55 protein-coding genes and 1 pseudogene (2 of these 56 cut by a window edge) are annotated in these 57212 nt (G+C 61.6%); 18 read left to right on the top strand and 38 right to left on the bottom strand.

Annotated elements, in window-relative coordinates:
• The 5 genes from HB630_RS03380 to HB630_RS03360 all read right to left on the bottom strand — a co-directional run.
• Positions 1–407, bottom strand: partial view of an acyltransferase gene (locus HB630_RS03380; protein WP_213770040.1) — the 5' portion only. 256 nt of this gene lie to the left of the window's left edge; 407 of the gene's 663 nt are visible here — the first part of the coding sequence; its start codon is at positions 405–407; the stop codon falls past the left edge of the window.
• Between the two features lie 151 nt (positions 408–558).
• Entirely contained in the window at positions 559–1671 is a 1113-nt protein-coding gene (locus tag HB630_RS03375) for a glycosyltransferase family 1 protein (protein ID WP_213770039.1), read from the bottom strand.
• Positions 1672–1705: 34 nt separating this feature from the next.
• Complete coding sequence (locus HB630_RS03370) at positions 1706–2821, bottom strand: DegT/DnrJ/EryC1/StrS family aminotransferase (protein WP_213770037.1); 1116 nt, start codon at positions 2819–2821, stop codon at positions 1706–1708.
• Positions 2822–2831: 10 nt separating this feature from the next.
• Complete coding sequence (locus HB630_RS03365) at positions 2832–3923, bottom strand: glycosyltransferase (protein WP_213770035.1); 1092 nt, start codon at positions 3921–3923, stop codon at positions 2832–2834.
• A gap of 112 nt (positions 3924–4035) precedes the next feature.
• Entirely contained in the window at positions 4036–5634 is a 1599-nt protein-coding gene (locus HB630_RS03360) for a hypothetical protein (RefSeq protein ID WP_213770033.1), read from the bottom strand.
• Positions 5635–5896: 262 nt separating this feature from the next.
• On the opposite strand from HB630_RS03360, the gene HB630_RS03355 reads away from it, so the two are divergent.
• On the top strand, positions 5897–7087 hold the full coding sequence (locus HB630_RS03355; RefSeq protein WP_213770032.1) for a CoA transferase: 1191 nt from the start codon (positions 5897–5899) through the stop codon (positions 7085–7087).
• 57 nt (positions 7088–7144) lie between these two features.
• Here HB630_RS03355 and HB630_RS03350 read toward each other — a convergent pair whose 3' ends face one another.
• From HB630_RS03350 to HB630_RS03335, 4 genes are all read right to left on the bottom strand, one after another.
• A complete protein-coding gene (locus tag HB630_RS03350; protein WP_213770030.1) occupies positions 7145–8662 on the bottom strand; it encodes a tripartite tricarboxylate transporter permease in 1518 nt (505 codons plus the stop codon).
• Positions 8663–8673: 11 nt separating this feature from the next.
• Entirely contained in the window at positions 8674–9216 is a 543-nt protein-coding gene (locus HB630_RS03345) for a tripartite tricarboxylate transporter TctB family protein (protein ID WP_213770029.1), read from the bottom strand.
• 135 nt (positions 9217–9351) lie between these two features.
• Complete coding sequence (gene mtnA, locus HB630_RS03340) at positions 9352–10455, bottom strand: S-methyl-5-thioribose-1-phosphate isomerase (protein WP_213770028.1); 1104 nt, start codon at positions 10453–10455, stop codon at positions 9352–9354.
• A complete protein-coding gene (locus HB630_RS03335; RefSeq protein ID WP_213770027.1) occupies positions 10452–11327 on the bottom strand; it encodes an S-methyl-5'-thioadenosine phosphorylase in 876 nt (291 codons plus the stop codon). The genes mtnA and HB630_RS03335 overlap by 4 nt, the downstream gene beginning before the upstream one ends.
• Before the next feature lie 99 nt (positions 11328–11426).
• Between HB630_RS03335 and HB630_RS03330 the strand changes: the two genes are divergently transcribed.
• Positions 11427–12071 (top strand): class II aldolase/adducin family protein, encoded by a 645-nt coding sequence (locus HB630_RS03330; protein WP_213770026.1) that lies wholly within the window; start codon positions 11427–11429, stop codon positions 12069–12071.
• Between the two features lie 85 nt (positions 12072–12156).
• Here HB630_RS03330 and HB630_RS03325 read toward each other — a convergent pair whose 3' ends face one another.
• Positions 12157–12399, bottom strand: coding sequence for a DUF1427 family protein (locus tag HB630_RS03325; protein WP_213770025.1), 243 nt, complete (start codon positions 12397–12399; stop codon positions 12157–12159).
• A gap of 5 nt (positions 12400–12404) precedes the next feature.
• Positions 12405–13376, bottom strand: coding sequence for a zinc-binding alcohol dehydrogenase family protein (locus tag HB630_RS03320; RefSeq protein ID WP_213770024.1), 972 nt, complete (start codon positions 13374–13376; stop codon positions 12405–12407).
• Positions 13377–13478: 102 nt separating this feature from the next.
• On the opposite strand from HB630_RS03320, the gene HB630_RS03315 reads away from it, so the two are divergent.
• Positions 13479–14378 carry a LysR family transcriptional regulator gene (locus tag HB630_RS03315; protein WP_213770022.1) on the top strand — a complete coding sequence of 300 codons (900 nt, stop codon included), beginning with the start codon at positions 13479–13481 and terminating at the stop codon, positions 14376–14378.
• Positions 14379–14474: 96 nt separating this feature from the next.
• Here HB630_RS03315 and HB630_RS03310 read toward each other — a convergent pair whose 3' ends face one another.
• The 6 genes from HB630_RS03310 to HB630_RS03285 all read right to left on the bottom strand — a co-directional run bounded on the left by HB630_RS03310 (position 14475) and on the right by HB630_RS03285 (position 21368).
• Positions 14475–15401, bottom strand: coding sequence for a tripartite tricarboxylate transporter substrate-binding protein (locus HB630_RS03310; protein WP_213770713.1), 927 nt, complete (start codon positions 15399–15401; stop codon positions 14475–14477).
• A gap of 309 nt (positions 15402–15710) precedes the next feature.
• Positions 15711–16508: an enoyl-CoA hydratase/isomerase family protein gene (locus HB630_RS03305; protein ID WP_213770021.1), complete on the bottom strand. Its 798-nt coding sequence runs from the start codon at positions 16506–16508 to the stop codon at positions 15711–15713.
• A 39-nt stretch (positions 16509–16547) separates the two neighbouring features.
• Entirely contained in the window at positions 16548–17747 is a 1200-nt protein-coding gene (locus HB630_RS03300) for an aminotransferase class V-fold PLP-dependent enzyme (protein WP_213770020.1), read from the bottom strand.
• Between the two features lie 136 nt (positions 17748–17883).
• On the bottom strand, positions 17884–18648 hold the full coding sequence (locus HB630_RS03295) for a glycosyltransferase family 2 protein (RefSeq protein ID WP_213770019.1): 765 nt from the start codon (positions 18646–18648) through the stop codon (positions 17884–17886).
• A gap of 141 nt (positions 18649–18789) precedes the next feature.
• Positions 18790–20073 (bottom strand): MFS transporter, encoded by a 1284-nt coding sequence (locus HB630_RS03290; RefSeq protein WP_213770018.1) that lies wholly within the window; start codon positions 20071–20073, stop codon positions 18790–18792.
• Between the two features lie 89 nt (positions 20074–20162).
• Entirely contained in the window at positions 20163–21368 is a 1206-nt protein-coding gene (locus HB630_RS03285) for an alanine--glyoxylate aminotransferase family protein (protein ID WP_213770017.1), read from the bottom strand.
• A 117-nt stretch (positions 21369–21485) separates the two neighbouring features.
• Between HB630_RS03285 and HB630_RS03280 the strand changes: the two genes are divergently transcribed.
• The 3 genes from HB630_RS03280 (at position 21486) to HB630_RS03270 (ending at position 25719) form a co-directional block, all read left to right on the top strand.
• Positions 21486–22223, top strand: a complete 738-nt coding sequence (locus HB630_RS03280; protein WP_213770016.1) for a GntR family transcriptional regulator — start codon at positions 21486–21488, stop codon at positions 22221–22223.
• A gap of 87 nt (positions 22224–22310) precedes the next feature.
• Positions 22311–25298 (top strand): FAD-binding and (Fe-S)-binding domain-containing protein, encoded by a 2988-nt coding sequence (locus tag HB630_RS03275; protein ID WP_213770014.1) that lies wholly within the window; start codon positions 22311–22313, stop codon positions 25296–25298.
• Positions 25291–25719 carry a heme-binding protein gene (locus HB630_RS03270; protein WP_213770013.1) on the top strand — a complete coding sequence of 143 codons (429 nt, stop codon included), beginning with the start codon at positions 25291–25293 and terminating at the stop codon, positions 25717–25719. Before HB630_RS03275 ends, HB630_RS03270 begins: the two co-directional genes overlap by 8 nt.
• Positions 25720–25855: 136 nt before the next feature.
• Here HB630_RS03270 and HB630_RS03265 read toward each other — a convergent pair whose 3' ends face one another.
• Positions 25856–26638 (bottom strand): enoyl-CoA hydratase/isomerase family protein, encoded by a 783-nt coding sequence (locus tag HB630_RS03265; RefSeq protein WP_213770011.1) that lies wholly within the window; start codon positions 26636–26638, stop codon positions 25856–25858.
• 71 nt (positions 26639–26709) lie between these two features.
• Entirely contained in the window at positions 26710–28821 is a 2112-nt protein-coding gene (locus HB630_RS03260; RefSeq protein ID WP_213770010.1) for a molybdopterin oxidoreductase family protein, read from the bottom strand.
• Positions 28822–29123: 302 nt separating this feature from the next.
• Between HB630_RS03260 and HB630_RS03255 the strand changes: the two genes are divergently transcribed.
• Entirely contained in the window at positions 29124–30074 is a 951-nt protein-coding gene (locus HB630_RS03255) for a tripartite tricarboxylate transporter substrate binding protein (RefSeq protein ID WP_213770008.1), read from the top strand.
• Positions 30075–30092: 18 nt separating this feature from the next.
• Positions 30093–30803 carry a substrate-binding domain-containing protein gene (locus HB630_RS03250; protein ID WP_213770007.1) on the top strand — a complete coding sequence of 237 codons (711 nt, stop codon included), beginning with the start codon at positions 30093–30095 and terminating at the stop codon, positions 30801–30803.
• A gap of 126 nt (positions 30804–30929) precedes the next feature.
• On the opposite strand, the gene lpxD is transcribed toward HB630_RS03250, so the two are convergent.
• Positions 30930–31958 carry a UDP-3-O-(3-hydroxymyristoyl)glucosamine N-acyltransferase gene (gene lpxD, locus HB630_RS03245; protein WP_346656024.1) on the bottom strand — a complete coding sequence of 343 codons (1029 nt, stop codon included), beginning with the start codon at positions 31956–31958 and terminating at the stop codon, positions 30930–30932.
• A 275-nt stretch (positions 31959–32233) separates the two neighbouring features.
• Between lpxD and HB630_RS03240 the strand changes: the two genes are divergently transcribed.
• Both HB630_RS03240 and HB630_RS03235 read left to right on the top strand, forming a co-directional pair.
• Entirely contained in the window at positions 32234–32920 is a 687-nt protein-coding gene (locus HB630_RS03240; protein ID WP_213770005.1) for a cyclase family protein, read from the top strand.
• Between the two features lie 52 nt (positions 32921–32972).
• A complete protein-coding gene (locus tag HB630_RS03235; protein ID WP_213770004.1) occupies positions 32973–33749 on the top strand; it encodes a cyclase family protein in 777 nt (258 codons plus the stop codon).
• A gap of 144 nt (positions 33750–33893) precedes the next feature.
• Here the strand turns inward: HB630_RS03235 and HB630_RS03230 are convergent, their stop codons facing one another.
• Entirely contained in the window at positions 33894–34634 is a 741-nt protein-coding gene (locus HB630_RS03230; protein ID WP_346656023.1) for a Crp/Fnr family transcriptional regulator, read from the bottom strand.
• Between the two features lie 655 nt (positions 34635–35289).
• On the opposite strand from HB630_RS03230, the gene HB630_RS03225 reads away from it, so the two are divergent.
• Entirely contained in the window at positions 35290–35655 is a 366-nt protein-coding gene (locus HB630_RS03225) for an Ig-like domain-containing protein (RefSeq protein WP_249780616.1), read from the top strand.
• Between the two features lie 8 nt (positions 35656–35663).
• On the opposite strand, the gene HB630_RS03220 is transcribed toward HB630_RS03225, so the two are convergent.
• The 12 genes and pseudogenes from HB630_RS03220 to HB630_RS03170 form a co-directional block, all read right to left on the bottom strand.
• Positions 35664–36503, bottom strand: coding sequence for a phosphodiesterase (locus HB630_RS03220; RefSeq protein ID WP_213770002.1), 840 nt, complete (start codon positions 36501–36503; stop codon positions 35664–35666).
• A gap of 9 nt (positions 36504–36512) precedes the next feature.
• Positions 36513–37574 (bottom strand): ABC transporter ATP-binding protein, encoded by a 1062-nt coding sequence (locus tag HB630_RS03215; RefSeq protein WP_213770001.1) that lies wholly within the window; start codon positions 37572–37574, stop codon positions 36513–36515.
• Positions 37571–38356, bottom strand: coding sequence for an ABC transporter permease subunit (locus HB630_RS03210; RefSeq protein ID WP_213770000.1), 786 nt, complete (start codon positions 38354–38356; stop codon positions 37571–37573). The genes HB630_RS03215 and HB630_RS03210 overlap by 4 nt, the downstream gene beginning before the upstream one ends.
• A gap of 4 nt (positions 38357–38360) precedes the next feature.
• Positions 38361–39176 carry an ABC transporter permease gene (locus tag HB630_RS03205; protein ID WP_213769998.1) on the bottom strand — a complete coding sequence of 272 codons (816 nt, stop codon included), beginning with the start codon at positions 39174–39176 and terminating at the stop codon, positions 38361–38363.
• A 38-nt stretch (positions 39177–39214) separates the two neighbouring features.
• Positions 39215–40222, bottom strand: coding sequence for an ABC transporter substrate-binding protein (locus HB630_RS03200; protein WP_213769996.1), 1008 nt, complete (start codon positions 40220–40222; stop codon positions 39215–39217).
• A gap of 210 nt (positions 40223–40432) precedes the next feature.
• Positions 40433–40567 (bottom strand): hypothetical protein, encoded by a 135-nt coding sequence (locus tag HB630_RS28590; RefSeq protein ID WP_276571576.1) that lies wholly within the window; start codon positions 40565–40567, stop codon positions 40433–40435.
• A gap of 161 nt (positions 40568–40728) precedes the next feature.
• A complete protein-coding gene (locus HB630_RS03195; RefSeq protein ID WP_213769995.1) occupies positions 40729–41172 on the bottom strand; it encodes a GNAT family N-acetyltransferase in 444 nt (147 codons plus the stop codon).
• Between the two features lie 76 nt (positions 41173–41248).
• A complete protein-coding gene (locus HB630_RS03190; protein ID WP_213769993.1) occupies positions 41249–42136 on the bottom strand; it encodes a hypothetical protein in 888 nt (295 codons plus the stop codon).
• Between the two features lie 8 nt (positions 42137–42144).
• Positions 42145–43509 (bottom strand): MBOAT family O-acyltransferase, encoded by a 1365-nt coding sequence (locus HB630_RS03185; RefSeq protein ID WP_213769991.1) that lies wholly within the window; start codon positions 43507–43509, stop codon positions 42145–42147.
• Positions 43510–44007: 498 nt separating this feature from the next.
• A pseudogene (locus HB630_RS28730) lies at positions 44008–44571 on the bottom strand (phage terminase large subunit); the annotation flags it as partial.
• Entirely contained in the window at positions 44528–44785 is a 258-nt protein-coding gene (locus HB630_RS03175) for a hypothetical protein (protein ID WP_213769989.1), read from the bottom strand. The pseudogene HB630_RS28730 and the gene HB630_RS03175, both read right to left, overlap by 44 nt.
• A 90-nt stretch (positions 44786–44875) precedes the next feature.
• Positions 44876–45034, bottom strand: a complete 159-nt coding sequence (locus tag HB630_RS03170; protein WP_213769988.1) for a hypothetical protein — start codon at positions 45032–45034, stop codon at positions 44876–44878.
• A gap of 733 nt (positions 45035–45767) precedes the next feature.
• On the opposite strand from HB630_RS03170, the gene HB630_RS03165 reads away from it, so the two are divergent.
• On the top strand, positions 45768–46022 hold the full coding sequence (locus HB630_RS03165; protein WP_213769986.1) for an acyl carrier protein: 255 nt from the start codon (positions 45768–45770) through the stop codon (positions 46020–46022).
• Positions 46023–46049: 27 nt separating this feature from the next.
• On the top strand, positions 46050–47768 hold the full coding sequence (locus HB630_RS03160) for a fatty acyl-AMP ligase (RefSeq protein WP_213769985.1): 1719 nt from the start codon (positions 46050–46052) through the stop codon (positions 47766–47768).
• On the opposite strand, the gene HB630_RS03155 is transcribed toward HB630_RS03160, so the two are convergent.
• The 3 genes from HB630_RS03155 to HB630_RS03145 all read right to left on the bottom strand — a co-directional run bounded on the left by HB630_RS03155 (position 47769) and on the right by HB630_RS03145 (position 51081).
• Positions 47769–48785, bottom strand: coding sequence for a hypothetical protein (locus HB630_RS03155; RefSeq protein WP_213769984.1), 1017 nt, complete (start codon positions 48783–48785; stop codon positions 47769–47771).
• Positions 48760–50142: an MBOAT family O-acyltransferase gene (locus HB630_RS03150; protein WP_213769983.1), complete on the bottom strand. Its 1383-nt coding sequence runs from the start codon at positions 50140–50142 to the stop codon at positions 48760–48762. Before HB630_RS03150 ends, HB630_RS03155 begins: the two co-directional genes overlap by 26 nt.
• Before the next feature lie 81 nt (positions 50143–50223).
• On the bottom strand, positions 50224–51081 hold the full coding sequence (locus HB630_RS03145) for a fatty acid desaturase (RefSeq protein WP_249780615.1): 858 nt from the start codon (positions 51079–51081) through the stop codon (positions 50224–50226).
• A 36-nt stretch (positions 51082–51117) separates the two neighbouring features.
• Between HB630_RS03145 and HB630_RS03140 the strand changes: the two genes are divergently transcribed.
• The 3 genes from HB630_RS03140 to HB630_RS03130 all read left to right on the top strand — a co-directional run bounded on the left by HB630_RS03140 (position 51118) and on the right by HB630_RS03130 (position 53631).
• Positions 51118–51813, top strand: coding sequence for a hypothetical protein (locus HB630_RS03140; protein ID WP_213769982.1), 696 nt, complete (start codon positions 51118–51120; stop codon positions 51811–51813).
• 129 nt (positions 51814–51942) lie between these two features.
• Positions 51943–52128 (top strand): hypothetical protein, encoded by a 186-nt coding sequence (locus tag HB630_RS03135; protein WP_213769981.1) that lies wholly within the window; start codon positions 51943–51945, stop codon positions 52126–52128.
• Between the two features lie 216 nt (positions 52129–52344).
• The gene (locus tag HB630_RS03130; RefSeq protein ID WP_249780614.1) at positions 52345–53631 is read left to right on the top strand and encodes a divalent metal cation transporter; all 1287 of its coding nucleotides are present in this window, start codon (positions 52345–52347) and stop codon (positions 53629–53631) included.
• Positions 53632–53659: 28 nt separating this feature from the next.
• Here the strand turns inward: HB630_RS03130 and HB630_RS03125 are convergent, their stop codons facing one another.
• Positions 53660–55546: a potassium transporter Kup gene (locus HB630_RS03125; RefSeq protein ID WP_346656040.1), complete on the bottom strand. Its 1887-nt coding sequence runs from the start codon at positions 55544–55546 to the stop codon at positions 53660–53662.
• 248 nt (positions 55547–55794) lie between these two features.
• On the opposite strand from HB630_RS03125, the gene aqpZ reads away from it, so the two are divergent.
• Both aqpZ and HB630_RS03115 read left to right on the top strand, forming a co-directional pair.
• Positions 55795–56508 carry an aquaporin Z gene (gene aqpZ / locus HB630_RS03120; protein WP_213769980.1) on the top strand — a complete coding sequence of 238 codons (714 nt, stop codon included), beginning with the start codon at positions 55795–55797 and terminating at the stop codon, positions 56506–56508.
• A gap of 87 nt (positions 56509–56595) precedes the next feature.
• Positions 56596–56793 (top strand): hypothetical protein, encoded by a 198-nt coding sequence (locus HB630_RS03115; RefSeq protein WP_213769979.1) that lies wholly within the window; start codon positions 56596–56598, stop codon positions 56791–56793.
• Between the two features lie 222 nt (positions 56794–57015).
• Here HB630_RS03115 and HB630_RS03110 read toward each other — a convergent pair whose 3' ends face one another.
• Positions 57016–57212: the 3' portion of a M20/M25/M40 family metallo-hydrolase gene (locus HB630_RS03110; RefSeq protein WP_213769978.1), read on the bottom strand. Its footprint extends 1186 nt past the window's final position; only the last 197 of its 1383 coding nucleotides appear in the window; its start codon lies off the right edge, out of view; the stop codon is at positions 57016–57018.

Genomic DNA, 57212 nt, shown 5'->3' with positions numbered 1-57212 from the left:
AGGAACGTACCTACACCGCACGTGATATCCGGCACAACCGTCGAATTCGCGCCGAGCGTCGTTCCGGTCTTCACCAGCGTCTTCTTGAAAACCGCGTGCCGGTTGACTGCAGCGCGAGGAAAGGAAATATGCGTAAAAACCATGTAGGGCGCGCAGAAGACGAAGTCTTCCAGCTCCACGTGTGAAAAGATCGATACGGAATTTCCCAACCTGCACCCGTTGCCGACGATAGCGTTGCGTTCGACATAGGTGTTTTGGCCAAGGCTGCAATTTTCACCAATCACGGCGCCCAGCGCGACATGGGAAAAATACCAGATTTTGGTGTAACTCCCGACCTTGGCGCCGTCCTCAACGACGGCCGTCGGATGAACAAATACCTCCGACGAATCCTGCTGCGCTCTATTCATAGACGTCCCCATTTTATGTCCGCAACGCGCCTGCCCGCATCGAACGAATGCATCCCTCTAACTGACAACACGAGACACCGGAGACGGCCCGGCTTCTATATTAAGAAAAGCCCTTGAAGATCAAGACAGAAGCAAAGGCGGTACAGAACAGCTATCGCAATTCGCGCAGCAGATTCTGCAACTCGGCCCCGTAATGCTCCGGCGTCATCGCCAGCATCCTTTCCCGCCCCCTCTGTCCGAATTGCCGTGCGCCTTCCGGATCGCGGATAATTTTCAGGATCGCATCCCTGATCGAACTGACCGAGGTCGGATCGAACAACAGACCAGCGTCGCCGACCTGCTCGGGGATGGCAAGGATGCCGGAGGCCGCCACGGGGGTGCCGACCTGGAACGCCTCATAGATCGGAATGCTGACGCTCTCGAACAGTGACGGCATGACCAGCGCCGTCGCCATCCTGTAAATCGACTGAAGATCCTCCTGCGCCACGTAACCGAGATGGATCACCTTCCCGCCCAAGCCGGACTTCGCGATCGCGTCCATCACCGTTTCATATTCGTCGCGCTGCTTGCCGGTCAGAACCAGCTTCAGGTCGGGAGCTTCATCGGCGACCTCACGGAAAGCCTCGATCAGGCGCAGATGATTTTTGTGAGCCCAGAATTGCGCCGGATAAAACAGGAATTTCTCCGGCAAGCGCAGCCGTAGCCGCGTCTCCTGCAAGCGCTCTGTGCTTTGGTCGGCGAGAAACTGCCGCAATGGAGGCGCCGTGATCACGGCGGTGTGCTGCTCGGGCACGTCAAAAAAACGCATGATGTCGTTCTTGACATAACTGGATTCGCAGATCACACGCTGCGCTCGCGCCAGCAGATGCGCGTAAACCTGACGCCGCCAGAACCGCGTCCAGCGTGAAAAATTCTCCGGGTAATAGTTTTCCTGGAGATCATGCAGCGTGAACGCGAACGGCTTTGACGTGTGCAGCAACGACAGCGAATAAATCGGCGCCAGCAGGATATCCTCGGAAACGAAGGGATCGGGCAGACCGATATGCATGCTGCGGGCTGCGAGCGAAGCGATCTGCCGGCCACGCGGCTCGGTGAAAGCGCGGATCGGATAGCCCAACGCGACAAAATCCGGATTGGCCGGATCGCCATACAGCGTGATGTCGAAGCCGCTGGTATGACGCAGCGCCTGCAACATCGACAGCGTGTATTGATAGGTCCCGCCGTTATCGGTTCCGGCGAGCGCGATCACGCCGAGCCTGGTCAATGGCGAAACTCAGAGGTGGCGTTCGCCGCGTCGATCATGAAGCGCGCATTTCCTTGAGGATGTCGTTCACCTCGGCACCGATCCGCTGCACATCCTGCTTCGTCAATTCATAATAAGACGGCAGGTTAAGACCGGTCTGCGCCTTGCGGGCAGCGACCGGGAGCGGGTGCTGCGCGTACATGGGCAGCGAGGACATCGTGCAGAAATATGGGCGGGTATCGATGCCGCGCGCTTTCAGCGCCTGCATGAGCTTGTCCCGGCCCGCTTCATCCAGCCCGTCGACCTCGAGGCAGATCATCCAGAACGCGCTCTTCGCCCAGTTCTTCACCCGGTTGAGCCGGACCCGGTCCGAGGTCGCAATCTCGGCGTTGTACCAGTCCATGATCTCCGCCCTGCGGCCGAGAAAATCATCGATGCGCTCGAGCTGCGCGACGCCGAGCGCCGCCTGCAGATTGGTGATGCGATAGTTGTATCCGCGCTCCTCGTGGAAGTAGCGCCGCTGCGGGCTCATGGCGTGATCCCGCAACCGCTTGGCGCGCGCATAAAAATCCCGGTCGTTGGTGGTCAGCATGCCGCCTTCGCCGGTCGTGATGACCTTGTTGCCGTAAAAGCTGAACACCCCGCATTTACCGAGCCCGCCGACGCGGCGGCCCTTGTATTCGGCACCATGCGCTTCGGCCGCGTCCTCGATCACGGCAATACCGTGCGCATCGCCGATTTCCATCAAGGCGTCCATGTCGGCCGGATGGCCATAAAGATGCACCGGAATGATTGCCCTGGTGCGCGCCGATACCAGCGATTTGACCGAGGCAGGATCGATGCAGAGTGTATCGGTGTCGATATCGGCGAGCACCGGCGTCGCGCCGGTGTAAGCCACGGCGTTCGCGGTCGCGACGAAGGTCAGGTCGGGAACGATCACCTCGTCGCCCGGCTTCAGCCCGAGCGCCGCAAGCGCGAGGTGAAGCCCGGTCGTGCCGTTGCTGACCGCGAGCGCATAATCGGTCCCGCAATAGCGGGCAAAATTGGCCTCGAACTCGTCGATATATTTTCCGATCGACGACACCCAACCGGAATCGAGCGCGTCGAGCACGAGCTCTTTCTCGCGCGACCCAATGAACGGTTTCGAAATCGGAATAAAGTTATCTGACATTACCGGCCTTCTAAATCGAAGCGACGAGCTGTTCGAAGCGCTTCCACTGCACTTCTTTCGAGTACCGGGTCGATACCATTTCATGGCCCGCACGCGCGAGAGCCAATCTTTTTTCGGAGTCCTCGATCATGGTTCTGATCTGTCTTACCGCCTGCTCCGGCGAATCATAGGCCACCAGCGTCTCGCCATCCCGCATGCCGTCCGGATAATTGCCCTGGTCCGACAGCAGCAGCGACTGGCTGCCAAGCGCCTCGAAGCATCGCATATTGCCGCGATCCTCGCCCGACATATCGATGGCGCCGTTCAGCACGATCTTGGCGGTCGATAGCACTTCGTAATAGTCCCGTCCAAATTTAGGCTCGCGCGAAATGGCCCGGATGGCCGGAGGTCTCCGATGCTTTGCCAGCGGCAGCAATCGTCCGAGCGGCGATTCCGCCAGACGGCACAGGCGCGAGCGATCGAGGTGATATATGACGTTATATTCGCCGGCCAACTGCGCCACCGCCTCCAATATCTCGGCCCGCCGCCGGTGATGGCGCGAATAGCCGCCGACGAACACCACATCGACCGGCCGGTCCTGGCGCGCCGCGTATGGCGTGAACTCCGGATCATAGGCAGGAAAGAAATAATCGGTGCGGCCGCCAAGCTTCCCGATCGTGGCCAGGATCGACGGAAAGTTGCACACTACGAGATCATAGGACGAGAACGGCACCCCCCGAAACGACGCGGCATGCCAGCAGATCGAGGCTTTCACGCAGCCCGGAAGACTTTTGACGAAATCCTCGTCCCAGCCGGTCGCATCGTGATTGTAAAAGACGTCCGTGCGGTGCTCTTCAATTTGCGCCTTGAGAATATCGCTGAGCGAGGCGCGCGAACTCAAGCCATGCTCTCGCGCCCAGAGCCTCTGGACATGCTCGTCATCGCCATTGGTGAAGAACGCCCAGTCGGCGCGTTGATCGATCGGCAACAGAATATGCGCCGCCGAATACCGGAAATTCAAGAACGCGTCGATCTGGCCGGCAAAGGTCGGACTGTGCCGGGTCAGTTCGCGAATCCTCGAGCGCAGCGAAGGATAATATCTGGCGTTCTGAAACAACCTCACCGGCCCGGCATCCCGACAATGATCCGCGAATGGCGGGGACTGAACCCGCTGACCTCCCTCAGGTCAAGCCGGATCGGCCGCATAAACCTTGCGAAGATGTAATCGCCCCCCATCATGATGGCAGGCTCGCGCTCAGCCTCTCGCGAAGGCCGGCCCTGGCCAGCGGGCTGGCGATGAGGGCGACCACCAGCAGCCAAAGCGCGCATTCACTGACAAATCGCGCCAGTCCGGCCCCCGGCGACATGGACCGGATCAGCATCCCCAGCGCCCAGCCTCCGATGATCACGGTTAGCATCAGCGCGGCCAGAACAGCGATATGCCGCAGTGGCCGTTCAAGCGTTTGCCGGACAATGATCAGCCCGAGCACCCCAAACTGAATCAGGAGATCACTGGCAACCACGGCTACGGCCGCCCCAAGCGGTCCCAGGGGCGGAATCAGCAGCAGTGACACAATCAGAAACACCGCAAGCTGAAGCCCCTTGGTCCGCACCAGCAGGGCTCCACGGTTGCTGTAATTGGCGTAGTTCACCGCCAGGATCGATGGCGCGGCGACGCCGGTTCCGATCAACAGGACGGCCGTCAGCCACGGCTCGTAGTTCACCGCGCCGTGGGTCCAGAGCGCGAAGAAATCCGGCCAGAACGGCAACAGGCCGGAGACCACGGCGCTGGCCAGCAAGGCGATAAAGACCGATCCGCGTGCATAGAGGCTCCGCAACCGCTCCTTCAGGCCGATGGCGTAATCATGCCCGAGCTCGGCCGCGAGCGGAAGCGTGGCCTGCACACAGAGCGCCCGCACCAGGCCTGCGGCAATCCGGGTAAGCCCCCATTGCGCAACGGCGGCGCGATCGGAAACGAAGAAGCTGACCAGCAGCACCGGCAGGTTCAGCAACGCCAGATCGGCCGCGCCCGACACGGCAAACGGAACGGCTTGACGGAATTGGCCGATGATCCACCGCCATGAGTGCCTAGCGCGGCCCCTGCGCAAGGACGCGACCATCCGGGGCGCGTCGATGCCGACAAAATACAGCATCATCGCGACCTGCGCCGCCGCGTAGGCGATGGCAACGGCAAGCAGGCTCCCGGTGACGATGATGGCAACCAGCTGGCCGAGCTGCGCCAGTAACATCACCCAGTTCTGAAGCCCCACGGCGCGGCCGTAGAGCCCTCGGGCGCGATAGAGCCCCGACACCAGGCTTGCCGGCATGCTCAACAACATGCCAGCGATCATCACGGCAAAGGCCGCATCGAAATTCGCCACACCCTGGAAGCCCAGCACGGCGGACGGCGAAACAAAGCCCGCGATACCCAGCACCAGGGCCACGAGCAGGACCGCCCACCCGAAATAAATCCGCAGCACCGCCGCGTAGAAGCGCGCGGTCCGGCCATCGCAGTCAACGCCGGATTTGAACCCGAGGAACCGGTTGATGGCGCGAAATTGCAGGCCGGCGTCCGCGATCAGAACGAGATTTCCGGCGGCATAGATCGCGAGCCAGGCGGCGAGTATATCGCTGGTCCAGTAGTGCAGGAAAACGGGAACCAGCGCGACCTGTTGCGTGACCCCGAGGACCACCTGAACGAGATTGGCGGACCAGCCGGCCAGCAACCGCCGCGCGCGGCTTGGCGCATGATCCGGGGTGTGACTTGGAGCATGACCTGGACCCGAAGCGCCCGGCGGGGACGCATTCTTGCCGCGCGCGGGCTCTTCGTTCAAGGCTGAAACCTTCCCGGACATCCGGAGCGGGCTACCAGCCTAACGGGGGGATGTCGAGGGTGGTTCAGCGGCATCTGGCCCCGCGGCAGAGCCTGCCATTCCGGCCGCCGATCGCTATCCTGGGATACACGCACCTTCTCGGGATGGGCCTCCGCCAACGGGCCCGGCCGACATGCGTTCAAGAGCATGACAAGACGGCAACTTTCGGCGATGGTGCGCCCCGCAACCCTCATCCAGCACCGATCCATCCCGGAGCTTCCGAATGCCCATTCCGCGCGCCTCGCAGGCCCTGTCCCGCTTCACCGTGCTCGACCTCACCCGGGTTCGCGCCGGCCCGACCTGCGCCCGCCAGCTGGCCGACTGGGGTGCTAATGTCATCAAGATCGACGCCCTGCTGGAGGCCGCCGGCGAACAGCTCGGCGGCCCGCGCGGGGGACCGGATTTCCAGAACCTGCACCGCAACAAGCGGGCGATGACGCTCAACCTGAAGGACCCCAGGGGCGTCGAGACGTTCATGCGGCTGGTGCAGAAGGCCGATGTGGTGATCGAGAATTTCCGCCCCGACGTCAAGGCGAAGCTCGGGATCGATTACGAGAGCGTACGCAAGGTCAACCCAGCCATCGTCTATGGCAGTATTTCAGGGTTCGGCCAGGATGGCCCCTACCACAAGCGGCCCGGCTTCGACCAGATTGCGCAGGGCATGGGCGGCCTGATGTCGATCACCGGCGCTCCCGGCGAAGGCCCGATGCGGGTCGGCATTCCCGTGGCCGATCTCACCGCCGGGCTGTTCTGCGCCATGGGCATCCTGACGGCGCTGTTGGAGCGCGATGTTTCCGGCGAAGGCCAGTGGGTGCAGACCTCACTGCTGCAAGCCCAGATCTTCATGCTGGATTTCCAGGCTGCGCGCTGGCTGATGGAAAAGGACGTCGCCCAGCAGGCCGGCAACGACCATCCGACCAGCATCCCCACCGGCGTGTTCAGGACCTCCGACGGCTATATCAATATCGCCACCACCGGCGGTAGGATCTGGCAACGTTTCGCCGAGGCGCTCGGCGCGCCCGACCTGCCGACCCGGCCCGAATACGCCACCGCGCCGGAACGCTCGAAGAACCGCAAGGCGCTCAACGCCGAGATCAACAAATTCACGGCGACCAAATCGACCGACCGCTGGGTCAAGGAATTCAACGCCGCCGGCGTGCCCTGCGGCCCGATCTATTCCATCGACCAGGTGTTCGACGACGAACAGGTCCAGCATCTCGGCATCGCGCAGGACGTGCCCAATCCCGAAAACCGCCATCTCCGTCTCGTCGGGCAACCCTTCACATTGTCGCGCACGCCAAGCCGGATGGCGGCGCCGCCGCCGGAAGTCGGCGAGCAAACCGAGGAAGTGCTCGCCGAGTTCGGCTTCAGCGCAGGGGAGATTGCCGGATTGAGGCAAGGCAAAGTGGTTTAACGGCCCCAGACGGCGCCTCAATAAATATCACCAAGCCATTGCCGATATGGAGCCCGGCTATCCGGTGGTCTTGAGCGGCCGCCACAGCCGCCCGACACGGCCGAACGCCTGGTCGATGACAGGCCAGAACAACAGGATGATCGACAGCGTGGTGATCGAGCCGACCAGGCCGTTCGACCAGAACACCCGCATGTCGCCGCCGGATCCGATCATCGATAGCCGGAAGGCGTCCTCGGCCCGGCTGCCCAGCACCAGCGCTAGCGTAAACGGCGCGAGCGGAATGCTGATCTTCTTGAAGACATAGCCGACCACGCCGAACAGCAGCATCAGCCAGATGTCGAACATCGCGTTCTGGATCGCGTAGGCGCCGATCGCGCAGGACACCACGATCATCGGCGCCACCGCCGCGAACGGCACCCGCAGGATCGAGGCGAAGATCGGTACCGTCGTCAGCACCAGCACCAGGCCGACGATGTTGCCGAGATACATCGAGGCGATCAGGCCCCAGACGAAATCCTTGTGCTCGACGAACAACAGCGGACCGGGATTGAGGCCCCACACCATCAGACCACCGAGCAGGATCGCCGCGGTGCCGGAGCCGGGAATGCCGAGCGCCAGCATCGGCAATAGCGCGGCGGTGCCGGAGGCGTGGGCGGCGGTTTCGGGCGCGAACACACCCTCGATACGGCCCTTGCCGAAACTCTCGGGATCCTTGGAAAACCGCTTGGCGAGGTTGTAGCCCATGAAGGAAGCGGCGATCGCGCCGCCCGGCGTGATGCCAAGCCAGCAGCCGATGAAGGAGGAGCGCAGCAGCGTAACCCAGTATTTCGGCAGATCCTTCCAGACATTCAGCACCACGCGCAGGCTGATGCTGGCGGCGTGTCCGCGCAGCGCCAGACGCTCTTCCATCGTCAGCAGGATCTCGCTGATCCCGAACAGGCCGATCACCGCAACCAGAAAATTAATGCCGCGCAGCAAATCACTGGAACCAAAGGTCATTCGCAACTGGCCCGACACGGTATCCATGCCGACGCCGGCGAGCAGCAGACCCAGCGACATCGAGATGACGGTCTTGTGCTTGTCCTCGCGGCCGAGGCCGACGAAAGAGCAGAAGGTCAGAAGGTAAACCGCGAAAAATTCCGGCGGACCGAACTTCAACGCGAAGGACGAGATCAACGGCGCCAGGAAGGTAATGAGCAGGACGGCCACCAGCGAGCCGATGAAGGAGGACGTGAACGCAGCCGTCAGCGCTTCGGCGGCGCGTCCCTGCTGCGCCATCGGATAGCCGTCAAAAGTGGTCGCCACCGACCATGCCTCGCCGGGGATGTTGAACAGGATCGAGGTGATGGCGCCGCCGAACAGCGCGCCCCAATAGATGCTCGACAGCATCACGATGGCGGAGGTCGGATCCATGGTGAAGGTCAAGGGCAGCAGGATCGCCACCCCGTTGGGACCGCCGAGGCCCGGCAGCACGCCGACAAAAATGCCGAGCACGAGCCCCACCAGCATCAGCGCAATGATCTTCCACGTCATCAGCACGGCAAAGCCGTGCAGCAGCAACCCGAAAGCTTCCATGTCCGCCGGTCCTAATAGCCGAAGGCCGCTTCGAGCGGGCCTTTGGGCATGATGACGTCAAAGGCGATGTCGAAGGTCACGAACATCAGGGCGGTGAAGATGAAAGCCGTGAGCAGCGATTTCCACCACGCGATCTTTCCGATCAGCCGCATGAAGCCCGCGATCAACAGGAAGCTCGCGACATAGAGCCCGAGATATTGCGTGGCGAGGCAGAACAGCAGCGTCGGAAAGAACACCGCCGCAACCCGGCCAAGCTGCGCGCGCGTGACGAAGGTCTCCGCCGCCTCCCTGCTTGTCAGAAGCGTGGCAACGAGTCCGTAAAGACTGGCGCCGGCCAGGATGACCGACAGGTAGAACGGAAAATAACCCGCCTGCGGGCCGGTCGAATCCCATCCGATCCCGGTGCGCCAGTTGTCGTATCCGAGCAGCGCCGCAAGTCCCAGCAGCAGCAGGCAGACCACCGCCTCGACGGTGCGGGTGTCGGTAACGGCCGGCGAGTCGGCCTCCGGTGCGGTCGGATCGTCGACGACGATTTCGATTTCGGAATTGGACATCGATAAGGCGTTTCCAGTTGACGGCGACACACCCGTTGCTATCGGGCCCAGATTGTTATCTGACGATCATCGCGCTTTGGTAATTGGATACAGCGCGAATATCGCTGGCGTCAACTAACCTTCAACCGATTGCCATCATCGATCCACGACGCGTTCGGGAAAGGCACCCGCCAGCGCGGCCCTCTCGGGCTTGAGCACGCCGCGCTCGGTGATCAGGGCCGTCACCAGCCTCGCCGGCGTCACGTCAAACGCGTAATTCGCAACCGGCGAACCTTCAGGGACCACGCGCACGACCTCGATCCGTCCATCGGCGGTGCGGCCGGTCATGGTCGCCACCTCTTCCGCCGCGCGCTGCTCGATCGGAATCTCGCGCAAACCGTCACTGATACTAAAGTCGATCGTCGGCGACGGCAGCGCCACGTAGAACGGCACGCGATTGTCCTGCGCCGCGAGCGCCTTCAGATAGGTGCCGATCTTGTTGCAGACATCGCCATTGGCGGTGACCCGGTCGGTCCCGGTGATGACCAGATCGACCAGGCCGTGCTGCATCAGATGACCGCCGGTATTGTCGGCAATCACCGTATGCGCAACGCCGTGATGGCCGAGTTCCCAGGCGGTAAGCGAAGCGCCCTGATTGCGAGGTCTCGTCTCGTCAACCCAGACATGCACTCGGATGCCGCGATCATGCGCGAGATAGATCGGCGCCGTCGCGGTGCCCCAGTCGACCGTCGCGAGCCATCCGGCGTTGCAATGCGTCAACAGGTTGACCGGCTCGCCCGGTCTCTTCGCCGCGGCGATCGCCTCGATCAGCGCAAGGCCATGCCGGCCGATCCCCCTGTTGATCGCCACGTCCTCGTCAGCGATCTCGGCGGCCCTGGCATAGGCGGTTTCGACGCGCGCCGCAGGCAGCCGCGGGCGAAGCACCCGCTGCATCTCCTCAAGCGCCCATTTCAGGTTGATCGCCGTCGGCCGCGTGGCGATCAGCAGCTCGCAAGCGCGATCGAGCGCCGCATCGGAGACATCGCTCCGCATCGCAAGCGCGACGCCGTACGCGGCCGTTGCGCCGATCAACGGCGCGCCGCGCACCAGCATGAAGCGGATCGCGTCGGCCGCCGACTCCACATTATCGATCCGCACGACAACGAACTCATGCGGCAGCCGCCTTTGATCGATCGCGCCGACCGACCAGCCATCCGGCTCGAGCCAAAGGCTGCGGAAGGGCCGGCCATCGACCTTCATGTCCGCAACACCCTGCCCGCCACCGCGTCGAGCTTTTTCAATAGCACGGGATCGCGCGCTTCCGGAGCGGTGATCAGCGCGGTATCGAGCGCCCGGTCCGAACCGATCGGGCACGGTTCATGCTCACGCGGGAAATCGGCGGCGAGACGCGCCACCAGCGTCTTCGCCTTCTCGGCATTCGAGCCCAGCACGCGAATGATGTCCTGGACCGTGACCACGTCATGATCGGGATGCCAGCAGTCGAAATCGGTGACCATCGCCACACTGGCGTAACAAATCTCCGCCTCGCGGGCGAGTTTCGCTTCCGGCATGTTGGTCATTCCGATCACCGAATAGCCCTGCGCCTTGTAGGTCAGGCTTTCGGCGAGCGTCGAAAATTGCGGTCCCTCGATGCAGACATAGGTGCCACCGCGCGCGACCGCGATCCCCTCAGCATCGGCCGCCGCGGCGAGATGAATGCGCAGCCGTGGCGACACCGGATGGGCCAGGGAAACATGCGCCACGCACCCCCTGCCGAAGAACGAACTTTCGCGCCTGTGGGTACGATCGACGAATTGATCGACCAGCACGAAAGTTCCGGGCGGCAATTCCTCCTTGAACGAGCCGCAGGCCGAGAGCGAAACGAGATCGGTGACGCCGGCCCGCTTCAGCACGTCGATATTGGCGCGGTAGTTGATATCGGAAGGCGACAGCCGGTGTCCCTTGTCGTGTCTGGGCAGAAACACGATCGGCAGTCCCGCGATGGTGCCAAAACGCAGTGGTGCTGAAGGCTCGCCCCAGGGGCTTTGGATGGTCTCGTCGCGGACATTCTCCAGCCCCGGCAGATCGTAAATGCCGGAACCGCCGATAATGCCAAGCACAGCCTTTGCCATGATCCCTTCCCGTCGCCCCAGTAGGACGTTTCCAATACGCCAGAAATGTTCGACTATATAGCGGCACAACAATCAACCGCTGTCCTCCGGGGAATTTGGATGTCGAGCGACCGCGAAAAACGCCAATCCATCATCGATGCGTGTTTGCGCATGAACCAACTCGGCATCAATCAGGGCACCTCGGGCAATATCAGCTTGCGTCACAATGAGGGAATGCTGATCACGCCGACCAGCGTGCCTTACGAGGCGATGCAACCGGAGCAGATCGTTTATATGGACCTCGACGGTTCGTTCGCGCCCGGCCAGCGGCCGTCCAGCGAATGGCGCTTTCATTTGGATATCCTGAGAGCCCGGCCCGAGGTGAACGCCGTGGTTCACGTCCATCCGCCCTATGCGACGATCCTGGCGATCATGGGCCTGGAGATTCCGCCGATCCATTACATGATCGCCTGCGCCGGCGGCGACAGCATCCGCTGCGCGCCCTACGCGACCTTCGGCACCCAGGAACTCTCGCACCACGCCGTCAAGGTGCTGGAAGGCAGATCCGCCTGCCTCCTGGCGCATCACGGCATGATCGCCGTCGGGCCTTCGCTCTCACGGGCGATGTGGCTTGCGGTCGAGGTCGAGACGCTGGCGCGGCAGTATCACGGCTGCCTCCAGATCGGTACGCCGCCGCTATTGTCGAAGGCCGAGATCGAGAACGTTCTCGGCCGGATCGCGGGATATGGCCCCGCCGGGAAATGAAGCTGCAGAGGACCGCTGGAAGTGGCTCGATCGAGTCGGTCAGCGCCGCGATGACGGAGCATCCCGAATCCACGTCCGGCCTGGTTCATCCTCCCGGCGTTTTAGGCGTCCGGTCGTCGGACAGCTGTGCGGGCGCATCAACCCGCGGGGCTTCGTGAAGCTGGCTGCCGAAATGACGCCGGGCCAGCAGAACGCCGTGTTCCCCCGCCAGCATCCCGAGCAGCCCCAACAAGGCGATCGCCGGCGGCGCGGGAGAGCGGATCCCGCAAAGGCCGTAGCCAATTCCGACGACCAGCCCGGCGATGAGTGAAAGCGCGATTGAGAGCATGGGCTTCATCCTTGCGGCCGGAGCACGACCCGCCCGGCCTGCCCGTCCGCCACGGCCTGATAGGCAACAGCCACCTCGGTCAGCGGGAATGTTCTGGCAATGGAGGCCGGCTGGTAGTCGCCGTCCTCGAAACCGGGCCGCAACTCCTCGAGGATGTCGCCTGCGGCGATCAGATCCAGCTTCAAGGTATCGACACCGATGATCCGGTCCTCATTGTGATAGAAGTCCGCGAGGTTGAATGTCACCTCGCGCTGGCCGGTCGCGCTGATCTCGATCAAGCGCCCCCGTGGCGCGAGGCAGGCCAACGCCGTCCGGAACATGACGCCGCCGACGGCATCGAACACCACGTCCGCGCCGCGGCCACCGAGCGCATCACGCACCGCAGCGGCGACATCCGACGCGCCAGCGATGAATGCATCCGTTGTCCGCGCAACGGCGGAAGCCGGCTCCGGAGCCGACCGGTCGACGCCGACGATCTTGCCTGCGCCCATGCGCCGGGCGATCTGGGCCACCGCGCTGCCGACGCCACCGCCCGCTCCGATAATGACGAGCGTCTCGCCGTGACGCAGTGCGGCCGCATCCACCAGGCCGCGCCGTGCCGCCAGGTAATTCACCCCGACGGAAGCGGCCTGGTCGAAGCTCAGTGCCCGCGGCTTACGGCGCAGGCTGGCGACGGGAACGATGATGTATTGCGCGTGGCTGCCGTCGCGGGTGAATCCGGCATCACCGCTGCCCCAGACCTCCGCGCCGATCCAAGCCTCCGGTCCAGCGTCCACGACACCGGCAAAATCCCGTCCGGGAATCCGCGGCAAGGTGGTTTGCGACATCGCCCCCGCCACGTTCTTGACGTCGCTCGGATTGATCGAGGCGGCTTCAACCCGGATCCGGGCCTCATTTTGGCCGGGCACGGGGGCAGGAATGTCTACGACCGTCAGCACATCGGGGGCGCCGAAGCGGGAGAATATGGTTGCTTTCATGGGAGTCACCTTGTTCAATTGCGCTCATTTTAATTGGTGACCTTCTGAAGGGCGGAAATAGCCAAAATCGAACAACTATCTTCCGTTTACTGGAAACATAAGATGCCGGATGCCGTCGCTGAATTGCAATTGTTCCAGGCGATCGCGGGCGCGGGCAGCCTCTCCGCCGCCGCGCGCGTCCTCGGCTCCTCGCCACCAGCGATCAGCCGCCGCCTGGCCCTGCTGGAGCAGCGGCTGGGCGTCAAACTGGCGGATCGCAGCGCGCGGCGCTTTCGCCTGACCGACGAAGGTACGGTTTATCTCGAACACGGCCGCCGCATCCTGGAGGAACTGCGGGATCTCGAAACCGAAGTCGCGTCCCGCGGCGGCGCCGCGCGCGGCCGTCTTCGGGTCGGCGCGCCCGCCGATTTAGGCCGCCGCCGCATCGCCCACCTGCTTGCGGATTTCGCAACTCGGCATCGGGGATTGGAGGTGCATCTCGTGCTTTCGGACGCCGGGCTCGAAGTGGGCGAGGACGGACTCGACGTGGCGCTGCGCGTCGGTCTGCCGAACGATCCGGCGGTGCTGACCCGCAAGCTCCTGACGAACCGGCGCGTCATCTGTGCGGCGCCATCCTATCTGGCGAAACACGGCGTACCGGTCTATCCGGACGATCTGCTGCACCATGACTGCCTCCGCCTCGCGCGGCGCCACAGCCTGCAAGACCGCTGGCGTTTCGCTGACGGGACCGGCACCAAAATCGTGCAGGTGGCGGGAACGCTCACCAGTTCCGATGGCGAAGTGCTCCGCGCCTGGGCCTTGGAAGGCCGCGGCTTGTCGTTGGAAGCGCAATGGGATGTCGCGGACGATATCAAGGAAGGACGGCTCGTCACCTGCCTCGACGGACTCTGCGCGGAAACGATCGAGCTGTTCGCGACTTACCTGCCGAGCAAACCTGTTCCCGCGAGCATCCGCCTCTTCGTTGAGGAATGCGCGGCCGCATTCAGGGCGCAGACGGCCTGAGTTGCCATTTGCCTTCCAGCACGCGTCTGTTCTGACTTAATCCCATCAGAACCGAAAGCACTCCGGCTACGTGCGTGCTTGTGAGTCCAATCCAACCTACTTCGCGACAAATCCCGCTTCTGTCATCAGCTGCTTGTTGAGCGCGTCATCTTCATCGAGGAATTGCAGCATATCCTTGCCGGTCAGGAAGATCGGCTTGAGCGCCTGCTTTTCCATATAGTCCTTGTACTCAGGCGTCTGCGTCACCTTCTGGAACAGATCGACATAGAATGCCTGCTGTTCCGGTGTCACCTTGCCCGGCAGGAACATGGCGCGCAGCATCAGATATTGCACGTCGAGACCGGCTTCCTTGCAGGTTGGAATGTCGTTCCACGACTGCGTCTCGGTTACCTTGGCCGTGTAGGAAATCCGCTCCTTGTCGAAGACGCAGAGCGGACGCACCTGACCGGCGCGCCAGACTTCGAGATTTTCAGAAGGGTTATTGACATTGGACTCGATGTGATTGCCGACCAGTTGCGTCGCGGCCTCGCCGCCGGACTTGTAGGGCAAATAGGAAAAACTGGCGCCGGTCTTCTGTTCGATAAACATCGTGAGCACGTGATCCTCACGCTTCGAACCGGTACCTCCCATCTTGAACGGCGCGCTGGCGGCCTTGGCCGCATCGATGAAGTCCTTCACGGTTTTCGGACCGTCTGCATTGTCCCACAGCACGAACTGGTCGAGCGCGACCACCGCCACCGGCGTCAGCTCGCGCCAGTCGAATGGAATCTTCGCCGAGAGCGGCAGCATGTAGATCAGCGAATAGGCGATCATCACCTTGTTGGGATCGCCTTCGCTGGACTTCATGTACATCAGCGCTTCGGCGCCGGATGCCCCGCCCTTCAGTGACACCACGATCGGCTGCTTCATCAGATTGTTTTTCTGGATCGCGGCCTGCATCATACGCGCCATCTGGTCGGACGCGCCGCCGGCGCCTGCCGCTACCACGATTTCAACGGGCTTGGTCGGCTCCCAGCCGGCCATTGCCGGCGCGCTCGCCAGCAGAACCGTCAACGCCGCGACGGCTTTCACGATCATTCGCACGTGCTTCTTCCCTGTCGTTTTGGTTTCGCCCGGCAAAAACCGGACGATGGCTTATGCCGCCATTGTGTAAGCTATTGATAGCCAGTTCAAGCGAGCCCTGCCGTTTGCGGCTTGTGACTTTCGCATGGGGCTACAGCGTTTGCGAGCGAAGTGGATACCAGTCCGCGTGAAGAAAACGCGTCAAAACGACAATCCAGAACCTCGATTCTAATTCAATCAGAACCGATCATGATCGAGGCGCAAGCGAGCCTATTTGCCCTTCCAGTTTGGTGTGCGCTTGTTGAGAAAGGCCTCCATGCCCTCGCGGAAATCCTCGCTCATATAGGCGCGCAGGATCAGGTCCTCGCCCTCGTCGCGGGACAGCGTCCGCCGGATCCGGCGCACCGCCTCCTTGGTGACTTCGAGCGTGATTGGCGCATGGCTCGCGACGAGCTTCGCGGTCTCTTCGGCGCGGAGCTGCAACGTCGCCACATCGGGCACGATCTCGTTGAGCAGGCCGAGCGCCAGCGCCTCGGGCGCTTCGACAAGCCGCGCCTTGAAAATCAGATCCTTGGTGCGCGCCGGCCCGACCAGCGACACCAGCCTGGAGATATTGGACATCGACAGGCAATTGCCGAGCGTGCGCGCGATCGGAAAGCCGATCCGTGTCGCCGCGGTCCCGATCCGGATATCGCAGCAGGCCGCGATGCCCGCCCCGCCACCGGTACAGGCGCCAGCGATCGCCGCAATCGTCGGCACCCGGCATCGCTCGAGCGTGCCAAGCACGCGATCGATCCGCGCTTCGTAATCAAGCGCATCCTGTGCGGTCTTGAAGGCGCGGAACTGCGAGATATCGGTCCCCGAAGCAAATGCCTTGTCGCCGGCGCCGGTCAGGATCAACGCCTTGATCGAGCGGTCGGTGTTGATGGTTTCGCAGATCGACGCCATCTGCTCGTACATCGCGAAGGTCAGCGCGTTGCGGGCCTGCGGGCGGTTGAACGTCAGCCGCGCGATGCCGTCCTCGACGGTGTAGATCAGGTCTTCATTGGCTTGGACCGGGGCATTCATCGCACGTTCTCTCCGTTGTTGCTCTGACTTCGATTGAACTCAGGCGACGGCGGCCTTCACCATCGGCACTGTGTTGCGTTGCTTCAGGACTTCCATCGCGGCCACGACGCCACCGCCGCGATGCGGCACCTTGGCGAGATCGAGGCCCATCTCGACGCCGGACAACGTTCCCATCAGCATCAGATCGTTGAAATGACCGAGATGGCCGATGCGGAATGCCTTGCCTTTGAGATTACCAAGGCCGGTGCCCAGCGACATGTCGAAATTCTCGAGAACCACCTTGCGGAAGGCATCCGCATCGTGCCCCTCCGGAACCATGACCGCGGTCAGCGCCGGCGAGAAGCAATGCGGATCGAGGCAAACCAGTTCCAGATTCCAGGCCTTGACCGCCGCGCGGGTCGCCGCGCCGTGGCGCTGGTGTCGCGCGAAGACATTGTCCAGCCCCTCTTCCTCGAGCATCGCAATGGCTTCCTTGAGCGCGTATAGGAGGTTCGTCGCCGGCGTGTACGGGAACGTGCCCTGCTTGTTGATCGCGATCATGTCGTGCCAGTCCCAATAGGACCGCAGTGCGGTATTCGCCTTGGACGCCGCCAGCGCCTTCTCCGACACCGCGTTAAAGCTCAAGCCCGGCGGCAGCATCATGCCCTTCTGCGAACCGGCAACGGAGATATCGATGCCCCAGGCGTCATGTTCGTATTCGAGCGACGCGAGGCCGGAGATGGTATCGACCATCAACAGCGCCGGATGATTGGTGCGGTTGAGCGCCTTGCGGACCTCGAGCGGATGGGTGACGCAACTGGTCGAGGTTTCGTTGTGAACCACCAGCACGGCCTTGATCTTGTGCAGGCGATCGGCGGCGAGCTTTGCCTCGATCTGGTCAACCGGAGCCCCGTGTCGCCAATCGGTCGGCAGTATCTCGACGTCGAGCTTGAATTTCTCGGCGATGCCGCGCCACAGCACCGCGAACTGGCCGGTCTCGGCCATCAGCACCTTGTCGCCGGGCGACAGCGTATTGACGATCGCAGCTTCCCAGGCGCCGGTGCCCGACGATGGGTAGATGATGACCGGTTGCTTGGTGCGGAAAATGCGCCGGCAGCCCGCCAGCACGGCATGGCCGAGTTCGGCGAATTCCGGACCGCGGTGGTCCAGGGTCGGCATGTCCATGGCCCGCAATACCCGGTCCGGCACGTTGGTCGGCCCTGGAATCTGAAGGAAATGCCTTCCGGTATGCACGGTCATTGGGGGTCCCTTCCCGGAGAATCTGTTGGTTTCGGGCGCCCGAATATCACTCTTTGGCCGGCTTGTCCCCTCGCCCGGCGCGGGCCTTCCCATCATTTATAACGGCCGGGAGGCCGCTTTTCGGCAGTGCGGGAGGTTAGTTTCCAGGGTTGACGCGGTAGCGCCCCAGGTACCAGAGGGCTTTCAGACCGTCTTTCCAGTTGATCTTTTTTCCCTCTTGATAGGTCCTGCCGTAATAGTGGATCGCCGTCTCATAGACCCTCCATTTGCGGGCCAGGGCGATCTGGCAACTGATCTGCACCTCCATGCCGAAATCGTTCGCGGTGATGTTGAGTGAGTCCAGCACCTCGCGCGTGAACATCTTGTAGCAAGTCTCGATATCGGTGAGCGTCTGATTGCAGAGAACATTAAAAATGACGGAAATCAGCCGGTTCGCCAGGTAGTGGTGGAAGTAAAGCGAGCGGTGCGACTTGCCGTGAAAACGCGAGCCGTACACCACATCCGCCACTTTCTTCCGGGCGATCAGCCGGTACATCTCGTTCCAATCGCCGGGATCGTATTCGAGATCGGCATCCTGAATGATCAGGACCGCGCCGGTCGCGGCGCGCATCGCGGTTCGAATGGCGCCGCCCTTGCCCTTGTTGCCGGAATGGAAAATGACGCGGATCGTGCATTCATCGGAGATCGTGCTGACCGGCGATCCCTGTCCGCCGGCGAGATCTTCCTCGGAGGTCGTCGCGTATTTACCGGAAAGCCAGTCGCGCGTGCCGTCCTTCGACCCGTCATCGACAACGATGATTTCCTTGCGAACACCGGGCAAGGCGGTCCCGATCAGGTCGAGAATTTCCGCGATGGTGCCGATCTCGTTGTAGGCCGGAACTAAGATAGAAATATCTGGCAACAATGAAATATTCACGGAAAGCCTGCGCCGACGGTTCGCCGGGTGTTAGGGTTGGACCCGGCGTGAGTCAAGGCAGGGCGCGACGCTCCGGTTTGAAGGCTTCACCTGCGGCAAACGCGCCTGGAATCAAATCATTTTCCGTTATCCCGCCGTCGCCGGCAGTCCAGCCGATGCAACAGCATCGTCTTCCCTGAACGGCGTCTCCGGATGCATCAGGAAAGCGCAGAACCCTCCGAGCAGCAACAATCCCATCGACATCAGGAACGGCAAATACCAGTTGCCGGTGACATCAATCACGTAGCCCGCCACCAAAGGCGAAACGATCGCCGCCAGCGCCGAACCGGTATTCATCAACCCCGCAGCCGTGCCCGAATATTTCGGCGCGATATCCATCGGCACCGACCAGATCGGGCCGATAACGAGTTCGGAAAAGAAAAATCCTCCGGACAGGCACAAGGCGACGACCGTGATGTCATGGACAAACAGGATCGGAAGCAGCGACAGCAGCGCGCCGGCGAAGCCGGCGCATGTGACGCTCAACCGCGCTAGGCGGACGTTGCCGGTCTTCTTCAGAATCCGATCCGACAGGATTCCGCCCAGGCTGTCGCCGACGACACCGGCAAAGAACACGCCGGAAGCGAACAGCGCCGAATTCTTGATATCTAGGCTGTAGTTGTTCTTGAAGAACAGCGGCAGCCAATTCAGATACAGCCACAGACTCCAACCATAGCAGAAATAGGTCAGCGTGACCGGCCACATCCGGCGCACCAATGGTCCCCATGGCACCTGCGGCCGCGTATTGACAGGGCGCGGTGGAAGCGAGGCCAGTTCGGCCTCGGTAATCGAGGGATGATCCCTGGGCTCGTTGCGGAAGTAGAGAAACCAGATCACGCCCCACACCAGGCTGACCAGTCCAAGCGCGACGAACGAGCCGCGCCAGGTCAGCCAGGCCATCAATGCCGCGATCAAGGGCGGCGTCACTGCATTTCCGAGCCGCGCGAAGGCGTGGGTGAGCCCCTGGGCAAAGCCTCGTTTATTGGCGGGCGTCCAATATTGCATGGCGCGCGTTGCGGTCGGGAATGTCGCGCCCTCGCCGAACCCGAGCGCGACGCGGGCCATGAACAGCGTCAGCAGGCTGTTCACAAAGCCCGTCATGATGGTCGCCGCCGCCCAGATGATGCCGCACCAAAACAATGTCTTGCGCGGCCCGAAGCGGTCGCCGACCCAGCCACCGATGACCTGAAACAAAAGATAGGGATAGGCGAAGGCCGAGAACACCAGGCCAAGCTCGGTGTTGCTCAGGTGGAGTTCTTTCTGGATTTCGCTCGCTGCGGTGGAGATGTTGACCCGATCGACATAGGTGATCAGGTACATGATGCAGAGCATCGCCAGAACGACATGGGTAGCTTTGAAACGAAGTCGCATTCCTTAACCTCCCCAAATTGATTTTTTTGTTTTTTTTACAGCAGCACTTACCCCGCGAGCGCGTAGCGCCCTGACCGTTTCCGATCCGGTCAGGGCTTGACGATCTTCAGATGCGCCGGAGCATTTGCCTGCGTCCGCTCTTCGAACGATTTGATCGCCGCATCCACGCCGCCGGCGCGATGCGGCACGCCCGCGGCGGCCAGCCCCATCTCGACGCCGGACAAGGCGCCCAGCAGGGTCAGTTCATTGCATTCGCCGAGATGACCGATGCGAAACACCTTGCCCGCGACCTTGCTCAAGCCGGAGCCGAGCGACATGTTGTAATTTTCAAGCACGACCTTGCGGAACTGGTCGGCGTCATGTCCCGGCGGCATCAGCACCGCCGTCAACACCGGTGAATATTCCGCCGGATCGAGACACAGCACTTCCAGCCCCCAATGCGTGACAGCGGCGCGGGCCGCGGCGGCAAGTCGCTTGTGCCGGGCGAACACCGCCTCCAGCCCCTCCTCCAGCAGCATCGCAATGGCTTCGCGCAGGCCGTAGAGCAAATTCGTGGCTGGCGTATAGGGAAAGAAACCGCCGGCATTGGGTTTGAGCATTTCTTCCCAATCCCAATACGAGCGCGGCATCTTGTTGGTCTTGGCGGCGGCGCGGGCCTTCTCGGAGATCGCATTGAAGCCGAGCCCCGGCGGCAGCATGAAGCCCTTTTGCGAACAACTGACGGTGACGTCGACCTTCCACTCGTCGTGCCGGTAATCGACCGAACCGAGCGAGGAGATCGTGTCCACCAGTAGCAGCGCGGGATGACCGACCTTGTCCATCGCGGCGCGGATGTCGCCGACCCGGCTGGTAACGCCGGTCGAGGTCTCGTTATGCACCACCATCACGGCCTTGATGGCATGCGCGGAATCCTGCGCCAGTCTGGCCTCGATCGCGGCGGGGTCGGCGCCGTGACGCCAGTCACCCGGAATGAATTCAACCTCGATGCCCCAGCGCGCCGCCATGTTGCGCCACAGCGTGGCGAAATGGCCGGTTTCGACCATCAGGACCTTGTCGCCCGGCGACAGCGTGTTGACGATCGCCGCTTCCCACGCGCCCGTGCCCGACGACGGGAAAATGATGACGGGACCGGCGGTCTGGAAAATCTTCTGACAGCCCTTGAATACGGCATGGCCGAGTTCGGCGAATTGGGCGCTGCGATGGTCGATGACCGGCATGTCCATCGCCCGCAGCACACGGTCCGGTACAGGGCTCGGGCCGGGAATCTGCAAAAAATGGCGTCCCTGATGCTGCATCCTGGCCTCCTTGGCTATGGAACGGCAACTATTGCATTCAATTTATTTTCCATCAACTGATATATTGTTCACAATTTTTCTTGTCCGACCCCCGATGGTCGGGGCATAAATCAGTTTATGAGACCATTGATTCCGAGCGACGCCACCGCGCGGGCGGTTACGGCTAACGCCATTCCCGAGCGGGAAGACCACTCTCTGCATGACGAGATCCTGACGCGGCTGCGGGACCACCTCGTCGAGGGTAATATTCCCGATGGCGGCCGCATTCCCGAGCGGCAGCTTTGCGAGATGCTCGGCATCTCGCGAACGCCGCTGCGCGAGGCGCTGAAAGTGCTGGCCGCGGAAGGATTGATCGAACTGCTGCCGAACCGCGGCGCCCGCGTCCGTCAGTTGAGCGAGCGCGATCTCGGCGAATTGTTCGACGTCATGGGCGGCCTTGAAAGCCTTGCCGGCCGTCTCGCCTGCGAAAACATCACCGACGCCGAAATTGCCGAGATCGAACGGCTGCATTACGAGATGTACGGCTTCTACCTGCACCGCGACATGCATGGCTATTTCCACGTCAACCAGTTGATCCACCAGAAGATTGTCGAAGCCTCGCGCAACGCGACGCTGCGCGCCACCTACGCCAATTTCGCCGGGCGGATCCGCCGCATCCGCTACTCCGCCAATTTCGCGCGCAAACGCGAACGCTGGGGCGAAGCCATGCGCGAGCACGAGGCCATCCTGGAAGCGCTGCGCCGCCGCGCCGGTAGCGAACTCGGCGACATCCTGTTCGCGCATTTGCGCAACAAGCAGACGGCCGCAGTCGAGCACCTGAAGGAGGCCGGACCACCGGCTTCCGAAACGGCTTGAACCCTTCTCAACCTCGATTTTGCATTCAAAATATCAAGACAATCCAAAAGGATTGAATTTCTGGTCCGCCCCGACTACGGACAAACGATGCGCGATAACGGATCCACAACGCTCCAGGCCCGTCTGGCCCGCGAGATCACCGGCGAGGTCTTGTTCGACCGCTTCAGTCGCGGCCGGTATGCGACCGACGCCTCGTTCTACCAGATCATGCCGGCGGGCGTGGTGGTCCCCAGGACCGTCGACGAGGCACTGCGGGCGCTGGCGATCGCCCGAGACGACGGACGGATCGTCACGCCGCGCGGCGGCGGCACCTCGCAATGCGGCCAGACCGTCAATGACGGCATCGTCATCGATCTCTCGAAATATCTGAACCGCATCCTGTCGCTCGACGTCGAGAACCGCACTTGCTTGGTCGAACCGGGCATCGTGCTCGACGATCTCAACCGGCAGCTCAAGCCGCACGGCCTCTGGTTCCCGGTCGACGTCTCCACCGCCTCGCGCGCCACCATCGGCGGCATGGCCGGCAACAATTCCTGCGGCGGCCGTTCGCTGCGCTACGGCACCATGCGCGACAATACGCTGTCGATGGACGCAGCGCTTGCCAACGGCAAGCAACTGCATTTTGGCGAAGTGCCGCGCGACCTAGCGCAGATCAACTCAAATGACGAGGGCCTCGCGCTGTTTCGCGACATGCTGGCGCTCGGCGAGCGCGAGGCGGCCGAGATTGCCACAAGGTTTCCCAAGGTGCAGCGCCGCGTCGGCGGCTACAATCTCGACGCGCTGGTGCCGCGCAACGCCGCCAACAACATGGCGCACCTTTTGGTGGGCTCGGAAGGCACCCTCGCCTTCACCACCAAGGTCGAACTGAAGCTGTGGCCCATCATCCGCAACAAGGTGCTGGGCGTCTGCCATTTCGGCAGTTTTTACCAAGCGATGGATGCGGCCCAGCATCTGGTCAAGCTACGCCCGATCGCGGTCGAACTGGTCGACCGCACCATGCTTTCGCTCGGCCGCGAGATCGTGATGTTCCAGCCGATCATTGGCGCCGCGATCCGCGACGATCCGGATGCGGTGCTGATCGTCGAATTCGCCGAAGAGGGCCAGGCGGAAAACCTGCAACGGCTGAAGCAGCTCGGCGAGTTGATGGCCGATCTCGGTTTCGGCTGGGATCGCGAGAAGCGCAGATGGGGCGGCGTGGTCGAGATCACCGATCCCGGCTTGCAGACCGGCATCGCCGAGTTCCGCGCCGCCGGACTCAACGTCATGATGTCGATGAAGCAGGAGGGCAAGCCGGTCTCCTTTGTCGAGGATTGCGCGGTGCCGTTGCCGCACCTCGCCGACTACACCGAGCGGCTCAACGCCATCTTCGCCAGGCACGGCACCCGCGGCACCATGTATGCGCATGCCTCCGAAGGCTGCCTGCATGTGCGCCCGGTGCTGAACCTCAAGCTCGAAAAGGACGTCAAGGCGATGCGCGCCATCGCCGAGGAAACCTTCGAGATGGTGCGCGAATACAAAGGCTCGCATTCCGGCGAGCATGGCGACGGGCTGGTGCGATCGGAATTTCACGAAACGATGTTCGGCGAGCGCATCATCGCCGACTTCCGCGAGGTCAAGCACCGCTTCGACCCCGGCAATTTGCTCAATCCCGGCAAGATCGTCGATGCGCCCAAGATGGACGATCGCTCGCTGTTTCGCTATCCGCCGGATTATCGCATCGCTGAGCTGAAGACCGTACTGGACTGGTCGGCCTATCCCGGCGCCGGCGGCGGCTTCCAGGGCGCGATCGAGATGTGCAACAACAACGGCGCCTGCCGCAAGCTCGAGGGCGGCGTGATGTGCCCGTCCTATCGCGCCACCCGCAACGAGAAGGATGTCACGCGGGGCCGTGCGAATACCTTGCGGCTTGCGATCTCCGGCCAGTTGGGACCGGATGCGCTGTCGTCCGACCAGATGATGGACACGTTGAAACTCTGCGTGTCCTGCAAGGCCTGCCGCCACGAATGCCCGACCGGCGTCGACATGGCCAAGATGAAGATCGAGGTATTGGCGGCACGGGTCGCGAAGCATGGGCTTACACTGCGCGACCGGCTGGTCGGCTATCTGCCGCATTATGTCGCGCTGGCGTCGCGCTTCGCGCCGCTTGCCAATTGGCGCAACAACAGCCCGACGCTGCGGAAACTGTTTGAAAGAGTTGCCGGCATCAGCGCACAACGGGCCCTGCCCGCATTCCGGCGGGATGTTTTCACATCAGAGGTCGAGACAGTGGGCCCGGCCGGTGGCCGCGAGGTCGTGCTGTTTGCCGATACGTTCAACCGCGCCTATGAGCGCGAAAACCTCGACGCCGCGCTGCGCGTGCTGGCCGAAGGCGGATACCGCGTCCATATTCCAAAGCCTGCGGACCACGGCAGGCCGCTGTGCTGCGGCCGCACCTTCCTGTCGGCTGGCCTGGTCGACAAGGCCCGCGCTGAACTCGACCGGGTGGTTACGACCTATGCGCCGTTCGCCGCGCGCGGCGTGCCGATCATCGGCCTTGAGCCAAGCTGCCTTTTGACGCTTCGCGACGAATTGCTCTCGTTGCGCCCGGACGACACCGCCAAAAACATCGGCGCGCATGCGCTGTTGTTCGAGGAATTCCTGGTTCGCGAGGCCGAGGCCGGCCGGCTGAAGCTGCCGCTTGGCCCGATCGCCGGACAAGCCCTGGTGCATGGCCACTGCCACCAGAAGTCCTTTGGCGCGCTCAAGCCGGTGGAGCAGATACTTCGCCTCATTCCGGATTTGAAGGTCGAGACCATCCAGTCCAGTTGCTGCGGCATGGCAGGTGCATTTGGTTACGGCGCCGACACCTATCAGGCATCGATCGAGATGGCCGAGCTATCGCTACTGCCGGCGGTGCGGCGGGCCGATGCCGCGGCGCTGATCGTCGCCGACGGCACGTCCTGCCGGCATCAGATCAAGGATGGCACCGAGCGTCATGCCCTTCATGTCGCCCGGGTGCTGGCGATGAGCCTCGACAGCGTGCGATCCGTCCCCTATCCCTCATCTTCTATCACAAAGGAGCCCGCTCATGGCTGAACTGACCCTCGACGTCGCTCGCAAGATCCTCGATGCCGCGCTCGCCAAGGCGGTCGAGAAGAAACTGAAACCGCTCGTTATCACCGTTCTCGATGTCCGCGGCTGCGTCAAGGTCACCGCGGCACAGGACGGCACCAGCCTGATGCGCGCCGAGATCGCGCACGGCAAGGCCTATGGCGCGCTCGCGATGGGCATGGGCTCACGGGCGCTGTTTCAGCGCGCGCAGGAACAGGCTTACTTCGTCGACGCGGCGAACACGCTGGCGCAGGGCCGGCTGGTGCCGGTCCCCGGCGGCGTGCTGATCCAGGACGGCGCGACGCTGCTCGGCGCGGTCGGCGTCAGCGGCGACACCTCGGACAATGACGAGATTTGCGCGATCGCCGGCATCGATGCGGCCGGACTGAAGGCGAATCCGGGATAGTCAATACGTCGTCGCCCCCGCGAAAGCGGGGCCCATAGACTGTGCCCTCTCTCATTTTCAAGGCTGGGAGAGGCCACTTCATAACCAAGGTTTGTGGTTATGGGTCCCCTGCTTTCGCAGGGACGACAGGTGGGGCTCACTTCCCCGGCCATGACGGCTCGCGCTTTTCGGCGAACGCCTTGAGACCTTCCTTGGCGTCTTCGGTCATCGCCAGAAGCGCGATCTGGCTTTCGGTATAGGCGATGCTTTCATCGAACGACATCGAGGCGATCGCGCGCATGGCGTATTTGCCGCGCCGGATCGCGGTCGGCGATTTGTCGGCGATGCGGCCGATCAGCCAGTCGATTTTGGCATCGAGCTCGGCTGCCGGCACCACGTAGTTCAGAAGCCCCGCGGCCTGCGCGGCATGTGCATCAAAGGGCTCGCCGGTCAGCGCCCATTCGTTGATGAGGCGTCGCGGCGCCATCGATTGCAGCAAGGCCATCACCTGCATCGGGAATACGCCGACCTTCACCTCGGGCAGGCCGAAGATCACGTTGTCGGCCGCGACCGCCAGGTCGGTCATGCACAACAGCCCCATGCCTCCGGCCATGCAGACGCCGCCGACCCGCGCGATCGCGGGCTTGGTAGCGTTCTGCGACAGCCGCAACAGGTCGGCATAATCGACATTCGGCTTGGAGAAGTCCGCAGCGAACGCGCCACCGGTGTTCTGCAGATCGGCGCCGGCGCAGAACGCCTTGTCGCCCGCGCCGGTCAAGACGATGACCCGGACATCCTTGTCGTCATGGGCGTCGCGATAGCCTTTGCCGATCCCCGCGATGACCTCGCCATTGAGCGCGTTGCGCTTCTCCGGCCGGTTGATGGTGATCCAGAACGCCTGCCCCCGCTTTTCGAGGTGTACGCTGGTATTGTCGGTCATGGCCCTGCTCGCTCGCCTGATGATCTGCGGGCGAACATTAGGTCATGATTCCGAAAAGTGAACCGGAAGATTTAAGGCGCCGGGAATGCGCCGGCAGCCGCCCGCTTTGCCCATACCTTGTTGTCGTGGAACGCGGCGCCCCCGACCGGAGCGACGGCCTCGGCGCCCGTGAGCATGTTGATGCCGCAGCCGCCGATATGAGCCTTGTTCGGATGCACCGATTCCGCGATCAGCACGCCGCGGCGCACGCCATCGAACAGTTTTGCCGTCAACGTCGTCTCGCCCCGCATGTTGCCGAGCGTGACCGCGTCGCCGTCCCCGATCCCGAGCGGAGCCGCGTCTTCGGGATGCATCATCACGGTCGGCGCGCCCTCGCGCGCCTGAGATGACGGCGTTTCGTTGAAACTGGAGTTGAGGAAGCTGCGCGAGGGGCTGGTGGCGAGGCGGAACGGGTGCGCCTCATCCGCCTCCTCGATCGACGCCCAGTGATCGGGCAGCGTCGGCATCTGGTCCCACGCGCCCATCATGCCGGCATTGCCGAGCGGCACATGGGCCCAGTCGGCCTTGAAATGAAACTTCTTGTCGGCATGCGCGAAGCCGTCGAGATAATGCGAGGTGCGGAAATCCGGCTGGATATCGCGCCAGATATCGGCCTGGAGCGCCTCGATGTCGCCGTGGCCACTCTTCTTCAGCGTGGCGTCGATCAACTCGCGCGCCGACATTTCGAAGCCGGGATGCACGGCATTCAAGCGGCGGGCGAGACCTTGCAGCACCTGGTGGTTGGAGCGGCATTCGCCGGGCGGTTCGATCAGCTTCGCGCCGACCGAAATATGCTGATGGCCGCCGCCGTAATAAAGATCGTCATGCTCCATGAACATGGTCGCGGGCAAAACGAGATCCGCCATCCTGGCGGTCTCGGTCATGAACTGCTCATGCACGACGGTGAAAAGATCGTCGCGGGCAAATCCCTGCCGCACCAGCGCCTGCTCCGGCGCCACCGTCATCGGATTGGTGTTCTGGATCAGCATCGCCTTGACCGGCGGACCGTCCTTGAGCGCCACCGGATCGCCGGTCAGGATGCGGCCGATTTTCGACTGGTCGAGGATCCGCGTGGAGTGATCGATCGCATCATGGCCTTCGATGATGGATTCGTTGAACTTCCAGATCGCGAGATTGTTGAAGAAGGCGCCGCCGCCTTCATATTGCCAGGCGCCGGTGACAGCCGGAATGCACAGCGCCGCATGCATCTGCGCCGCGCCGTTGCGGCTACGGGTGAAGCCATAGCCGAGACGGAAGAACGAACGCTTGGTCTGCCCGACGGTGCGGGCGAACGCCTCGATCTCCGCAACCGGCACGCCGCAAATCGACGACGCCCATTCCGGCGTGCGGGTCGCAAGGTGCGCCTCGAGCTCGCCGGGGCAATCGGTATAGCGCGCCAGGTAGTCGCGATCGGCATAGCCCTCGCGGAACAGCACGTGCATGACGCCGCAGGCGAACGCGCCGTCGGTGCCCGGCCGGAGCAGAATCTTGATATCGGCCTGCTTCATGGTGTCGTTGTTGTAGACGTCGATCGCCGCGATCTTCGCGCCGCGCTCCTTGCGGGCGCGCGAGGCGTGCGTCATCACATTGACCTGGGTGTTGACTGGATTGGTGCCCCAGATCACGATCAGGTCGGAAACACCCATTTCACGCGGATCGACGCCGGCGACGCGGCCGGTACCGGCGGCAAAGCCGACGCGCGCGATGCTCGAGCAGATTGTCGAGTAGAAGCGCGAATATTTCTTGACATGGGTCAGCCGGTTGATGCCGTCGCGCATCACGAGGCCCATGGTGCCGGCGTAATAATAGGGCCACACCGATTCCGAACCGAATTCGCGTTCGGCCTGATTGAAACGCGCCGCGATCTCGTCCAGCGCATCGTCCCACGAAATCCGCGCGAACTTGCCCGCCCCCTTCGGGCCGACCCGGAATTGCGGATAGGTCAACCGTTCCGGATGATGAATGCGTTCGGCATAACGAGCGACCTTGGCGCAGACGACACCGGCCGTATAGGTCTGCCGCTTGGAACCGCGCACCCGGCCGATCGCGGAATTGTCGATCACCTCGATATCAAGCGCACAGGCCGACGGGCAATCGTGCGGACAGGTGGAATGCCGGATCTCGATCTTGGCGTGCTGGTTCATGCCGGAATTGTTAACATCAAACCTCGCAGCCGCTAAGCGCATTTATCCAGCAATCCCTGCGTAAAACCGCTTACAGGTGATGCAGCGGAGGCCCGAAATGCCGCCGTTCGCAGCGCTGTTTTACCTCCGTCCGACGCGAGCAGACAACGGCCCCGTACACCGGCACGCTCCCTTATTTCCGATGCGGCGCCTCAGTCCGTCGTCGACAGCCCAATCCCGACAAAGCTAGATTGAGCGGAACTTGTCCGGCACAGGGCAAGGCAAATAGGGAGGGTGGAATGACGGGCCCAAGGTCTGCGCCTATGTTGGCGGCCGTATTGCTGGCAATGACGATCCCAGGCTCGCGGGCGCTGGCCGGAGATTATCCGGCGCATCCGGTCCGGATCATCGTCCCCTTCGGGGCCGGCGGCCCCGCCGATGTCACCGCCCGCCTGATCGGCAACCATTTACAGGCGAGCCTGGGCCAGCCTTTCATCGTCGAAAATCATGCCGGCGCGGGCGGCGTCATCGGCACCCAGGAAGCGGTCAAATCGCCGCCCGATGGTTACACGCTATTGATGATATCGAACACCCAGACCACGAACGAATCGTTTGCACCGCAACGCAAATATATCCTGATGCGGGATCTCGCCCCGATCGCCCCGATCAATCATGCCGACCTCGTCATCGCGGTGAGCCCGCAAGTCCCGGCCAAGACGCTGACCGAGTTGATCGCGCTCGCCAAGGCGAAGCCGGGAACGTTGAACTACGCCTCGGCCGGTCAGGGCACGCCCTATCACATGGCCGGCGAACTGCTCAGAAGCATGGCCGGCATCGACATCGTGCATGTTCCCTACCGCAACAGCGGCGAGGCACGCAGCGGCGTCATCGGCGGTCAAACCCAGATGATGATCGATGCCGTGACCACGATGGCGCCCAATGTCGCCGCCGGCCAGGTGCGTGCGCTCGCCACCACCGGCAAGACGCGTTCAACCGTGCTGCCTGACGTACCGACAGTCGACGAGGCCGGGGTATCCGGATATGAGGCAACCATCTGGCTTGGCCTGATGGCGCCCGCCGGTACGCCGAAGCCGGTCATCGACAAGCTCAATGCCGCGGTGAACGACGTGCTCAAGCGGCCCGACGTCGTCAGGCTCTGGGCCGAACAGGGCGCCGTTCCAATGTCCATGACGCCGGAACAATTCGACCAATATCTGCGCAGCGACGTTGAAAAATGGGCCAATGTCGTCAACCGCTTTGGCGATAAACCGTAAGTAAAAGAGACCTCATCGATGTCAGAAGCGCTCAACATTCTAAGCGGCGGCGCCGCGCAGGGCCTGGTCCGAAGCCTCAAGGCAACATTCCAGGCACGGACCGGCCTCGATATTATAGGCGAGTTCGGCGCGGTCGGCGCCATGGCCGACAAATTGCGCAAGGGCATGCCGACCGACATCGTCATTCTGACCGCGGCGCTTGTTGCAGGGCTTGCCGATGAAAAACTCGTCGTCCCCTCCTCGATAGCCGATATCGGCCTGGTGGAGACGGCGCTGGCGGTCCGCAGCAACGACCCGAAGGTCGGCGTCACCGATGCCGCGACGTTGCGCGCAGCCTTGCTCGCTTCCGACGCGATCTTCGTGCCGGACACCAAGGCGTCGACCGCCGGAATTCATGTTGCAAAGGTGCTGGACCGATTGGGGATTGCCGGCGACGTCGCTGGCCGGCTCAAGATCTTTGCCAATGGCGCGACCGCAATGCGCCATCTGGCGGCGTCCGATGCCAGAAGGCCGATCGGCTGTACCCAATCGACCGAGATCATCAGCACGGAAGGCGTGACACTTTCAGGATCGCTGCCACACGGCTTCGACCTCGCGACGATGTACACGGCTGCCGTGACCGAGCGCGCGGCGCACGCTCAACAGGCACAGGCGCTGATCGATTTATTGACCAGCGCTGGACAGCAGGAATTGCGTATCCGCGCGGGCTTTCTCAGCCGCGCAATCTAGCTATTGCCACGGCTAGAGCCTTATCGGTCCTGATTGAATCAGAACCGGGCGCTTATATTTTGTTTGACGCCTTCTCTTCACGCGAACCGGAATCCACTTCGCCCGAAAACGCTATAGTCGCCGCGCTCAACTCTCATCGGGCGCTTTTGCGTCGTCGGGGGGTTTGGTGCCGGGCGTCGCGAGACGGGCCAGCATGGCCTGCTGGCGCATCCATTGCTTTCGCGGCCTCGCCGGATAGCCGCCCCAGACCTGTCCCGCCGGAACGTCGCTCATCACGCCCGAACGCGCCGCGACCTGCGCGCCTCGGCCGATCCTGACATGCGGCGCAAGACCTACCGAGCCGCCGAGCGCGGCATAGTCCTCAAGCGTCACGCTGCCGCTCAACCCGCACTGCGCGACAACAATGCAATGTCGGCCGAGGATAACGTTATGTCCGATCTGACATTGATTATCGATCTTCGAGGCCTCTCCGATCACGGTGTCCCGGATACCGCCGCGATCGATCGTTGTGCCGGCGCCGATCTCGACGTCGTGCTGAATGATGACGCGCCCGGTTTGCGGAACCTTCACCGTCTTGGCGCCCGGGATGAAACCAAAACCGTCCTGCCCGATGTGGCAGCCCGGATGGATCGCCACGCGATCGCCGATCAACGCATACATGATGGAGACCCCGGCGCCGATCACGCAATCGCGGCCGATCGAGACATCCGGCCCGATCACGGCATTCGAGGCAATGATGGTGCCCGATCCAATCTCGGCGCGGGGCCCGATTACCACGCCCGGATCGATGATGACGTCGCTCTCTAGCCGCGCGGTCGGATGAATGGTTGCGCCCGGTGCAATATCATTGCCCTCGAACAAGGAGACCGGCCGCAGGGATTGAGGATAGAGCGCGCTATGCACAGCGACGAAGGCCCGGTAAGGCTCGGATGTGCGCAAGACGATGAGATGTTCCGGTACGCAGCCTTCAAAACGCTCCGGCATCAGGCAGGCGCCGGCATGCGTCTTCGCCAGACTGTCGGCGTATTTGCTGCTTTCGATGAAGCTGAGATCGGCAGGTCCCGCCAGTTCGAGGGGGGCGACATCCTTGATCAGGTGTTCGAGCCGCTCCGCGTCGCGGGCTTCGACCCCCGTAAGCGACACGATTTGGGCCACGGTCAAACCCGCAGGGCGCTCAAAAAAACCTCGTCTGCCCATATCTCAATCCCTAACCCAGAAACTGGCCTGCAAATCCGGCCGTCGGACCCAGCGGGTACGAAGCCCCTCTAAACTGCATTTATGCACGTACGGCAATACCGGCGCATCCGATTATGGCCATGCGGGAACAGGCTGTAATTTGCCTGTCTTGCAGCGCGACCGGAAAAAAGCCAGCATGGAGCCTTGGCGTATCGCCGGACCGTCCCCCGCTCCCGCCAACAAGGGTATCAATCGTGAAGATTGTCGACCTTACCCGAGAGCTCTATTTGCGCACCCCCAGCTATCCCGGACACCCTCCCACCGTCCACGTCATGTGGAAGACCCACGAGGAGTCGTTCGCCGAATCCGGCAATGTGCATGGGCTTGCCTCGATGTTCATCTCGATGTCCGACCATGCGGGCACCCATATCGACGCGCCGCTTCATTTCGGCAACAGCGGTATCCCGATCGACCAGTACCCGCTGGAGAAGTGCATTGTGCCGGGCATCTGCCTTGACCTGCGCCACATCGCGCCACGCGCCGAGATCACGCCTTCGGACCTTGAAAGAGCGGTGAAGGAAGCGGGCGTGCCGGTGCCGAAAGGCGGGACCGTCCTGCTCTGCACCGGTCATCACGAACGGACCTTTCCGCGCAAGGAATATTCGACCGACAATTCCGGCGTGAACGTCGAGGCCACCGAATGGCTGGCGAAACAGGGCATCGTTCATTTCGGCATCGACTCGATGCGGCCGGGCCCCGACGGCAAGATCAATTCCCTGGTTCACAAGGCCTGTCTCGACCTCGACATCACCCACATCGAAAGCCTGTGCAATCTGGAAGCGTTGCTCGGCCAGGGCCAATTCACCTTCATCGGCCTGCCGATGAAATGGCGCGGCGGCACCGCGTCGCCGATCCGCGCCGTGGCCGTGTTCGGCATGTAGATATTTCACGGCATCGACCCGCGTAAGACGGGCGCCGCAAACGGAGGAAACCATGACGCGAAAACTGATCGATATTTCCGTCCCCTTGCAAAACGACGTGCCAGCCGATCCGCCCGGCCTCAACCCGTTCATCCGGTACAGCGATCACCAGCAGAGCCTGCCGCGGATGCTGGGCTTCTTTCCAGGCCTGAAGGCTGAAGATCTGCCGGATGGCCAGGGCTGGGCGATGGAGACGGTCGAGCTATCGACACATAACGGCACCCATCTCGACGCGCCCTATCACTATCACCCGACGATGAACCGCGGCGAGCGGGCATGGACCATCGAGGAAGTGCCGCTGGAGTGGTGCCTGCAGCCTGCCATCAAGCTCGACTTCCGTCATTTTCCCGATGGCTATGTCGCGACGGCCAAGGATGTCGAAGACGAACTCAAGCGCATCGGCCATACGCTATCGCCGCTCGAGATCGTGGTGGTCAACACCAGCGCCGGCGTCAAATACGGCCAGCGGGATTACGTCAGTTCCGGCTGCGGCATGGGCTATGAAGCCACGATGTATCTGCTGGAGCGCGGCGTGCATCTCACCGGCATCGATGGCTGGAGCTGGGACGCGCCGTTCGTCTACACCGCCAAGAAGTTCGCCGAGACCAAAGACGCCGGCCTGATCTGGGAAGGCCACAAGGCCGGACGCCATATCGGCTACTGCCACATCGAGAAGCTGCACAATCTCGAACTTCTGCCTTCGACCGGTTTCATGGTGTCGTGCTTTCCGGTCAAGATCGAGCGCGCCTCGGCGGGCTGGACCCGGGCAGTCGCGATCATCGAAGAATAAACTCCGCACGGTAAGCTGGCGGTTGAGACAATAAAGCTTGTGTGGGGCATGACCGGTTCTGATTGAATCAGAACCGAATCTCCAGATTCTTATTTTGACGCGTTTTCTTCACGCGAACCGGTATCCACTTCGCCCGAGAACGCTCTAATCGCTTTCGCTTACCGACCCGGCTTCGGCCAGGGCCTGAAGCGGTGCGGTATCGAGCACGACGATGGCCCCGTGTTCGAGCCGAACCCAGTTTCGCGCCGCCCAAACCCGCAACTGCTTGTTGATGCTTTCGCGGGTCATGCCGACCATTTCGCTGATTTCCTGCTGCGTGATGGTGATCGTTCGGCAGGCCGGCGCGAGCTTGTATTTCTCGGTCAGACGAATGAGCGCACCGGCAAGCCGGCCCGGAAGATTCTGAAGGATGACCTGCTCGACCTGATCGCTGGTCCAGCGCAACCGCGTGCAAAGCAGCTCGATGAATTTCATGGCGAGCGCCGGCTGCCCCGCGACGAAGGGAAGAAAATCGCGGCGGTCGATGGCAAAGATCTCGCAATTGGTATTCGCGGTGGCATCGGCGGTTCGAGCCTGGCCATCCAGCACCGCGATTTCGCCGAAAATCTCGCCGGCGCCGATCAGATTCAAGATCGCGCTGCGGCCATCGGCGGAAGAGATGCTGATCTTTACCGTACCGCTGATCACCGCAAACAGGCTGTTGCCGGGATCGCCCTTGGAAAAAATCGAGGCGCCGCGTTTCAGCCTGGAATGCTTCGCGTAGCGGCAGAGCTGCTCAAGGGCGTCAGGCCCGAGGTCGCAAAAAATCGGATGTCGCCGGAGAACGGACAGCGTGCTGCGCGTCGCCGCCTGGGGCGCAACCTTGTTCTCAACGGCACTGGTCACGACCGTCTCACGATCTGAGCGGTTCATCATCAAGGGATCACACTGGAGGGCGGATGAGGGTTCTCAATCGGCGAAAGAGATATACGCCGGGAGGCTCGGCGCGGCAACAAAAGGAAGAGGATTTCGCCAAAAGTTTCAACGAGTTGCCGGTATAATCTTCGCCTCCCGGTTGACGTCTGATCGGTTCGCCACCCGAAGCGGCTCCCGGAGCCGGCGCGATGGCAGCCGGAAACGCAAACGATACGAAGCAGATGCTATTGAATGGAGCGATGCTTCGTTTCATTCGCTGGCGATACCCGTCGTCCTTAAAGACCCGCATGGATCTTGTGAGTTAGTCGCACATCGTGCCGCCTGGGTTCTGGGGCGAACTGCCGCAGGCCAGGACCCCTCCTCAAGCACGCGGCGAGGCGCGAGATCCGCAAAGGCCCAGGGATATCCGCAAAATTAGGCGGCAAGATCCCCTGGCAGGGCCAGTGTCAGGACCGCGACAGACCGGCCGGTTCGCTCAAATTGCACCGGTTTGTAAAGATCACCTTTACCACACAAATTTGTACACCATTCCGACTCACCTAACATTCACATACGGCCATCATCCTCACGCCCAGCAGGGGACGTTGACATGTTGTGGATATTAGCTCGCTGTCTGGCGGGGCTTATGCTTTCGCTGGCGTTGAATGCTTCGGCCAGCGCGTCGCCGAGCTGTCTATCCGACAAACAGCCCTTTGAACTGGCTGGCGACACCATCCACTGGACGATGACCATCGCGCCGGGCGCCGATTGCATCCAGGGCGTGCGCTGGTCCTACATGCAGATCTACGACGTTTCAGTGGTCAGTGCTCCGAAACACGGCAAGATCGTCATGGTGGGGATTGGCTTCCGGTATTATGCCGATCCGGGCTTCAAGGAAGCGGACTCTTTCACGCTCGCCGTGACCGGGATGAACAAGAAAGATCCGGGCAGATCGTACGTCCAGATCGAAGTCAAGCCGCGGCCATCCCTGCAACTGTCGTCCGCGAGATAGGCTGCAGCTTACAGCAGCTTCCCATCCGGCCCAAAAAACGGATGCGGGCCGTCAAAACTCCCGATCGGAACCTGATGGGTGATCACGTTGCCGAATCCCTCTCCTGGAAACCAGGTGTGGAGATGGAATGCCGGCGGTTCGACCTTGAAAGACGGCTGCCGTAATTCCGCAAGATCGAGATCGACCGCGTGGTTGGGTGCCGGGCAGATGGTCGCCGGTACACCCGCAAACATCGTCAATACCGCGCGATGAACGTGACCGGCAGCAACGAGCTGCACGTGTGGATGCCGTTTGACGACGGTTGCGAGTTCGCTCGAATTCCGGAGGTTCTGGAGATCCATGTGCCCGATGCCGGTGACAAATGGCGGATGGTGCAGGAACACCAGCACAGGCCGGTCGGCGGAAGCTGCCAACGTAGCGTCCAGCCATTGCAAGGTGGATGCGTCGAGCTCGCCGTGTGGCTTGCCGGGCACGCTTGAATCCAGCAATACTAGCTCGAGCCCGCCGATTTCAACGCGCTGATTGAGCGGCCCCGATGCAAAAGCGTAGTCGGCCTGCGGAAATGCCGCACGCATCAGCTCACGGGAATCATGATTGCCCGGAATGCCGGCGAAAGGCAGCTTGAGCGGCGCCAGCAGACGCTTGAGATGATCGTATTCCTCTGCTGTCGGCGTGTCCGCAAGGTCGCCCGAGATCACGACAAAGTCCGGTGCCGGGTCAAACTCATTCAAGGCGGCGATACAACGTTCAAGTGCTTTCGCCGTGTCGACGCGGCCATAGGCGAGCGCACCCGGCGGTTTGATATGAAGATCAGAAATCTGCGCAATGCGAACGGATTTTAACGACATCGGTATTCCTCAGCTCTCCGGTGGCAACAGGCGAACGGCGTCCGGCACGATCAAGAGTCCGACCCTTTCGCCAGCTTTGACCTTGACCGTATTGGGCGCATCAACGGCGAGCGGCCTGCTGGAAGCCCCGCTGACGATCATGCGCTGACGATCGCCGATAAAGCTGACGCTATCGATGATTCCCGAAAGCGGCGCGCCTGCCGCATCAACGATCGCAATGGTTTCGGGACGGATCATCGCAACTGCCGCGGATTGGCTCACTTCAAGGCCGATCGCCTGCCGGCCGCCCGGCAGCACGAGATAGCCGTTCTCAACCGGCGCTTCGACGATGTTCGCCGCACCGATGAATTCCGCGACGAAGCGGCTTTCCGGCGCGAAATAAATCTCGCGCGGCGTGCCGATCTGGGCGATCGAGCCTTTGCGCATCACCACGATGCGGTCGCCGAGCTCCATGGCTTCCGCCTGGTCGTGGGTAACGTAGATCGTGGTGATGCCGAGCGCACGCAGCAAACGGTTGAGCTCGCCGCGCAGCCGGTCGCGCAGCGCGGCGTCGAGCGCGGTCAAGGGCTCGTCGAGCAGCAGGATTCCCGGCCGGATCGCGACCGCGCGCGCCAATGCAACCCGTTGGCGCTGGCCGCCGGAGAGCTGATCGATGCGGCGGCTCTCAAGCCCGGCGATATTGGTCAGCGCCACCAGTTCGGCCACGCGCGCCGCGCGTTCTGGCCTGCCGATCCCGCGGATCTTCAGGCCATAGCCGATATTATCGGCGACACTCATGTTGGGGAACAGCGCATAGGACTGAAACACCATGCCGACATTACGCTTCTCGATCGGCACCGACGTCATGTCCTTGCCGTCGAACAGCACCCTGCCACCGGCATCCGGCAATTCGAGACCAGCGATGATGCGCAGCATCGTGGTCTTGCCGCAGCCGGAAGGTCCGAGCAGGACCAGCGTTTCGCCGCACGCGATATCGAGCGTAGCGGGTTCGAGCGCGCGCGTGCCGTCGGCAAAGGTCTTGCCGCAAGCTTCGATGCGAACCGATGCGCCATGTCCTGCAGCGACGTTCATCGGCCCTGCCCTCGATCCGCGAATATCTGCATGGCGATCAGAAGCGGAATGATCATGATGAAGAAGATCAGCGTATAGGCCGAGGCCACTTCCAGCCGCATCGATGCATAGCTGTCGGCAAGTCCGATCGGCAGCGTCTTGGTCAATGGCGTATGCAGCATCCAGGTCAGGTTGAATTCGCCGAGCGAGAGCGTGATCACCATCAAGGCTCCGGCCAGAATACCGGGTGTTGCATTGGGAACGATCACGTCGAGGAAACGGCGCGCCGGCGATGCACCGAGCGACGCCGCGCCTTCATCGAGCGTCCTGACGTCCACGGTCGCGAATACCGCCATGACCGAGCGCACCATGAACGGCATCGTGAAGATGACGTGGCCGGCAACGATGAAAAGCCACGAACCGCGGAAGCTGCGGAAACCGCCATAGGTCAGCAACAGTGCCAGTGCGATCGCCAGCCCCGGAATGGCGATCGGCAGCGTGATCACCTCCTCGACGATGCGCGAGAGCCGGCCCCCGTGCGTATGCAGCGCGTAGGCCGCGGGCACGCCGATCAGCAATGTCACGGCCAGCGCCGCGAATGCGATCAGGAATGACAGCAGGATCGTATCGGCATAGAGATCCCAGACCTGAAAGACCCATTGCAGGGTCACGCCGGATGAAATGCCGCGAAAATAGTTCACGGTGACGCCCGCGGAAATCGACAAGACCGCCGGAACTACGAGGAATGCCGCGACACCAAGCGTAAACACAAGCTGGCCGGAGAATATCAGGCGATCGCGCATGATTTCATCCGGCCGCGGCGACGGCGCCGCCGCTGAACGAGCGGGCGAGCGCCAGGATCGCCCAGGTAATCACCCCCAACCCGATCGACAGCGCCGCCGAGGTCGCAAAATTCGCGGCCAAGGTAAATTCGGTATAGATCAGCATCGGCAACACATCGATATTGGTCGCAAGCGTAAAGGCCGTGCCGAACGCGCCCATCGCGGTCGCAAAGGCGATCGCGCCCGATGCGACAAAGGCAGGCCCGAGCGCCGGCAGCACGACGTCGCGCTGTACGGCCCAGGGGCCTGCGCCGAGCGAGCGGGCGGCTTCTTCCAGACCGGCGTCAAGCTTCTGCACGGCGGCCATGATCGTCAGGATCACGCGCGGGATCGAGAAATAGAGATAGCCCAAAAAGAGCCCGTAGATCGAATAGGCAAACACGATCTTCTCGCCGAACATGCGGCCCGAAAGATCACCGATCAGGCCCTGACGGCCGGCGAGCAGAATGATCATGAAGCCGACAACGACGCCGGGGAACGCCAGCGGAAAGGTCAGCATCGCGATCAACACCGTCCGGCCGAGAAAACGATGGCGTTGCAAAAACATGCCTGCAATGGTTGCGACGACAAGCGTCACGATCGTGGTCGCGGCCGACAGCACCACGGTGTTGATCAGGGTCGCGCGGTAGCGTGGTTCGGTTAGGATCGCGAGATATCCAGCCATTCCTTGCGGACCTTCAGCGCCCACCACGACCAGACGCGCCATCGGCAGCAGGAAGAACGCCGCCGTCACCACGGCGAGCGGAAGCAGGCAGAACCAGACGAAAGATCGATGCGACATTATAGAATGGCGCCCCTGACCAGAGGCGTCATATTGCATCAGCGGACTTCGGCGAGATAGCGGTCGACGAAGGCTTTTTGCACGTTTTCCATCTCGCCCCAATCGACCGCCTTGGCGCGGGCATAGTCGCTGTCAGGCAGGAATTTCGCCTTGACCGCCTCGGGCAGCTCGATCGGTCGCGCCGGCCGCAAATAGGCGTTGGCCCAGATCGCCTGTCCCTTGTCCGACAAAAGATAGTCCAGCACCTTCTCGGCCTTTTCCTTGTCCGGGGCATTCTTCACGAGACCCACGACATAGGGAAACGCCACAGAGCCTTCACACGGGATCACGAATTCAAAATTGCCCTTTTCCGAATATTTCGCGCGATAGGCGTTGAAATCGTAATCCAGCAGGATCGGCATCTCGCCGGACACCACCCGGGCATAGGATGTCTGCTTGGGAACTATCGGATCGTTCTTCTTCAGCTCCTTGAAGAAACTGATCGCCGGTTCGAAGTCGGACGCGGACCCGCCGAGCGCGAGATTGACCGCGACCGCCCCGACATACCCGACCGCGGCCGACGAAGGATCGAGATAACCGACCATGCCGCGATAATCCGGCTTCAGCAGATCTTTCCAGCACGCCGGCACCGGCTTGCCGCCGAGCGCATCCTTGTTCACGAATAGCCCGAGCGTGCCGGAATGGATCGTGGTCCAGTAGCCGTCGGGATCCTTCAGACCGGCCGGCACCTGATCCCAATTCGCGGGCTTGTAGGGCTCCAGCGCCCCTTGTGTCTTTGCCCTGATGCCAAAGTTGACGCCGAAATAACCGATGTCATCGACCGGGCTGTTCTTCTCCGTCAGAATCTGCGCCAGCGCCTGTCCTGAATTCTTGTTGTCAAACGGAATGTCGTAATTGAGATCGGTCTTGATGGCCTTCAGCATGGAGGCCCAATCTGCCCATTCCGGCGGACAATTATAGCAGATGACATCGGCCGCCTTGGCAGAATGCAACGGCGCAAACAGCGATAGCGCCAGCAAAGCCAGAGCAAAACGGACAGCCTTCATGGAGATCACTCCGATTTCAAAGGGATATCGCCTGGTGGGAATTTCAACACCAATCAGCGACCCAAGTATAGTCCGCGTATGAAAGATTTGCGACGATCAGCTACTGCTAATGCTGCAGCAGCAACTCCGCGATCATCCTGTCGTCGCCTGACGATCCCCTGAACCTTGCCGCGATCCTCCCGCCCTTCATCCCGGCAATGGAGCGATGGGTCATCCCGCCGTCAGTGCGGTCGCCCAGTTGAAATCATAGTGCAGACTGATGGCCTTCATGATGATCGCGGCCGTCAGCACAAAGATGATCTGGACCAGCGTCCGGGTCGTGAAAATCCTGCTGAATAACGTCATATAATGCTCCGTTGCCTTCCTATAGGGCATCGGCCGACACGACACAACGCGATCCATATCGGCCCCCCGGAAACGAAAAAAAGCCCGATGGCCATAGGACCATCAGGCAAAAAAGAACTTGCTGGAAATATGCGGCGTGGATCAGGCCACAAATGTTCAAATCACGGCCTCCGCTCCCGCCTGATCGATTTTCGCCAATATAGCGTATTTGGCCAGGCCCAAGGGTGTTGCGGCTGATATAGCCGATAACCGGCGCGAATGAAGTTGTTCGCCGACACAAGATTGTCGGTCGTATCCGAAACCACACAATGCCAGCCATTGCTTCGGGCGCGCGCTTCCATCGCTCGCATCAGACGCAATTGCAGAGCGTTGCCGCAATGTTTTTTCAAGACGCCGACACGGGTGAAATACCCTGCATTACAGGCGCGCGTCGACGGAATCACGCCGGCAAAAGCAACCGGTTGCGCCTCGTGAAAAGCAAGCCACCAGTTCCCTTCTTCGAAATCCGGAATGCCGGCGCTGTCGAAGAATGTCAGCCGATGAAGATCCGTCAGCATGTCCGCGATGTCATCGTCATGCGCGTCCACCTCGCGAATCCTGTACATTGGCAAACCCTAAAAATTTCTGAGATCGGCGTACCGATCCCTTCCTGATATCAGGGAAGCGGGCCGGCCTTCGCTATCACGTCGCCCCGAGCAAAGCGGCAAGCGTCCGCTCGATCGATTGCGTGACAATCAAGGCCGACCGTTCGTCGAGATGAACGCCATCTGACCAGCGCAACTCTTCCCGCGGATAATCGATTTTCAGCCAGCGATCGGGATCGGGAAAAGCGTTGTGAACGATCTCGCGAGTAATCTTGACCGATCGGGCCTGTTCCACCTGATCCGAATAAGGCAGTTCATAAAGCAGCACCCGCGCGCCCCGCTTCTCGGCCGCCTCGATCAGATGTTGTATCGTCATGACGTTGGTCCCAGCCACGACGGTCGGGTCTTCGGCGTTCATCTCCCGAAATGCGCGGTCGGCATAAATGTGGTTGTCGAAGTCACTGGGCGGTTGCTTCAATAGCTGGCTCAGCGCGAAGGAACTCTGCGCGTGGCTAAGCGGCGCGTGATTCCAGTTCTCGTAAACCGCAACGGCGGCCCTGACCGGACGGAAGAATAATGGATCATCGGTGTTGCCGCTTCCGGAATATCTCTCAATCAGCGCGGCATCCGTCGCGCGCGACAAGATATTCATTTCGACCAGGATGATCCCGGGCAAACGCGGCTGGTTCGCCACGATCTCGAATCCCGTAACGGGCGAGCCCCCCGCGAGCGCGAGATTGCGCAAGCGCGGCATCGCGAAATACTCTTCCTTCAAACGAAAGGTGAGCGAACTGCCGACCAGCACGGCATCAGGTGTCGGCTCTCTGACATACCGGCTCAAGGCGGTCAGCGCACCATCACGGGTCGTCGTCGCCGGCAATTGAAGTCCGGTGCCGAACCAGGCGGTCGCCAATCCGCAAGCCAACAGCAGCAGTGCGGCGGTAGCAGCGCATTTTGCGAACCAGCGGACGGCGGATATTTGCATGATCGCGCTCAAAACTGAAAATAGATGAACGCGGTGTCGGGCCCAGCCTCGAGATACATCAGGGCGGCCATCGCACCGTAGAGATAGGGTTCTATGGCGCCCAGCGCGCGCTCGAACCGCCGGGATGGAAGAAGATGCTGGATCATGACCGGCAGTGAATAGAGTAGCGCCAGATCATAGAACAGTTTCGGCGGGTTTGGGCTCGGACTCGGCGTAAACATGCCCTGGAGATAACCGACAGCATGGTCGAAATTGGGCAGCTTGAAGAAAATCCAGAGCATGGTGACGCCGACAAACACAAAGCCGATTCGAACTGCCCGAAAGACCGAAGAATCGATCGACTGAAGACGCGCCAGGAATGGCCGCTCGGCCACCAGCAAGAGCCCGTGCATCAGCCCCCACGTCAAATAGCTGAAGCCGGCGCCATGCCATAGACCGCCGAGCCCCATCACGATCATCAGGTTCAGATAGGTCCGCCAGGCACCGTGGCGATTGCCGCCGAGCGGGATGTAAAGATAGGTGCGCAGCCAGTTCGACAGCGAGATATGCCAGCGTGTCCAGAATTCGGAGAACGACGCGGCGATATATGGAAGATTGAAATTGACTGGCAGGCGATAGCCGAAAAGCAGTCCCAGACCGATGGCGATCGCGGAATAGCCGAAGAAATCGGCATAGATTTGATAGCTGTACAGGAAAACCAGCAGCCACCGGTCCTGCGTCCGCAGCGTCTCGTAGAGTGGGAAGTCCATATAGGACGTCATCTCATTGAGATTGTTCGCGACGTAAAGCTTGAAGAAAAACCCGGTCAAAATCCATTTTCCGGCGTCGATAAATGGAACATCGAAAAAATATTTGGGCTTGATCTGGGGCATGAACATTTCGGCGCGCGTGATCGGCCCCGAAACGAGTTGTGGAAAGAAGATGATGTAGAGAAAGACGCTTTTCAGGTCTGGCGGCGAGACCTTTCGCTTGGTCAGATCCACCAGCAGGCTGATGTTGTGGAAGACGAAAAACGAAATCCCGATCGGCAACGGCAGCCGCAACAGGAAATCGACCGGCGTGACGCCGGTCAAATCCGCTGATGCCGGCGAGAAGAACAGAAACTTGTATTTGAAGAATGCCAGAAGCAGAAGATTGAAGACGATGCCGACCGGCAGCCAACAGCGACGATTCCTTAAAGCGAGAACCAGAAGCAGATAGGTGCCGAAAACCGCGACCGCCAGTAACGGCAACAGTGCCGGCTGGCCGTAGCCATAGAAAAGCAGGCTCGCGAGAACCAGTAGCTGGACCTGGAATGTCCGGAACGGCGGTAAATAATAGGCCCCGAATATGATCGCGACGAATGCGCCGAATTGCCACGATGTGAAGGTCATGCCGCCCCGATGATTGATGGGCGGGTTTTAACATCGCGATTACAAGGAGGATAGCCTCGGCTGGTGCCGAATCCGATCAAACCATCGCGCGGTTCATTTGCCGAATACAGCCTTGACGCCGAGCCATAGCGCGCCAAGAAGACCTGTCACGATCACCGTAATGACAGCGCGGAAGGTGTAGATCTGAGCCTGCTCGACGCTCTTGCGCCAGCGCCTCAGATGGCCGAAGTCCGCGCGCATTTCGTTGCCGGCCCACTGCACGATCCAGATCGTGAAAGCATCGGCTGACGCGCCGGCGCCGCCGATGTCGATAAAGGCACGCAGCGGCAGCAGCGGATCGGCGGAGACCTTGCCGATCCGCCCTTGCGCCCGCGCTTCCAGCAGCATCGGCGCGAAATAGGCGCCTTCGAACGCGCGGATGTAATCCCCTTCCCAGATGTGATCGTAGCGATCGGGATAACGCGAGAGGTCGAGCCTGCGTTCGTCCTCCAGCACGGCTGGAAACCAGGGATTGTCGCGCCAGCTCGCGTTGACGACAACAGCGGCTTCCGGCTTTCGCGCGCGGAAGAAATCGTCGATCGCATCGCTTTTGCGGCGTGGATTCCAACTGGCCCACAGTTCGGAATCCCTGGCGCGGATGGTCGGGCGCAGCAGCGACAGACTGCGTGCGCTCAAGGTCTGCGCCTCATCGATCCAGGCGACGCGAAAACCTTCGAGCGACTTGATCGACTCAGCGGTGTGGTCCTGCATGCCGCGGAAGATGACAAGCCCGTCGCCGGGCGTTTCGATCTTGTCGCTGAAGACCCTGAATTGCGAGCCCAGCCCTAATGCCGCAATCTTGCTTTCGAGCAGGCGCTTGGAGGATTGCGCCAGCGTACGCTGCGCCTCGCGGATGCAGACCGCCAGCGTGCCGCGCTCAGCCTGGCAGGTTTCAACGAGAAGCTCGCCGAAGAAATGCGATTTCCCCGAGCCGCGGCCCCCGAACGCGCCCTTGTAGCGCGCCGGCGCCAGCAGCGGCTCAAAGATCTTCGCGGTGGGAATCTTCAGGATCGACAATGACACGCTCAATTCGATGGATCAATTCCAGCGCCCCGTTTTCGGTGCCTTCCAGAACCTGAGTGGATTTACCCCAGCCGCGATCGAGAATGGCGTTTGCCGCCGACACGCGCGCGGCAGCGGTCGCATCCTTGCTGCGCATAATGGCGACCAACACATTGATCGCGGTGCTCGTATGGCTGCGCGCCAGCGAGCGGATTTCGGTGAGGGTTTTGGACATATTGAAATCAGACCATCCATTTCATCATGACGGGACGTCCAGCACGAAGACGCGATTCGCGGTTTTTCCCGGCCATGACGAATAATAAAATTACTCCTCCAGCGCATCGTCATCACACGGCACCGTATCCGCATGATCCATGACGAGATCATCGACTTGCGGCGCTGATCGAAAAGCAATCGTCGGAAAATCGGTCCGCTCGCGGGCGCGTCTCGGGCTCGGAATCAACTGGATGATTTCGGCACTCACGATAATCCCTCCCAGGCAGCGACGACAACAAGGACGGCCAATGCGAGCATGATCAGATACGCGGTCATGGCTGTTCTCTTGCTTGCCGTCATTGCGGGCGAACGCGAATTAAATATGCGGCATGATCGCCGTGGGGCGCGATCATTTCAGGCGCGAACCCTATCTCCGTCTACGGAGGCCGCGTGCGGCCGTGGACTTCTTGCCACGCCGCGTGCCGGTCGCGTTCGCGCGCGCCGGCCAACATCGGGCATCGGTACATGAAAGGTGGTTCGGACGGCGGCGCGCTGACGACGCCGGGGCGACGATGGGGAGATGAAGCGTCGTGACGTGCGGCCGCCGTCCGATTCAGGAAACTCGAAATGAAAAGCCCGCGGCGGATTTCTCCGCACGGGCGTTGATTGTTGCGACGATGAATATAGGCCAGTGATTTGCCCGGCGAGGCAAGTCCCTCACGAAATCATTTTCCCGCGGATCGATGGAGTGGGCGAAGAATCGTGCGAATGAAAAATCAAGCCTATGAAAAATCCAGGCCAATAAAAAAGCCCGCGGTCCTCTCGGACACGGGCTGATTTTTCCAACGGTGGGTGTATGCCCCTGATTTGCCCGGCGCCGCAAGCCGTTTGTTGAAGGCCTGAAAACCCGTCACTTCAGGAGCCGTCCACGCGGCTGCTCGATTGACAACCGGCCACGAGCCTCCGTATGGTCAGCTATATTGACCTATGGGGTTAGGGGCATGACCCAAGAGAAAATTTCAGAATTTTGCGTTGTTTCGCTGGCCAAAGTGCTTCGCATTCCCCGCGATACGGTTGCAACCGACGCTAAATTCACCCGGCTCGGGCTGGACTCCGCGATGATCGTTTATGTCATGATGGAGTTGGAGGAGAAACTCGGCTTCGAGCTTTCGCCCGATGATTTCTTCGATTACCCCACGATCGACGATCTCTCGCAATATCTCGCCCAGCAGCAGGCGAAACGTTCCGCCGCCTGAAACCTGCGCCGTAAGCACTGTACGCGAATGGAGACGCATTCCTCGCTGGTGGCCCTGCTCGCTTGGCGCGCGCAAACACAGCCGGACGAACGGGCCTATATCTTCCTTTCCGATCGCGGCACCGAGGAAGCCGTCCTCACATTCCGCGAATTGCATGACGCCGCGCAGGCGCTCGCGGCACAGATCGCGCAGACGGCACAGCCCGGCGACCGCGCGCTTCTGGTATTTCCAGCCGGTCTCGAATTCATCGTCGCTTTCTTCGGCTGCCTGATCGCGCGGGTGATCGCGGTGCCGATGATGGCGCCGCGGCGGTTGAGCGCGCGGGATTCCAGCGCCGCGATCCTGCGCGACTGCGAACCCCGGATCGCCCTGACGAGCCAGGCCTTCCTTTCCCGCGACGATCTGCGCGGGCGCTTCGCAGGTCTTCCGTTGCAGTGGCTCGCGGTCGGGCTCGACAGCGACAAGCCCACGACCATCGACCGCTCCGCTCCCGCGCCGCAAGACATCGCGTTCCTGCAATACACCTCGGGCTCGACCTCGGAGCCCAAGGGCGTCACCGTCAGCCACGCCAATCTGCTCGCCAATCTCGAGATGATCCGCCTGTCGCTCGGCAACAACAAGCAATCGACCTATGTCAACTGGGTGCCGCTCTATCACGACATGGGGCTGATCCTGAACACGTTGCAGGCACTCTATGTCGGCGCGCTCTGCGTCCTGATGGCGCCGAACGCGTTCATGCAGCGGCCGCTCAATTGGCTGCGTGCCATCGGCCAGTATCGCGCCGAAGTCGGCTGCGGTCCCAATTTCGGCTTCGACCTCTGCGTCAGCCGCTATCGCGCCGAGCAGATGGAAGGCATCGATCTCTCCACTTGGAGGATCGCCTTGAACGGCGCGGAGCCGGTGCAAGCCGAGACGATCAGGCGCTTCAGCGAGACCTTTGAGCCGCACGGCTTCAATCCCGCGGCCACGTTCCCGGCCTACGGAATGGCGGAGGCGACGCTCTTGATATCGGGCGGTCGCCGCGGCGCGGGTCCGGCGATGCGGAGCGTGAGTAGCCGCGCGCTGCAGTCCCACTCTGCCCAGGCGCCGGTCGACGACTCCGACGCACAGTTGCTGGTCGGCTGCGGCAAGGCCCTTGCCGGCGAACAGATCGCCATCGTCGATCCTGATCTATGCCGGCGGCTCCGGTTCGATCAGGTCGGCGAAATCTGGGTCTCGGGCCCGAACGTATCGCGCGCCTATTGGGAAAATGCCGCGGCGACCGAGGCCGGGCTGAACGCCCGCCTGATGAATGAAGACAGCGATGCGCGCTGGCTCCGGACCGGAGATCTCGGCTTCCTGGATGAATCTGGCGAACTCTTCATCACCGGCCGTATCAAGGATCTCATCGTCGTCAGAGGCATCAATCATTATCCTCAGGACATCGAGCGCCACGTGCAGGCGCTGCATCCGGCGTTCCGGCAAAACTGCGGCGCAGCCTTCTCTGTGACCGATGAGCATGGCGAATCTGCGCTCGTCATCGTCCAGGAGATCGAGCGGACCGAACGCAACAGGATCGATCCGGTCGAAATGAGCGGCCTCATTCGCGAAGCGGTCGCGAACGAACACGAACTGTATGCGCGCCATGTCGTCCTGATCCGGCCCGGAACGCTGCCGAAGACCACCAGCGGCAAGATCCAGCGCAGCCTTACGCGCCGGCTTTGGCTCGATCGCCGCCTCGACGAATTGACTGCCAGCGCCAGCTAATCAGAAAGCGACCGCCGCGGCGGCGCCCTGCCGGATGCTGGCGGCGATCCCTTCCTGGATCTTGCGGGCAATCAGCAAGCGATAGTGAATCAGATCGACAAAATTTTGCGGATCCCGCGTCAGCGCGTTGTCGACACGATAGTCGATGAACCTGCCATTCGCCCGACCCGCCACGATCGTCTGCAAGGCCGCGTCGCAGGCCGCTTGTTCCGCCGCTTCCCTGCTGCCCGGCGATGGCACGATGGTATAGAAGGTCGGCGGCACCATCAGCACCACGGCGGCATCAGCGGGCAGCTTCTTGATCTCATCGGCGAGCAACGCCACCACGGGAAACGGCTCGTCGATCGTGCCTGTGAACGCCGGTTGCGCCGGCCCCGATTGCGTCGAGGCCGCGGGATGCAGGTTCGGCGGAAAATGCTCTTCGTAGTTGAAGGCGCCATCGGCAGGATTGCGCCGCGGCCAGCCGAGGCCGAGCATCACCCGCTGGATCGCATGCCCGATCCCGCGCCAGGAGAAAATCCGGCCGGCATAGGCAACGCGGTTATCCTCATCATAGAGCCAGAACGGAAATGGATTGCCGGACGCCATCTCTTGCGCATGCGTACACCAGGGCATGTCGGCAACGACGACCACGGCGCCGAAATGGCTATGATGCCGGATGAAGAAATCCAGGATCGCAAGCTGGCCACGGGGATCGGCGCCGGGCGCCGCGAGCTGTGCAAAATGCAATCCTGTCGCCTGCGACAATTCGGCCGGACTGAGCCGCTGCCCCGTCGAATTACTGATGATGGCGGAATCGAATTGCGGATCGCGCGCACGGCTGGCGTCCGCCAGCGCGGCCGCGCGATCGTCGACTCCATGAATGCCGAGCCAGCCGAACCGGCCGCTATCGTAGGGATCGACTGCGGCCAGAAACGCAAAGATCAACATCCCGCCGCCGACCACGACGCCGACAAAAGCCTTCAGGCAGCGGCCCCACAGGGCGGCTTCCTCAAAACTTGAAGTAGGCGAATTCATAGATGTCCTGATCCCCGAGTTCGATCAATAGCGCCAGCATCACGACCCCGAGCAGCGCAGCGAGCCAGGGCCGCGGCGTCACGGTCAGCCGGGCAACGATCTCCTGGCTTGCCGGCGGCAGACAGGCAAGCAATGGCGAAATCAGGATCGGCAGCGCGTGCCGCATCTGATCCATATCCGGCGCGACCGCGAGGCCTTGAAAGATATGCCGGGCGGCCTGCAGCGTCCCGGCCCGGAAGATCACGCCGGTGAGAAGCACATACAACACGGTCAGCGCCCAACCAACCAGCCATGGCAATTTCGGGCAATAGCGCCGCCACAGCGAACACACGACGAGCGCGCAGCCATGCAACACGCCCCACACCACGAAGGTCCAGTTCGCGCCGTGCCATAGGCCGCAGAGCGCCATGGTCGCCAGCATCGCCGCGAAATACTGAACGATGCGAAAGCGCCGATGCAAGACGCGCGCATCGGCGAGCGGCACGAAAACATAATCTCGCAAAAACAGCATCAGCGTGATGTGCCAGCGTTGCCAGAACTCCTGGATATTGATCGACCGGAATGGCGCGTTGAAATTATATGGCAAATGGATGCCGAACAGCAGACCAAGGCCGATGGCGATGTCGGAATAGCCGGCGAAATCGAACAGGATCTGGAAATTGAAGCTAAGCGCAAGCCATGACTGCCCGCCGGGCACCGGACCCGCTTGCGCCTGCGCATAGATAGGATCGAGGAGCTGGGCCATCCGGTCACCGAGAACGATCTTCTCGAACAGCCCCATCACGATGAAGCCGGCGCCTGCCGCGAACTCCCGTTGCCAGCCGGCTGAATAAACCTGCCGGCCGAACTGGTGCATCACTTCCGACCACCTGGCGAGCGGACCGGCAATCGCCTGCGGAAAGAACGAGATGTAAAGCGCGTAGCGATCGAGCGCATAGGACGGCGCCTTGCCTCGCCGCAGATCGACCAGATACATGATGTGATGGAAGGTGAAAAAGGAAATGCCGAGCGGCAGCACGATGTCGAGCTGCGGCATGGGCCGATCCAGCAACAGGCCGAGATTATAGCCGACGAAATTCGCGTATTTAAACACGCCGAGCACAGCGAGATTGGCCACAATCGCCACCGTGACGATGATGCCGCGGCCGGTCATGCTGTAGGCGCGCGCGGCAAGCCAGTTGACCACGATCGACAGCGCCAGCAAGACGACAAACGGCGGATTCCAATAGCCGTAGAAAATGAACGACAACAGCACCAGCACAGGTATTCGCAACCGCGGATGGGGATCGGCGAAACGATAAAGGAGAATGGCTGCCGGCAGGAACGCCAGCAGGAATGGATAGCTGTTGAACAGCATCAGTCCAGCATCCCGGTGCTATCGACAGCTTGGGTCCGCATTCGGAAAGGCTACGCGCAGCACAGGGCGTGCAGAAACGCGCTAGCCGTGCTCGAAATCAGGCACATCGGCTAATTCCTGCCCCAGCAGGCGCCGGGAAATTTTTTCGGGCGTTGGAACTTTGACTTCCCATGCAAGGCCAAACACCTGCAACAGCCGGATGAAAAGAAATCCGGGATCGAATTCATACCAGCTCAAGCCAAACGCAGCGGAATACGGAAAGGCATGGTGATTGTTGTGCCATCCTTCGCCCCACGCCAGCAGCGCCACGACGCCGAGGTTGCGGCTATTGTCGTCGCGGGTTGCGAAACGCCGGTGGCCGACCGTGTGCATCACGGAGTTGATCGCCGACATCGTCTGCTCGACGGCGAACATGCGCACGACGCCGCCCCACAGAAATCCGGAAAACGCGCCCCACAGGCTCGCCGTCGCCAAGCCTCCGACCGCAGCGGGGATGACAAGGCCAAGCAACACCCACGCATAATAATAGCGGTTCACCGCAATCAAGATGCGCTGTGACAACAGATCGGGAACGTAATGCGCCACATTCGGATAATCATGCTCGACCATCCAGGTGAGATGCGCATGCAGGAATCCTCTCAACCGGTTCAGCGCGCCCGGGCCGTGCAGGTTGGGCGAATGCAGATCGCCCTCATGGTCGGATAATTCGTGATGCCGCCGGTGCATGGCGGCCCAGGACAGCATCGGGCCGCGCCCCGCCATCGAACCCATGATGACGAGCAGACAGCTTACGCCCATGCCGGTCGCGAACGCGCGATGCGTGAACAATCGATGATAGCCGACGGTCAGCCCGAGACCGGTGATCAGCCACATCGAAAAAAACAGGCTGATCTCGACAACGCCGATCGGACGATACAGCAGCAGCCCTAGTGCAAGCAAAGTCCCGACAAAAGGCAAAATATCGAAAACAATAAAATGCCGCCGCTGCAGCCTGTGAAGATGCCGGCTTCGGATAATACGAGGGTCTCGCATGGATCTCCGATCCTGAAAGGAACCTGTGCCAAATCGGTACACGCCACCCGGTTCCATCGCAACCCGATTCAGCCCGGCAGCTCCGTTTTTTATCGGGTGACGCATGTCCGGCGCACAGGTCAGTTATTCCACGAAGGGCTTGATTTAACAGGATTTATCGGTTGGAGTAAAATCATGAAATGGGAAAATGAACGCGATAATTTAATCGCACAGACAAAGGCATTCGTTCGATCCGTCACCGGTCTGATTGCGGGGGAGTCTTTCCCGATGCAATATTCCCCGGCGCAGCTTCCTTCGACGCAGCCTTTCTCGGTGCTATCTCCTCCGACGCAGCCGGCTTCGGGCGAGGATGCTTTTGCCGAGGCGGCAGCGACCTCCGTCACACATGTTGTTCCGGACATGACGCTTGAGCAAGCCGATCAGGCCAGCGCGCAGCCCTCATCCGCGCAAGCGGCGTCCGAATTGCCGCCGGTCGAGGCCCCCAGTCAGGTCGGCATGCGGCAGGAAATCCAGGCCAGGGTCGCGGCTTTTCAGGCACACCAGCACCGCTTCGAGAGTGAGCGCGAAGCCTATTTCGATTCGACACTGACCAAGGTTCGCTCGGCCATCGAAACCGGCCGCAACGCGCCGCCGGCGTAAAGGCCAACCGGCTGATCTGTCCAGCCCCAATTTATCGCAAATTTAGCACTTTGCTTTAGTCTCGGCCAAATTCCGACCCGGCATGTGCCGGATCATCGCGTCGAATCCGATCCGAAGGGAGAGAGTCCGATGTATTTCGTGGCCGTAGTGCTCGCGGTGCTGGCTGGCCTGTTCTACGCCGCGGGCAATCATGAAATCGGCAGTTGGGGCACCACGATCTGCGAATATGGCGGCCCGTTCTGCGACAGTCCGCACTACGTTCTGGCCGGCGCCATTCTTGCCGGGCTTTGGGGTGCGTTCGTCAGTGTGCGCTGAAGCAAAGCACCGCAAGATCACGAATTCAAAAGGCCGTCCTGCTTTGACGGCCTTTTCATTTTTCCGTCGATTGCGGAAGAACGCCGGCCAGGCGCTTGCGTCGAGGTGCTTTTCCTTTACTAAAGCCAAAAACTCGTGTGCTTTGGCAGGAACCATTCGGATAGCACACTCTTATTGCCTGCCGATTCAGTTCAAGCCCGGACACCGCAGCATTTCATGACCGAACCCAGCCATCCGGAATTCAAAAAGCCCCGTAACATGGTGCTTCGGCTGTTGGGTCCGGGACTGGTGACCGGCGCCGCCGATGACGACCCTTCGGGCATTGCGACCTATTCACAGGCCGGCGCACAGTTCGGCTACGGCCTGCTGTGGACCGTGTTTCTGACGACGCCGTTCATGATCGCGATCCAGCTCGTGAGCGCGCGGATCGGCCGAGTCACGGGCAAGGGGCTTGCCGCCAATATCATGGAGATTGCACCGCGACGGCTGGTGCTGGCACTGGTTTTTCTGCTGGTCGCGGCCAACACGTTCAATATCGCGGCCGATATCGCGGCAATGGCGGAGGCGCTTTCGCTCGTCATCGGCGGGCTCAACCACGAGCACGCGCTGATCTTCGCTTCCGCCTCGACCCTGCTGCAGGTCTTCGTGCCCTATCGCCGCTATGCGCCGGTGCTCAAATTCATGACGCTGACGCTGTTTGCCTATGTCGCGACGGCGCTGACCGTACACATCCCGTGGCGCGAAGCGCTGCTGGAGGCGATCTGGCCCAGGCCCACCGTCAATAGCGATTACTTCCTGATGGTGGTGGCGGTTCTCGGCACCACCATCAGTCCCTATCTGTTTTTCTGGCAGGCTTCGCAGGAAGTCGAGGAAATGAATCAGGGCAAGAAGCACCGTCCGCTTCGCGAACTGACCCGGGGCGGATCGAGCGAACTCGACCGCATCCGGATCGACACCACGGTCGGCATGATCCTGTCCAACGTGATCGCCTTTTCCATCATCCTGACCACCGCGGCCGTCTTGAATGCGCATGGAATCACCAACATCAATTCAGCGACGCAAGCGGCCGAGGCGTTGAGGCCGCTGGCCGGCGATTTTACATTCCTGCTGTTCGCCCTCGGCATCATCGGCACCGGGATGCTGGCGATCCCGGTGCTCGCCGGCTCCGCCGCCTACGGCGTCTCCGAGGCATATGGATGGCCCGCGACGCTGGAGGCAAAGGCCCCGGACGCCGTCGGCTTCTACACCATCATCGCGGCGGCCACCGTGATCGGATTCGGGCTCGGCTTTACCGGCATCGACGCCATTCACATGCTGGTGTGGAGCGCCGTGATCAACGGCATCGTCGCGGTGCCCATCATGGTGATGATGATGGTGGTCGTCGCCAATGAAAAACTGATGGGACGGTTCAAAGCCAGATCCTGGCTGATCGCACTGGGCTGGATCGGCACGGCCCTTATGGGGCTGGCCGTCATTGCGCTGTTCAGATCTTCGTTCACGTGATGAACGATCAGGTCCAAAGCATCACGATCTAGATCGAAACCTGGCGTCCGATCTCGACCACCTGGTCGGTCGGGAGGCTGAAGAAATCGCTGACATGGATCGCGTTGCGCTCCATCACGGCGAATAATTCCTCCTGCCAGGCCGGCAGGCCCATGCCGTCCTCGCGCCGGATGACTGTCTCATGGCCGACATAATAGGTGACGTCGTCGAGATCGACGGTACACCCCAGCGATTTGCTCTCGGTAAGCAGCTCGGGAATATGCGGCCGCTCCATGAAACCAAAACGCGCATCCGCGCGCCAGAAATCCGGCGCGACCTCGTTGAGCGTGATGCGGTTGCCGGGCGCGACCCAGGGCACGGACAAGATTTCCACGCGCAGCACGAACAGATGCTCATGCAAGGCACGATTGTGCCTGACATGCCATTGCATCACCGGCGGCGTGTCGCGCTCGGTCCGGGTCAGGAAGACGGCGGTGCCGGGAACGCGCGGAATATTCCTGGCCTGAATGGCCTGCATGAACTGATCGACCGGAATCAGCTGCTCATGCATCCGCGCCATCACCGCCGCCCATCCGCGATGCCAGGTCCACATCACGCCGTAGACGGAGATGGCGAGGATCAGCGGCACGTAGCCGCCCTCGGCGATCTTGGTGAGGTTGGCGAGGAAGAACGCCGCGTCGATCACCAGGAAGCAGGCGGCGATCGCGCCCGCGGCAAGCAGGCTCCAGTGCCAGATCTCCCGCATCGCGATGAACAGCAGCGCCGAGGTCATCAGCATCGTCAGCGACACCGCGATGCCGTAGGCAGCGGCCAGATTGTCCGACTTGCCGAAACCGATCGCGAGCCCGACGGTCACGATCATCAACAGCCAATTGACGACCCCGACATAGATCTGCCCGTAACCCTCCGAAGAAGTCTGCTTGATTCGCAACCGCGGCAACCAGCCAAGTTGGATCGCCTGGCGCGTCATCGAGAACGCACCGGTGATGATGGACTGGCTGGCGATGATCGTCGCCACCGTCGCCAGCACGATCAGCGGGATCAGGAGCATATCTGGGCATAGGCGATAGAAGATATTGCCGCCGGTCGGCGCGCCATCGAGCACCAGCGCCGCCTGCCCCGCATAGTTCAGGATCAGGCTCGGAAACACGATCGTAAACCAGGCGAGCTTGATCGGTCCGCTGCCGAAGTGCCCCATGTCCGCATAAAGCGCCTCGGCGCCGGTGACGCAGAGAAATACCGCGCCCAGCACCAGGAAGCCGGTGATGCCGTTCGAAAACAGATAGGACAAGCCATAATAGGGATTGAGCGCAGCGAACACCGAAGGGTGCCGCAGGATACCGGCGATGCCCGTCACCGACATCGCGAGAAACCAGAGCAGCATGATGGGACCGAACCAGCGGCCGATTCGCGCCGTGCCCTGCGACTGGATTGCAAACAGCGCCAGCAGGATCACGACCGCCGCGGGAACGACATACGACTCAAGCGCCGGCGTCGCCATGTTGAGGCCTTCAAGCGCCGACAGCACCGAGATCGCCGGCGTGATCGCGCCGTCGCCATAGATCAATGCAGCCCCGAACAGGCCGACCGCCACGATGGTTGGGCGCTGTTGCTTCTTCACGCCCAGCAGCGCCATCAAGGCGAGGATGCCGCCTTCGCCGTCATTGTCGACGCGCATCGCGAACGAGACATATTTGATCGTCGTGATGATGAAGAGCGTCCACAGCACCAGCGACAATGCGCCCAGCACGGTGGCGGCGCTCGAGGGCTCTGCTGCTGTGCCGAGAATGGTCTTGAAGGTGTAAAGCGGGCTGGTTCCGATATCGCCGAACACAATCCCGAGCGCGCTCAGTCCCAGAACCGGCAGGCTACCTTGCGCGGCCTGCGGCCGCCCTTCGATGCCAGTCGTTTGAATTTCGCTCAATGGATATGCCGTGGAAACGCACCAACCGATGGTTGGACCCTACAAACTATCGCCGCACATTGCGACATCTAAACGACGAGGACAGCGCCCATTCGATCAAAATCCGCCGGGATTTTGCGAAGCGTTTTCCCCAGCATAGAACGCAATGCTGCTACCGAGTTGACGTCGGCCAGAATCTGTCATGTCATCCGGCCTCACCATTTCTTGAAGCTGAGCACATCAACATCCGGGAGGCTGTCATGAACGCGAAGAAATACGCCGCCGAGGCGATCGGTACATTCTGGCTGACATTCGCCGGATGCGGCAGCGCCGTCATCGCCGCCGGATTTCCGCAAGTCGGCATTGGTCTTGTCGGCGTGTCGCTGGCATTTGGATTGAGCGTCGTGACGATGGCCTATGCGATCGGTCACATCTCCGGCTGCCATCTCAACCCCGCGGTCACCGTGGGCCTCGCCGCGGGCGGCCGTTTCCCGGCCGGGCAGATCATTCCCTACATCATCGCGCAGGTGATCGGCGCCATCGTGGCTGCGGCGGTGCTCTATGTGATCGCGAGCGGCGCGGCCGGCTTCGACCTTGCCAAGGGTTTTGCGTCGAACGGCTATGGCGAACATTCGCCGGGCCATTACGACGCCGTCGTGTGCTTCATCATGGAAGTGGTGATGACCATGATGTTCCTGTTCATCATCATGGGCGCGACCCACGGTAACGCACCCGCCGGATTCGCGCCGCTCGCGATAGGGCTCACGCTGGCGATGATCCATTTGGTCAGCATTCCCGTCACCAACACCTCGGTCAATCCGGCACGCAGCACCGGTCCGGCGCTGTTCGTCGGCGGCTGGGCCCTGGCGCAGCTCTGGATGTTTTGGGTTGCGCCATTGATCGGCGGCGTACTGGGCGGCGTGATCTACCGCTGGCTGAGCGCAGAGCCGACCGGCATGGTCGAAGGCCGATAGCGGCATGAGCGTCAGGTCTGCTTTCCGCGAGGCTGAGCAGACCTGTCCTTAATTCGGGATCCGGCAGACCATCAGAGGGACAGGAAAATGGCCTCGGAAAAAATCGCAGCAGTTCTGGGCACCATCGTCGCGCTGGTGGTGCTCGCGGCCGCGTTCATTTACGTGCCGCCAGGAAGCAGCAATGCGCCGGCCAGGCCGGCCGAACCGGTCACAGCACCGGCGGCGCCCGTGAATGCAGCGCCCGCTACGCCCGGCCCCGTGGTCAAGGATGTCCCCCAGCAATAGCGAAACGTTCCGGAAATCAATCCTGGCGAGATTCATTGTACCCGCGGCTCACACCGGAGCCGATTTTGGCCGGATGCGGACAGCAACGATCGCGATTCGTCCCATCCCATCTTGCATCGTAAACATCTTGAAGACTGAGGCGGAGCAGTCAGCGTCTCGGCCTCATGGTTCGAGACGGCGCTTGCGCGCCTCCTCACCATGAGAAACCGGGCACGCACAAGATCAAAGCGGCCGTTTCAGCTCACCCAAATCCCAGAACAGGCCCGCCATCATGCGCAATGCCTCTTCTGTCACCGACAGCAGAATGTGCTCATCGGGCGCGTGCTGCGAGCAGCCGGGATAGGAATGCGGCACCCAGATCGTGGGCAGGCCGAGCATCTCCGAGAATACGTCGTTCGGAAGCGAGCCGCCGAAATTCG

The sequence above is a fragment of the Bradyrhizobium sp. dw_78 genome, assembly GCF_018449525.1.
GTDB lineage: Bacteria > Pseudomonadota > Alphaproteobacteria > Rhizobiales > Xanthobacteraceae > Bradyrhizobium.
This window is presented reverse-complemented; position numbering and strand designations above follow the sequence as displayed.

Excerpts from the sequence above, each read along its gene's own strand:
- HB630_RS03260 (WP_213770010.1), bottom strand. The coding sequence starts at position 28,821 with ATGAACCAGCACGCCAAGATCGAGATCCGGCATTCCACCTGTCCGCAC.
- HB630_RS03325 (WP_213770025.1), bottom strand. The coding sequence starts at position 12,399 with ATGCTCTCAATCGCGCTTTCACTCATCGCCGGGCTGGTCGTCGGAATT.
- HB630_RS03200 (WP_213769996.1), bottom strand. The coding sequence starts at position 40,222 with ATGAAGGCTGTCCGTTTTGCTCTGGCTTTGCTGGCGCTATCGCTGTTT.
- HB630_RS03370 (WP_213770037.1), bottom strand. The coding sequence starts at position 2,821 with ATGTCAGATAACTTTATTCCGATTTCGAAACCGTTCATTGGGTCGCGC.
- HB630_RS03310 (WP_213770713.1), bottom strand. The coding sequence starts at position 15,401 with ATGGCCGGCTGGGAGCCGACCAAGCCCGTTGAAATCGTGGTAGCGGCA.
- HB630_RS03290 (WP_213770018.1), bottom strand. The coding sequence starts at position 20,073 with ATGCGACTTCGTTTCAAAGCTACCCATGTCGTTCTGGCGATGCTCTGC.
- HB630_RS03330 (WP_213770026.1), top strand. The coding sequence starts at position 11,427 with ATGTCGAGCGACCGCGAAAAACGCCAATCCATCATCGATGCGTGTTTG.
- HB630_RS03355 (WP_213770032.1), top strand. The coding sequence starts at position 5,897 with ATGCCCATTCCGCGCGCCTCGCAGGCCCTGTCCCGCTTCACCGTGCTC.
- HB630_RS03175 (WP_213769989.1), bottom strand. The coding sequence starts at position 44,785 with ATGTCCAAAACCCTCACCGAAATCCGCTCGCTGGCGCGCAGCCATACG.
- HB630_RS03255 (WP_213770008.1), top strand. The coding sequence starts at position 29,124 with ATGTTGGCGGCCGTATTGCTGGCAATGACGATCCCAGGCTCGCGGGCG.
- HB630_RS03205 (WP_213769998.1), bottom strand. The coding sequence starts at position 39,176 with ATGTCGCATCGATCTTTCGTCTGGTTCTGCCTGCTTCCGCTCGCCGTG.
- aqpZ (WP_213769980.1), top strand. The coding sequence starts at position 55,795 with ATGAACGCGAAGAAATACGCCGCCGAGGCGATCGGTACATTCTGGCTG.
- HB630_RS03160 (WP_213769985.1), top strand. The coding sequence starts at position 46,050 with ATGGAGACGCATTCCTCGCTGGTGGCCCTGCTCGCTTGGCGCGCGCAA.
- HB630_RS03150 (WP_213769983.1), bottom strand. The coding sequence starts at position 50,142 with ATGCTGTTCAACAGCTATCCATTCCTGCTGGCGTTCCTGCCGGCAGCC.
- HB630_RS03275 (WP_213770014.1), top strand. The coding sequence starts at position 22,311 with ATGCGCGATAACGGATCCACAACGCTCCAGGCCCGTCTGGCCCGCGAG.
- HB630_RS03235 (WP_213770004.1), top strand. The coding sequence starts at position 32,973 with ATGACGCGAAAACTGATCGATATTTCCGTCCCCTTGCAAAACGACGTG.
- HB630_RS03335 (WP_213770027.1), bottom strand. The coding sequence starts at position 11,327 with ATGGCAAAGGCTGTGCTTGGCATTATCGGCGGTTCCGGCATTTACGAT.
- HB630_RS03140 (WP_213769982.1), top strand. The coding sequence starts at position 51,118 with ATGCCGCCGCTGCAGCCTGTGAAGATGCCGGCTTCGGATAATACGAGG.
- HB630_RS03225 (WP_249780616.1), top strand. The coding sequence starts at position 35,290 with ATGCTTTCGCTGGCGTTGAATGCTTCGGCCAGCGCGTCGCCGAGCTGT.
- HB630_RS03305 (WP_213770021.1), bottom strand. The coding sequence starts at position 16,508 with ATGAATGCCCCGGTCCAAGCCAATGAAGACCTGATCTACACCGTCGAG.
- HB630_RS03250 (WP_213770007.1), top strand. The coding sequence starts at position 30,093 with ATGTCAGAAGCGCTCAACATTCTAAGCGGCGGCGCCGCGCAGGGCCTG.
- HB630_RS03220 (WP_213770002.1), bottom strand. The coding sequence starts at position 36,503 with ATGTCGTTAAAATCCGTTCGCATTGCGCAGATTTCTGATCTTCATATC.
- HB630_RS03190 (WP_213769993.1), bottom strand. The coding sequence starts at position 42,136 with ATGCAAATATCCGCCGTCCGCTGGTTCGCAAAATGCGCTGCTACCGCC.
- HB630_RS03215 (WP_213770001.1), bottom strand. The coding sequence starts at position 37,574 with ATGAACGTCGCTGCAGGACATGGCGCATCGGTTCGCATCGAAGCTTGC.
- HB630_RS03135 (WP_213769981.1), top strand. The coding sequence starts at position 51,943 with ATGTATTTCGTGGCCGTAGTGCTCGCGGTGCTGGCTGGCCTGTTCTAC.
- HB630_RS03195 (WP_213769995.1), bottom strand. The coding sequence starts at position 41,172 with ATGTACAGGATTCGCGAGGTGGACGCGCATGACGATGACATCGCGGAC.
- HB630_RS03165 (WP_213769986.1), top strand. The coding sequence starts at position 45,768 with ATGACCCAAGAGAAAATTTCAGAATTTTGCGTTGTTTCGCTGGCCAAA.
- HB630_RS03115 (WP_213769979.1), top strand. The coding sequence starts at position 56,596 with ATGGCCTCGGAAAAAATCGCAGCAGTTCTGGGCACCATCGTCGCGCTG.
- HB630_RS03315 (WP_213770022.1), top strand. The coding sequence starts at position 13,479 with ATGCCGGATGCCGTCGCTGAATTGCAATTGTTCCAGGCGATCGCGGGC.
- HB630_RS03130 (WP_249780614.1), top strand. The coding sequence starts at position 52,345 with ATGACCGAACCCAGCCATCCGGAATTCAAAAAGCCCCGTAACATGGTG.
- HB630_RS28590 (WP_276571576.1), bottom strand. The coding sequence starts at position 40,567 with ATGACGTTATTCAGCAGGATTTTCACGACCCGGACGCTGGTCCAGATC.
- HB630_RS03285 (WP_213770017.1), bottom strand. The coding sequence starts at position 21,368 with ATGCAGCATCAGGGACGCCATTTTTTGCAGATTCCCGGCCCGAGCCCT.
- HB630_RS03210 (WP_213770000.1), bottom strand. The coding sequence starts at position 38,356 with ATGCGCGATCGCCTGATATTCTCCGGCCAGCTTGTGTTTACGCTTGGT.
- HB630_RS03265 (WP_213770011.1), bottom strand. The coding sequence starts at position 26,638 with ATGACCGACAATACCAGCGTACACCTCGAAAAGCGGGGGCAGGCGTTC.
- HB630_RS03185 (WP_213769991.1), bottom strand. The coding sequence starts at position 43,509 with ATGACCTTCACATCGTGGCAATTCGGCGCATTCGTCGCGATCATATTC.
- HB630_RS03320 (WP_213770024.1), bottom strand. The coding sequence starts at position 13,376 with ATGAAAGCAACCATATTCTCCCGCTTCGGCGCCCCCGATGTGCTGACG.
- HB630_RS03155 (WP_213769984.1), bottom strand. The coding sequence starts at position 48,785 with ATGAATTCGCCTACTTCAAGTTTTGAGGAAGCCGCCCTGTGGGGCCGC.
- HB630_RS03300 (WP_213770020.1), bottom strand. The coding sequence starts at position 17,747 with ATGACCGTGCATACCGGAAGGCATTTCCTTCAGATTCCAGGGCCGACC.
- HB630_RS03280 (WP_213770016.1), top strand. The coding sequence starts at position 21,486 with ATGAGACCATTGATTCCGAGCGACGCCACCGCGCGGGCGGTTACGGCT.
- HB630_RS03350 (WP_213770030.1), bottom strand. The coding sequence starts at position 8,662 with ATGGAAGCTTTCGGGTTGCTGCTGCACGGCTTTGCCGTGCTGATGACG.
- HB630_RS03270 (WP_213770013.1), top strand. The coding sequence starts at position 25,291 with ATGGCTGAACTGACCCTCGACGTCGCTCGCAAGATCCTCGATGCCGCG.
- HB630_RS03345 (WP_213770029.1), bottom strand. The coding sequence starts at position 9,216 with ATGTCCAATTCCGAAATCGAAATCGTCGTCGACGATCCGACCGCACCG.
- mtnA (WP_213770028.1), bottom strand. The coding sequence starts at position 10,455 with ATGAAGGTCGATGGCCGGCCCTTCCGCAGCCTTTGGCTCGAGCCGGAT.